The 57,671-nt window shown below is 65.7% G+C and carries 45 protein-coding genes (2 of these 45 only partly in view); 13 read left to right on the top strand and 32 right to left on the bottom strand.

Annotated elements, in window-relative coordinates:
* The 5 genes from IPM18_16650 to IPM18_16630 form a co-directional block, all read left to right on the top strand.
* Positions 1-800 carry the 3' portion of a DUF2029 domain-containing protein gene (locus tag IPM18_16650; protein MBK9121213.1) on the top strand. It extends 541 nt beyond the left edge of the window, so only the last 800 of its 1,341 coding nucleotides appear in the window; its start codon lies beyond the left edge, outside the window; its stop codon occupies positions 798-800.
* Positions 793-2,052, top strand: a complete 1,260-nt coding sequence (locus IPM18_16645) for a DUF2029 domain-containing protein (GenBank protein ID MBK9121212.1) — start codon at positions 793-795, stop codon at positions 2,050-2,052. The genes IPM18_16650 and IPM18_16645 overlap by 8 nt, the downstream gene beginning before the upstream one ends.
* Positions 2,053-2,449: 397 nt before the next feature.
* Entirely contained in the window at positions 2,450-2,881 is a 432-nt protein-coding gene (locus IPM18_16640; GenBank protein ID MBK9121211.1) for an Hsp20/alpha crystallin family protein, read from the top strand.
* Between the two features lie 69 nt (positions 2,882-2,950).
* A complete protein-coding gene (locus IPM18_16635; protein ID MBK9121210.1) occupies positions 2,951-3,346 on the top strand; it encodes an Hsp20/alpha crystallin family protein in 396 nt (131 codons plus the stop codon).
* Between the two features lie 66 nt (positions 3,347-3,412).
* Positions 3,413-3,895: an Hsp20/alpha crystallin family protein gene (locus tag IPM18_16630; protein MBK9121209.1), complete on the top strand. Its 483-nt coding sequence runs from the start codon at positions 3,413-3,415 to the stop codon at positions 3,893-3,895.
* Positions 3,896-3,985: 90 nt separating this feature from the next.
* On the opposite strand, the gene chrA is transcribed toward IPM18_16630, so the two are convergent.
* From chrA to IPM18_16595, 7 genes are all read right to left on the bottom strand, one after another.
* Positions 3,986-5,200 carry a chromate efflux transporter gene (gene chrA, locus IPM18_16625; GenBank protein MBK9121208.1) on the bottom strand — a complete coding sequence of 405 codons (1,215 nt, stop codon included), beginning with the start codon at positions 5,198-5,200 and terminating at the stop codon, positions 3,986-3,988.
* A gap of 2 nt (positions 5,201-5,202) precedes the next feature.
* On the bottom strand, positions 5,203-6,690 hold the full coding sequence (locus IPM18_16620) for an AAA family ATPase (protein ID MBK9121207.1): 1,488 nt from the start codon (positions 6,688-6,690) through the stop codon (positions 5,203-5,205).
* A gap of 344 nt (positions 6,691-7,034) precedes the next feature.
* Positions 7,035-7,301 (bottom strand): hypothetical protein, encoded by a 267-nt coding sequence (locus tag IPM18_16615; GenBank protein ID MBK9121206.1) that lies wholly within the window; start codon positions 7,299-7,301, stop codon positions 7,035-7,037.
* A 125-nt stretch (positions 7,302-7,426) separates the two neighbouring features.
* On the bottom strand, positions 7,427-8,608 hold the full coding sequence (locus IPM18_16610) for a LamG domain-containing protein (protein ID MBK9121205.1): 1,182 nt from the start codon (positions 8,606-8,608) through the stop codon (positions 7,427-7,429).
* A gap of 14 nt (positions 8,609-8,622) precedes the next feature.
* Positions 8,623-9,225, bottom strand: coding sequence for a hypothetical protein (locus IPM18_16605; protein MBK9121204.1), 603 nt, complete (start codon positions 9,223-9,225; stop codon positions 8,623-8,625).
* On the bottom strand, positions 9,222-10,307 hold the full coding sequence (locus IPM18_16600; protein MBK9121203.1) for a type II secretion system protein: 1,086 nt from the start codon (positions 10,305-10,307) through the stop codon (positions 9,222-9,224). The genes IPM18_16605 and IPM18_16600 overlap by 4 nt, the downstream gene beginning before the upstream one ends.
* Before the next feature lie 6 nt (positions 10,308-10,313).
* Positions 10,314-10,820, bottom strand: a complete 507-nt coding sequence (locus IPM18_16595) for a hypothetical protein (GenBank protein MBK9121202.1) — start codon at positions 10,818-10,820, stop codon at positions 10,314-10,316.
* A 307-nt stretch (positions 10,821-11,127) separates the two neighbouring features.
* Here IPM18_16595 and IPM18_16590 point away from each other — a divergent pair, with 307 nt between their 5' ends.
* Both IPM18_16590 and IPM18_16585 read left to right on the top strand, forming a co-directional pair.
* Positions 11,128-12,975, top strand: a complete 1,848-nt coding sequence (locus IPM18_16590) for a hypothetical protein (protein MBK9121201.1) — start codon at positions 11,128-11,130, stop codon at positions 12,973-12,975.
* An 88-nt stretch (positions 12,976-13,063) separates the two neighbouring features.
* Complete coding sequence (locus IPM18_16585) at positions 13,064-14,212, top strand: tetratricopeptide repeat protein (GenBank protein ID MBK9121200.1); 1,149 nt, start codon at positions 13,064-13,066, stop codon at positions 14,210-14,212.
* A gap of 205 nt (positions 14,213-14,417) precedes the next feature.
* Here IPM18_16585 and IPM18_16580 read toward each other — a convergent pair whose 3' ends face one another.
* The 13 genes from IPM18_16580 to IPM18_16520 all read right to left on the bottom strand — a co-directional run bounded on the left by IPM18_16580 (position 14,418) and on the right by IPM18_16520 (position 27,391).
* Entirely contained in the window at positions 14,418-14,927 is a 510-nt protein-coding gene (locus IPM18_16580; protein ID MBK9121199.1) for a prepilin-type N-terminal cleavage/methylation domain-containing protein, read from the bottom strand.
* Positions 14,928-15,138: 211 nt separating this feature from the next.
* A complete protein-coding gene (locus IPM18_16575) occupies positions 15,139-15,696 on the bottom strand; it encodes a hypothetical protein (GenBank protein MBK9121198.1) in 558 nt (185 codons plus the stop codon).
* A complete protein-coding gene (locus IPM18_16570) occupies positions 15,696-16,292 on the bottom strand; it encodes a hypothetical protein (GenBank protein MBK9121197.1) in 597 nt (198 codons plus the stop codon). The genes IPM18_16575 and IPM18_16570 overlap by 1 nt, the downstream gene beginning before the upstream one ends.
* The gene (locus tag IPM18_16565) at positions 16,289-16,924 is read right to left on the bottom strand and encodes a PilN domain-containing protein (GenBank protein MBK9121196.1); all 636 of its coding nucleotides are present in this window, start codon (positions 16,922-16,924) and stop codon (positions 16,289-16,291) included. Before IPM18_16565 ends, IPM18_16570 begins: the two co-directional genes overlap by 4 nt.
* Complete coding sequence (locus tag IPM18_16560; protein MBK9121195.1) at positions 16,921-18,012, bottom strand: hypothetical protein; 1,092 nt, start codon at positions 18,010-18,012, stop codon at positions 16,921-16,923. The genes IPM18_16565 and IPM18_16560 overlap by 4 nt, the downstream gene beginning before the upstream one ends.
* Before the next feature lie 11 nt (positions 18,013-18,023).
* Positions 18,024-19,241, bottom strand: coding sequence for a type II secretion system F family protein (locus IPM18_16555; protein MBK9121194.1), 1,218 nt, complete (start codon positions 19,239-19,241; stop codon positions 18,024-18,026).
* Between the two features lie 7 nt (positions 19,242-19,248).
* Positions 19,249-21,009: a Flp pilus assembly complex ATPase component TadA gene (gene tadA, locus IPM18_16550; GenBank protein MBK9121193.1), complete on the bottom strand. Its 1,761-nt coding sequence runs from the start codon at positions 21,007-21,009 to the stop codon at positions 19,249-19,251.
* Entirely contained in the window at positions 21,006-21,341 is a 336-nt protein-coding gene (locus tag IPM18_16545) for an STAS domain-containing protein (GenBank protein MBK9121192.1), read from the bottom strand. Before IPM18_16545 ends, tadA begins: the two co-directional genes overlap by 4 nt.
* A complete protein-coding gene (locus IPM18_16540; protein MBK9121191.1) occupies positions 21,338-22,582 on the bottom strand; it encodes a GGDEF domain-containing protein in 1,245 nt (414 codons plus the stop codon). The genes IPM18_16545 and IPM18_16540 overlap by 4 nt, the downstream gene beginning before the upstream one ends.
* On the bottom strand, positions 22,569-24,095 hold the full coding sequence (locus tag IPM18_16535) for an HD-GYP domain-containing protein (protein MBK9121190.1): 1,527 nt from the start codon (positions 24,093-24,095) through the stop codon (positions 22,569-22,571). Before IPM18_16535 ends, IPM18_16540 begins: the two co-directional genes overlap by 14 nt.
* Before the next feature lie 29 nt (positions 24,096-24,124).
* Positions 24,125-24,511, bottom strand: a complete 387-nt coding sequence (locus IPM18_16530; GenBank protein ID MBK9121189.1) for a response regulator — start codon at positions 24,509-24,511, stop codon at positions 24,125-24,127.
* The gene (locus IPM18_16525; GenBank protein ID MBK9121188.1) at positions 24,508-26,346 is read right to left on the bottom strand and encodes a hypothetical protein; all 1,839 of its coding nucleotides are present in this window, start codon (positions 26,344-26,346) and stop codon (positions 24,508-24,510) included. Before IPM18_16525 ends, IPM18_16530 begins: the two co-directional genes overlap by 4 nt.
* Before the next feature lie 304 nt (positions 26,347-26,650).
* A complete protein-coding gene (locus IPM18_16520; protein ID MBK9121187.1) occupies positions 26,651-27,391 on the bottom strand; it encodes an endonuclease/exonuclease/phosphatase family protein in 741 nt (246 codons plus the stop codon).
* A gap of 209 nt (positions 27,392-27,600) precedes the next feature.
* On the opposite strand from IPM18_16520, the gene IPM18_16515 reads away from it, so the two are divergent.
* A complete protein-coding gene (locus IPM18_16515) occupies positions 27,601-30,456 on the top strand; it encodes a pyruvate, phosphate dikinase (GenBank protein MBK9121186.1) in 2,856 nt (951 codons plus the stop codon).
* Between the two features lie 134 nt (positions 30,457-30,590).
* Here IPM18_16515 and pyk read toward each other — a convergent pair whose 3' ends face one another.
* The 5 genes from pyk to IPM18_16490 all read right to left on the bottom strand — a co-directional run bounded on the left by pyk (position 30,591) and on the right by IPM18_16490 (position 38,041).
* A complete protein-coding gene (pyk, locus tag IPM18_16510; GenBank protein ID MBK9121185.1) occupies positions 30,591-32,051 on the bottom strand; it encodes a pyruvate kinase in 1,461 nt (486 codons plus the stop codon).
* Positions 32,052-32,063: 12 nt separating this feature from the next.
* Positions 32,064-33,539, bottom strand: coding sequence for an Asp-tRNA(Asn)/Glu-tRNA(Gln) amidotransferase subunit GatA (gene gatA / locus IPM18_16505; GenBank protein MBK9121184.1), 1,476 nt, complete (start codon positions 33,537-33,539; stop codon positions 32,064-32,066).
* 197 nt (positions 33,540-33,736) lie between these two features.
* The gene (locus IPM18_16500) at positions 33,737-35,206 is read right to left on the bottom strand and encodes a S1 RNA-binding domain-containing protein (protein ID MBK9121183.1); all 1,470 of its coding nucleotides are present in this window, start codon (positions 35,204-35,206) and stop codon (positions 33,737-33,739) included.
* A gap of 359 nt (positions 35,207-35,565) precedes the next feature.
* Entirely contained in the window at positions 35,566-36,519 is a 954-nt protein-coding gene (locus IPM18_16495) for a prepilin-type N-terminal cleavage/methylation domain-containing protein (GenBank protein ID MBK9121182.1), read from the bottom strand.
* A 556-nt stretch (positions 36,520-37,075) separates the two neighbouring features.
* Entirely contained in the window at positions 37,076-38,041 is a 966-nt protein-coding gene (locus IPM18_16490) for a DUF362 domain-containing protein (GenBank protein MBK9121181.1), read from the bottom strand.
* A 110-nt stretch (positions 38,042-38,151) separates the two neighbouring features.
* Here IPM18_16490 and IPM18_16485 point away from each other — a divergent pair, with 110 nt between their 5' ends.
* A complete protein-coding gene (locus tag IPM18_16485; protein MBK9121180.1) occupies positions 38,152-39,585 on the top strand; it encodes a UDPGP type 1 family protein in 1,434 nt (477 codons plus the stop codon).
* Between the two features lie 18 nt (positions 39,586-39,603).
* On the opposite strand, the gene IPM18_16480 is transcribed toward IPM18_16485, so the two are convergent.
* Positions 39,604-40,692: a chemotaxis response regulator protein-glutamate methylesterase gene (locus IPM18_16480; GenBank protein ID MBK9121179.1), complete on the bottom strand. Its 1,089-nt coding sequence runs from the start codon at positions 40,690-40,692 to the stop codon at positions 39,604-39,606.
* Positions 40,693-41,240: 548 nt separating this feature from the next.
* On the opposite strand from IPM18_16480, the gene IPM18_16475 reads away from it, so the two are divergent.
* Complete coding sequence (locus IPM18_16475) at positions 41,241-42,365, top strand: response regulator (protein ID MBK9121178.1); 1,125 nt, start codon at positions 41,241-41,243, stop codon at positions 42,363-42,365.
* Between the two features lie 13 nt (positions 42,366-42,378).
* Here IPM18_16475 and IPM18_16470 read toward each other — a convergent pair whose 3' ends face one another.
* Positions 42,379-47,325, bottom strand: a complete 4,947-nt coding sequence (locus IPM18_16470) for a nucleotidyltransferase domain-containing protein (protein MBK9121177.1) — start codon at positions 47,323-47,325, stop codon at positions 42,379-42,381.
* Positions 47,326-47,643: 318 nt separating this feature from the next.
* Here IPM18_16470 and IPM18_16465 point away from each other — a divergent pair, with 318 nt between their 5' ends.
* Complete coding sequence (locus tag IPM18_16465; GenBank protein MBK9121176.1) at positions 47,644-48,930, top strand: Glu/Leu/Phe/Val dehydrogenase; 1,287 nt, start codon at positions 47,644-47,646, stop codon at positions 48,928-48,930.
* A gap of 228 nt (positions 48,931-49,158) precedes the next feature.
* Positions 49,159-49,947 (top strand): hypothetical protein, encoded by a 789-nt coding sequence (locus IPM18_16460; GenBank protein ID MBK9121175.1) that lies wholly within the window; start codon positions 49,159-49,161, stop codon positions 49,945-49,947.
* Between the two features lie 81 nt (positions 49,948-50,028).
* Here the strand turns inward: IPM18_16460 and IPM18_16455 are convergent, their stop codons facing one another.
* Positions 50,029-52,233: a sodium:solute symporter gene (locus IPM18_16455; GenBank protein MBK9121174.1), complete on the bottom strand. Its 2,205-nt coding sequence runs from the start codon at positions 52,231-52,233 to the stop codon at positions 50,029-50,031.
* 66 nt (positions 52,234-52,299) lie between these two features.
* On the bottom strand, positions 52,300-53,313 hold the full coding sequence (locus IPM18_16450; protein ID MBK9121173.1) for a methyltransferase: 1,014 nt from the start codon (positions 53,311-53,313) through the stop codon (positions 52,300-52,302).
* A 155-nt stretch (positions 53,314-53,468) separates the two neighbouring features.
* Between IPM18_16450 and IPM18_16445 the strand changes: the two genes are divergently transcribed.
* Positions 53,469-55,271 carry a hypothetical protein gene (locus IPM18_16445; protein ID MBK9121172.1) on the top strand — a complete coding sequence of 601 codons (1,803 nt, stop codon included), beginning with the start codon at positions 53,469-53,471 and terminating at the stop codon, positions 55,269-55,271.
* A 117-nt stretch (positions 55,272-55,388) separates the two neighbouring features.
* Here the strand turns inward: IPM18_16445 and IPM18_16440 are convergent, their stop codons facing one another.
* From IPM18_16440 to IPM18_16430, 3 genes are all read right to left on the bottom strand, one after another.
* Positions 55,389-56,258 carry a carbohydrate ABC transporter permease gene (locus IPM18_16440; protein MBK9121171.1) on the bottom strand — a complete coding sequence of 290 codons (870 nt, stop codon included), beginning with the start codon at positions 56,256-56,258 and terminating at the stop codon, positions 55,389-55,391.
* A gap of 64 nt (positions 56,259-56,322) precedes the next feature.
* Positions 56,323-57,201, bottom strand: a complete 879-nt coding sequence (locus IPM18_16435; protein MBK9121170.1) for a sugar ABC transporter permease — start codon at positions 57,199-57,201, stop codon at positions 56,323-56,325.
* Positions 57,198-57,671 carry the 3' end of an extracellular solute-binding protein gene (locus IPM18_16430; protein ID MBK9121169.1) on the bottom strand. The gene runs 906 nt beyond the window's last position, so only the last 474 of its 1,380 coding nucleotides appear in the window; its start codon lies beyond the right edge, outside the window; the stop codon is at positions 57,198-57,200. Before IPM18_16430 ends, IPM18_16435 begins: the two co-directional genes overlap by 4 nt.

The raw sequence follows: 57,671 nt of genomic DNA, 5'->3' as shown, positions 1-57,671 counted from the left end.
TGAAACGGCAGACGCGCGTCGTTGCCGTAGCGGCCGGAACCGTGCTGCTGGCGGGGCCGGTCGCGGATGCGATCACGCTTGGGCCGGTCACGGCGCACGATGCCTACGTGGGGTGGTTCGAGCGCGCCGTGGCAGGCAGTTCGCACGGCGCGCTGGTGCGTGCACAGCGCGAGATGGACTGGCGTAACCAGGGGCTGGGGGCCGTGGCAAGCCGCTGGCTGCACCCCACAAGCTATACAACGCGCTTCGACAACGATCCACGACTGCACGGACGCTACGAGTCGGATGAGGCCCGCACCCTGAACATCGTGCATTGGGAGCTCGACACGGTGGCGCGGCTCGTTCTGCTTACGCACATGGCTACGCTGGGCGGACTACTGTGGCTACTGCGGAAGCCGGCTCGTTCGCTTCCGGTGTGGCGTCTGCGGCTCGAATGGGCGCTGGTCGTACTGGCCATGCTGTGGTTCATGCCGATCATGCGGCGCTATCACCTCGTGTGGGCCTTGCCGGCCCTCAGTCTGCTCGCGGCGGCGCTGCACTACCACCGATTCCGTGGCGCGTGGACGTGGCTCTGTTTCGCCGCACTCACCGCCTTCCTTGCCATCCAGTTGCTGCTCTGGCCCAAACCCGACACGTTCACGCGCTGGCCTGAAGCGGCGGGTGTAGTCCTGCTGTCGGTCCTGATCCTGGCAACCCCGCTGCTGGTTCTGCTGGTGCGTCTCCAGCAACGGCCGGACGCACTGCCGCCACCGCACTTCAGCACCGGCGTCTCGAATCCCGCGGGAGATCCGCGTGTCTAGCGCCACATGGGAACGCAACGGTGGTGTCGCACTGGCGATCCTGCTGGTCGCCCTGGGGGGGCTCTCGTTTCATCGCGCGGTGCGGGAGAAGTTCGACTTCCACCACTTCTACCTCGATGCCCGCTACGTATGGGAGCATGGCGAGCTGAATCCCAACGTCGTGCGGCCACCCAAGATCGACGACCACCGCCAGTTGCCCTTCTACCTGCCGGTGGTGCCGTTGGTGATTGCTCCCATGGCCGCCTTTGGACCCGTCTGGGGGGCCCTCGTCTGGGCGGCGGCCCAACTGGTGTGTCTCGGTTATACCTTGCACGTTCTACGGAAATGGCTACCGGGGGGCGCGGCCGGCCGCTGGCTGTTGCTGGCAGCGCTGCTGGCGGCCCCGGCGTTCGTCGAAGCCAGTCGGTTCAACCAGGTGAGCTACTTCGTGCTGGCACTGCTGGTTGGCGGGGTGGACGCCGCGGTACGCGGGCGGCCCCTGCGCGGCGGTGCCCTGCTGGCGGGCGCCGCAGTGCTCAAACTGCTGCCCGGACTCTTGCTGGTGTGGCTGGTGGTCAAGCGCCAATGGGTGGCAGTCGCCGCGTTCTGCGTAGCCGGCGTCATGCTGACAGCAGTGCCGCCACTGCTCGCCTTCGGACCGGCGCAGGCCTGGAACTACCACCTGGAGTGGTGGGAATACAACGTGCGGGGCGGGTCCGGCGACCTCCTCGACCCGAACCTCGATGCCCACTTCATCGACCACCGCAACCAGTCGATCAAGCAGACGCTGGCGCGCTGGACGTGGGCGGAGCATCCTTTCCCGGCACCCTGGCGCCCCGTGCTGCTGGAGCGCGAGCAGATCGTACAAATTGGCCGCGCGGTTGCGGTCGTGTTGCTGGGGGGGCTGCTGTGGCTGACCCGTCGGCCGGGGAAGAACCTCGACAACGATCGACAGCGGGCCGAGGCCGCCGTGTACATGCTGGGCCTGCTGGTCTTTTCTCCGCTGATGCGGCAATACTACCTCGTGTGGGCGCTCCCAACGGTGGTGCTGCTGGTAGGTGCGGCGTTCGCGCGCCCTGGAGAAACCAGCGCCGTCGGGCGCTCGTGGCCGGCGCGGGTCGGCCTCGTGGTGTGGGTGGCGGGCCTGCTGGCATGGGCCTGGGAGACACCCCGCGACATGGGAGCGCACCTGGTCATGCTGATCACGCTCGGGGGACTGCTGCTGGCGGCGTATCCGGTACAGCGGGGCAAGCCGGGGCTCATGCGGAACTGACACAATTCAACGGTCGCCCGGTACGGGGGCACTTGAACTCGCATGGGGCCCGGCGTCACACGTTCAAGCAGCATCGGGCACAACTCCTACCATGGGAACGAAGCAGCGGATTCCCGCGTCAGACTTGTTCTCGGCCAAGAACCGCGTGGCAGGCCGGTACTGCCGAAATTACATGTCGGCGCGACACTGTCAGCGGTGACGAAATGACAGGGGGATCAGGGTAGGCGCCAGCACACCTATATTGCTCTTAAGTTATTGTTTATAAATAGTTTATGGCTTGTCAGGCAGGTCGCGTTTCAACTGGAACGGCGGTTGCTTTCTATGTCCACCGGAGTCGGCGGCGACCGCGGCTGGTCGCCCGGCGCAGGTAAGCGAACATAGGAGAAATGCAATGTTCATGACGCGACGATTCGTGCCGCTGACCCCTTTCATGGATCTGCGGCGCGAGATGGATCGGCTGCTCGACACTTTTGGGGGTGAAGGCCAAGGCGACCCGCGCTTCCAGCCGTTTCCCGCCCTGAACCTGTGGGAGCAGCAGGACAAGCTGATGGTCGAGGCCGAGGTGCCGGGCCTGAAGATGGAGCATCTCGAAATCGCGATCCAAGGGAATGAGTTGACCCTTAAGGGACAGCGCCAGCCGCCCGTCGGCGATGATGCCGTGTACCACCGGCGCGAGCGTGGCATCGGCGAGTTCACGCGCTTCCTGACGCTCCCGGTCGAGATCGAGGCCGAGCGCGTGGAGGCGGTGCTGAAGAATGGTGTACTGACGATTTCGTTGCCCAAGGCGGAGCAGGCCCGCGCCCGCAAGATCACCGTGCGCTCGGCGTGAGCCGTGGCGGGCTGGACCGAACCTCACCAGACATCCATGCGGCGCCCAGCGCCGTCCGGAGGATACATCATGAGTGCTGCAAATCTTGAGAAGCGCGAAACCACGCCCGTGCAGGCCGAACGGGTCCGCGGTGGTCGGTCGTACATTCCGGCCGTCGACATCGTGGAATTGCGGGATGAGCTGTTGCTGCTGGCGGATGTGCCGGGAGCGCGGGCGGAAGACATCGACGTGAACTACGAGCGCGGCGAGCTGCGGCTCAGTGTGAAGATCGAGGCCCGGCAGGGTCCGGAAACCCCGTGGCTCGTGCGTGAGTACGGCATCGGCGACTTTGTCCGCACGTTCCAGGTCGGCGAAGGTATCGATGCGACGAAGATCGCGGCCGAGGTGATGAACGGCGTGCTGACGTTGCACTTGCCGAAGGCCGAGGCCGCGAAGACCCGGAGAATCGAGGTACGCGCGGTCTAGTTCGACCGGCTCCCACCAGCTTTGCCGGTGCTTGCACAGACCGCGCAGAACGGAAGGAGACTTACGATGAACCTGATTCCATGGAGGAACAAAAGCCAAGCGCCCGTACGTAAGAGTGAGGCATCCCATTCGCAGGGGACGTTGCGCGCGGAGTTCGATCGCCTTTGGGAGCAGTTTCTGGACGCCCCCTGGGGAACGTCACTGGGGAGCGTCCTCGGAGGTGTCCTGCCGCGAATCGACATCACGGAAACGGATGCGGCCCTTACCGTGCGGGCTGAAGTGCCGGGTTTGACGGCGTCGGATGTTCAGATCGAGATCACCAGCAACCAGTTGTCACTCTCTGGTGAGAAACGCAAGGAGCGTGAGGAGGTGCGTGGCGAGGTGCACTGCAGCGAATGCGAATTCGGCAGCTTCCGTCGCAGCGTGCCCCTCCCGCCGGGGATCGATACCGAGCAGGTCAGCGCCACCTGCCAGGAAGGTGTGCTGACGATCGTACTGCCGAAACGCCCCGACGCCCGTAAGCAACTTGTGAAAGTCCGGACCGCCTGAAAACAACGGTCCCGCTCAAGACGCAGCCGACACCGCAGAGCAACCCGCGCTCGGAGTCGGCTGCGTCTTGTGCTGCGCACCGGCGGAACATCAACCCGCCCAGCCGAAGTGCCCAAGACCTGCGCCGAACAGCCCACCGGCCAGAACCAGACACGCCGAGCCGAGCCACCGCCGCGCGAGCACCACTCCCGCCCCCACCGCCAGTCCCAGCGTCAGCAGGTCCACCACCGACGCGCACGCGAGTTGCCATGAGACCGCAAACATCAGCGCCAGGGAGGCGACGTTCAGCCCGTCCAGCGCCCGGCCCAGCCGCTGCGACTGCCGCAGACGCGGGATGAACGGCGCACTGACTGCGACGAAGACGAACGCCGGCAGAAAAATGCCCACCGTCGCAACAGCCGCCCCCGGAACACCTGCGAGCACGTAGCCGATGAACGTCGCCGTTGTGAACAAGGGGCCCGGTGTCACCTGGCCGATGGCGACCGCATCGAGCAGTTCCTCTGTGGACAACCACTGCCAGCGATCCACCAGGTCGCTCTGCAGGAACGCCAGCAGCACATACCCGCTGCCAAACAGCACGGATCCCACCTTGGCAAAGAACAGAAATAGCGGCAGCAGCCCGAAGGTGGTGGCTGTGGTGGTCGTAGCCAGCAACCCAGCCGCGGCTGCGGTGGCGCGCGGGGTCGGTAGCGCTCCTAGAAGCACCACGGCGGCCCCCGCCCTCGGCGGCAAACCCCTCGTTGGCGGCAGAACCGCTGCGAGCAACCCCGCCGTGCCCAGTACGAGCAATTCATGCAGTCCGCCACAGACGGCCGCAAGGGCGGCAACGCCCAGGATCAGCAGGCGCGGGCCGTGCAGGGCCGTACGAGCGAAACGCACGAGTGCCAGCGCAATGATGGCGACCACCACCGGCTTCACGCCGTAGAGCGCGCCCGCCAACTGCGGGAGCGTTCCGACCCGCACGTAGACCCATGCACAGCACAGCACAATCAGCGTTGCGGGAAGGATGAAGCAACTGCCCGCGACGAGCAGCCCGGCCACTCCTGCGCGGCGGTGGCCGATGTGAATGGCGAGTTCCGTGGAGTTGGGTCCCGGGATGAGATTCGTCGCGGAAACGAGGTCCAGGAAGTCCCGCCGCCCCAACCAATTCCGCCGCCGGACACACTCCTCCTCCATCAGCGCGGTGTGCGCGGCGGGCCCACCGAAAGACACCGTGCCCAGCTTGAGAAAAACCAGTGCAAGTTCGCGCAGGCGGCTGCTCCGTGTGTCCGGTGGAACCTGTGGCGGAGCGCTGCCGGGCCCCATGCTCAATCTGCCGGCAGGCAGCGGCCTTCGGCCCACGCCCGCAGGGCCGCAACGCGCTCGGCCATGGTGACGGAGAGGGGGGGCGAGTCGACGAGCACCGTACGGATGTGGTCGGTGGTTAGCTCGGACTGCTGGTCGAACGCCGTATGCAGCGCAGCAACGATGGCTTGCTCGATCTCCGCGCCACTGAAGCCCTCGGTCGCGGCCGCGAGTTCCGCCACATCGAACCGGGCCGGATCACGGTTCCGCTTCCGCAAGTGGATGGCGAAAATCTGTTCGCGCGTGGCGCGGGTGGGCAGATCCACGAAGAAGATCTCGTCGAAGCGCCCTTTGCGGAGCAGTTCGGGCGGGAGGGCCTCGATATCGTTGGCCGTCGCCACGAGGAAGACGGGGGCGCGATGCTCCTGCATCCACGTCAGCAGCGCACCGAACATGCGCTGCGACAGACCGCCGTCCGTACTGCGGCTGGCGGCCGAGGCAAAGGCCTTCTCGATCTCGTCGATCCACAGGATCAGCGGCGCCATGGCTTCCGCCTGGCGAAACGCATCGCGTAACCGCCGCTCCGACTCACCCACGTAGCGGTCGTACAGCGCGCCGACATCCATGCGCAGCAGCGGACGCTGCCAGGCGGTGGCGATGGCCTTGGCGCAGAGACTCTTGCCCGCCCCCTGCACCCCCAGCATCAGTACGCCGCGCGGATGCCCCAGGCCGAAGTCACGGGCCGCGTCGCTGAGCGCGTGCTGGCGCTGGGCGAGCCAGTGCTTGAGCCGCGCAAGCCCACCGATCTCGTCGAGACTGACCGGTGCCTCGACGTACTCGAGCAGGCCAGTCTGATACAGCGTCTGGCGCTTGCGAACCAGTACCGTGTTGATGTCGGCTTCATCGAAACGGCGATCGTCGGCCACGGCGTCCGCAATGATCCGCATGGCCTGGCGCCGCGTCAGCCCGAGCAGGTTGCGCGTGATCAGCTTCAGCCCATGGCGCGTGATGTCGATCTCGATCGGGCTGGCGCGGTGTGCCTCCCGCAGCGTTTGTCGCAGGATGCGCTCCAACTCCTCCTCATCCGGCAAGGGCAAGATGAACGTTGTCACGTATTCACGCAACACGGGTGGCAGTTCTTCCGAGTGATCGATGAGAATGAGTTGGGTGCCGTTGCGCTCGATGTGCCGGAGGGTGTTCCGAAGTGTCCGCAGCACACGTTCTTCCCGCAGATGCGCGGCGAGGTCGAGCATGACGCAGAGCGGTGCCCCCTGCAGCTCCGCAAAGTGTGCCAACGCCGCCAGCGGTGCGTCCGTCGCGGGCACGGTCCGGCCACGGTCCAACAGGCCATCCTGAACGCCCCCACCGAGTGACCACATCCACAGCGGACGACCGATGGTCAGCGCGGTATCACGCACCAGTGTCAGCGCGTGCTCTTCCTCGAACGTGCAGATCGAGATGCACGGGTGTCCGTAGCGCAGCAGCCGTTCGAGTTCGGTGCGGTTCTTCATCGCCCGGTAGGTTCCCTGCGAGCTGGGGTCGGGCCGCCCACCACGTGACCGGCATTTCCGACGCATCCTCTGGGAGCGTAGCTGTCCACGCGACCGGCGGCAACGCCGCACGGCTGGAATGCACATCCGACCGCTATCCTGGGATCAGCAGCCGCGCGGCTCACTCCGCAGCACGGAGCGCCAACGCCGAGCGAGAGGATGCCGGCTGTTTATGTACAAGTGGATGAGTGCGCAGGAGATGTGGGGACGCGCTGTGACTTAGAGCTCACACAACGCATGGGGGCACTTGCTTCGGCCGCAATCCCGGTATCACACGCCAGCATGCGGCTGCCGCGGCTTTGCGACTAATCGGATGGCGTCGTGCTGTCACCGCTTCCGGTGCCCAGCCGATCAGACACCCCTGCGAAGACCCCGGCGACGGCACCCGAGAGGATCGTCGTCAGGCCTTCCTCCAGTGAACTGAAGAACACTTCGCCCATCTGCTGCTTCGTCGCGTCGTCACACCCTGTCAGACCACCGAGCCCCAGGCCCACCGTCGCCATGGCGGTCAGCACCCGGCCCACGTGTCCTGAACGGCCGCCGTGTCTTTTTGTCAATCTGCTTCGATTCATGGCACAACTCCTGCGATTGCCTATCGGCCGCCGCGGCCCCGCCGGCTGGAGTGTCCGAGTGTAACCACGACGAAAATCTGCAAGCGACGCAGTACCCGGCTGACATGAGCAGGTCTTATCGGTCCTCAGGGCACGACGTGGGTCCACGTACCCGGGACAGTGCGCAAGGTATGCGGTGGGTGCGTCGAACCCGCCTGGTAGAGTGCCGCGACCTCGGCGGCCGTGAGGATCCGGTCAAACAAGGCGACTTCGTCGATCATGCCGCGGAACGGATTGACCCAGCCCGAAGTCACACCGGCATGCGAATTACTGGTGTTCACGCCAATACCGATCGGTTCGGTGTTGCCGCTGCCACCGGAAGTAGTACCCCAGCCACCCTTGTACGCGTTGGATGCGACTTGCACACCGTTCACATAGAGCCGCAGCCCCGTGTCGCCGAAGGTAACGACCACCTGATGCCACGTGTTGGTCGGCACCACCCCCGATACGATTTCGTAGCTGGCTGTCAGACTTTGAATCCGCGTGCGGACCCGCGAATTGTCGATCCAAATCCCGAAGTGGCCGCCGGAACCGTAAAGTTGGGCATCTTTCGTCCACAGCCCGCGCGGCCCCGTGGCCACATCGGTGATGAACCAAAAGTGCACACTTCCGGAATCGAGCAGGAACTCCGGCGCGTGCGGGATATCTACGAGATCATCGACGCCGTCGAAGTACGCAGCCCGATCACAACGCTGCGGCACATGCGCGCCCACCTGCACACCGTTCCGATACAGACCGACGAAATTCCCGGCGGCGTCGACCGACTGTGTGCCGTCTGTTTCGCCAAGGCGCCACCAGGCCAGCGGGGCCATGCGGGCCAGCACGTCTGCAAGCGGGTCGCGCCCGACCGCATCCGCAACCAGCATGACCTCCAGACTGAAACGGGCCGCCCCCTGTTGTGCCGTCGAACGTACAAGAACGGCATCGCAGATTCCGACACTGACATCGCCGTCCCCCGGGTCGCTGACCACCAATGTGAGGAGCCCGGCACCGATCGGCTCGTCCTCGAACCATACTCCGCTTCCGTACTCCGTCCGCCAGTTCGGGTTGAGCGCCATGATGTATTGTGCCAGATCAACACCGGACTGCGCCAGGTAGCGCGTCGCTGCATGGTCCGTGTCCGCCGCCACCATGCGGTGGCGCACCCGGGTCGCCAGCACCGCTGACACGCCAGCCAGGGTTACCAGCAGGGCGCACCCCAGCGTGGCAAGATACACGGTAGCCCGCCGTGTGGCCGGGGAAGGTTGCGCCGACGGGCGCCTTCGCATGTGTCCGGCTCCCATCATAAGCCCAGCAGACTCCCAGCCCCCTTCAGCAATATCTCAAGTAGTCCGGGGTCATTCGGTACTACCGGCTCGGCCTCGGCGACCGCGCCCCCGAGAGCCACGCCGGCCGCTGACCGCAGCGCTACCAAGGTAGCTACATCGGTCCCCAGATAACGCACCATCACCGTGATCCGCTTGAGTCCGGTAGGGTCGGCCGACACGGGAAATCCCGGCTCCGGTCGTACCCAGACCACCTCAACGACCCGCTCGTACCCCACCGCCCAAGTGAGCGATTCACCGGTGCGGGTCCGCGGGGGTGATTCGGTCCATCCGTGGTAGTCATCCAGGTCGTCGAAACCAGCCCGCGTGCTGCCCGTCTCGCCCGCGTCCGGCCCGATCGAATCCACGGTCGCCCCGGGCTCGACATACGGACAGCGCATGATTTCAGCGAGCAGGTCCTGCGCCAGGAGCGCGCCGCGGGCGTGGGTCGCAATCCGGAACTGTCCCACGCGCGCCACCATCACCGCCTGCAGCGCAGCCACCAGCATGACCCCCACGATCGCGGCACTGATCGTCACCTCAATCATGCTCAGCGCGCGGCGCCGCCCCAGCCCGGTCATGGCCCCACCTCCGGCGGATTCAGCAAGGGAAATGCCACCTCCACGACCGGTCGGGTCATCCCTTCCAACTGCACCAGCACGCCAATGCGAACCAGCTTTTGACGTGTGGTCGGAGCCGCTGGTTCCAGGGTCGTCACCCAACCGCGCGCCACGAAGAGCAGGGACTCCCCCGAATACGCCTGCCAAGTGTATCCCCCCGTATCGCTCCAGAGCCGCGTCACGGCCGGGGTGGCCTGTTGCTGCGTCGTGTACCGCAAGCGGCCGGTCGGGGAGTTGAGACGCGGGCGTACCACGATGCAGACGCCCTCCCACGGTGCGAGTTCTGCCGTCATGGTGAGCGGCACTTCCCGCCACACAAAACTGCTCGTGAGCCCGTACTCTTCCAGCCGCCCACGCGCGAGTACAGCGCCTGTCGGGTGGTTCTGTGCATCAGCCCGGAAGGCCTCCACCCACGACTCCCCGGTGGCCCAGCCCGAACGCCGTACCCGCAGAAAGATGCGTGACAGTCGCCACGACTCGACATTGGACACATCCGCAAAGGTCGGTCGAAAGAACTGCCCATGCCAGCGATTGACTGCGATGTCCTGATCCGCCAGGGAATGCGTCGTATCCACCGCAGCCAGCGACAGTTCCGCGGACTGGGTCTCCTCGAGACTCAGTTCCGCCAACTGGATCGTCTGAACCTCATAACGAAACGTGAACGCCCCCAGGCGGGTGAGCACCGCGCGCGCTTTGCCGCCATTGTACGTCCGCAGCAGTGGGCTGCCCGTCTGGCCGTCCCAGGTATACCGGATCACTTCGTCATGGCTGTCGTCGTTGCGGTCCGGGACGATCAGTGTCAGAGCCCGCGCCGTGCGTTCGGGTACTGCGATGGCGCCGGCAATCTCCGTTGCGAGTTGTTCCAGCGCCAGCAGCGCTTGAACCTCCGCATCCAGTTCCTGCTCAGACCCGGGCAGTGCCCGCGAGGCAATCATGATCGCCGAGGCCATGCCAGCCAGCAGCACGGCCGACGCGGCCAGACTGACCACCAGCTCCATGAGCGTGAAGCCGCGGAGTCGGATTGGGCGGGTCGCACGCTGCATCAGCCCTCACTCCCGTGTGGCGGCACCCGTCGTTGGGTCAAGCAGGACAACCGCTTTGGCGTCCCCCGCGCGGAGTTCAATCCGCATATCACCGCTCGGCTGCCCGTAGCCGTCAAACACCACGGCATTCGCCCCGTTCTTGGCCGAGAAACTCATTCCGACTTCGTAGGGCTGTTGCCCGAGGTCCACCGCGTAGGTGGCCCCGGCGCGGTCCAGGTGCGCCAATCCCTGCACGGCATACCGCGGTCCCAGGGGGTCAAAAAACACCGTGACGGCGGCGTTGGTCGTCCGTGCCTGCCGCTGCGCCAGGTCAAGATCGCTGATTACACGCTGTGCCGCCGCCTCGACCCGCTGCCGTTGCAGCGCGCTGTGAAACCGCGGAAGGGCGAGCCCACCGATCACCGCCAGGATCACCACTACCAGCAAGATCTCAAGCAGTGCGAACCCGAGCGAACAGCCACTCCACGGCCGGCGCGGTCCCACTTTGCGACCCTCGTCCCGATTCGATCGCATACTCCGACTCCACGGGGCGCGGCGCTCCCCATCGGGTCCATCGACCGGATCCTTGCGGCACTTCCACAACCGCATGCCCCTTTGGCAACCCGTCCGAAAAGACCCGCGCGGGCACCGCCGCCAGACCCTGTTTCTCTCAACCCGCCGATAACGCCCCTCCGATGGGGAGGGGTGCAACAGCGGTCACAACGTCCGCAATATCGGCCGGGAGCGCCTGCGCTGCCCGCCGGTGCGGGGTGACCTGCAAGTCCGGCCAAGGGCCTGGATGGAGCTGCGCGTGTGGTGGTCTAGTGGTGCCAATCTACGAATGCCGTACGTCGTACTGGCAACCGTGCTGCTGGTCGGGTGCCTGACCGCGGAAGCGCGCGACGAGCCGCCAGCCGAGCCGGCGGTGACTCCGGCCCAGTCCCCGCCGGCTCCGCCTGCCGCGAGCAGCTCGGACGAGGGGGCTCCGCGCAACAATGGCACCCGCCTGCCGCGCGTCGTCCGCGCCGCGACCGGACTGCTCGACGTGCATGTCCGGCAGGCGGACCTGTCGGCTGTCCTGGAAATGCTCAGCTACGAGGCACAAGCCAACATCGTCGCCAGCAAGAGCGTGAGCGGGCAGGTCTCGGCGAACCTCTACGGCGTCACCCTGGAGCAGGCGCTGGACGCCGTGCTGGCCCCCGACCGGTTCGTGTTCCATGTGGTGGACAACACCATCTTCGTCGGTACCGCGGATGAGCTCGCCGCGCTGCACCCGCCCCCCGAGGCGCGGGTCTTCCCTCTGCGATATGTGACCGTCCCGGATGCGGCCCTCGCGGCCCGTGCTGTCGTTGGTGAGCACGGGATGGTCGTCGAAAGCAGTGGACAACAGACCGGCGGCGGCACAGCAACGGCGGCGGCGGGAGCGCCCGCGCCCAGCGCGAGCACGGACTACCTCGTCGTGTCCGCCACTCCGCACCTGCTCACCGAGGTGGCACGCGTGCTGGCTGATATTGACCGCCGGCCACCGCAGGTGCTGATCGAGGCCACGATCCTGCGGGCCACGCTCACGGAGCAGAACCAGTTCGGTATCGACTTCAACATGCTAGGTGGCGTCGACTTCGAGAACGTCGGGAGTGTCAGCAATGCCTCCGCCGACCTGGCCACGGGGCGCACTCCGGCTCCCCGTCTGCAGGACACCACTTTCAACATCAACACGAGCTTCAATGCCACACTGCCGGACGGTGGCTTCACCTTCGGCCTCATCAAGAACAACATCGCCTCTTTTATCCGCGCACTCGAAGAAGTCACGGACGTCGTGGTCGTAGCGAATCCGAAGATCTCCGCCCTCAACAAGCAGGAAGCCGAGGTCATCGTCGGCCGCCGCGACGGCTACATCACCACCATCGTCACCGAGACGATCGCCACGCAAAAGGTTGAGTTTCTCGAAACCGGCACACAGATCCGCTTCCGGCCGTTCATCAACCACGACGGCACGGTGCGCCTCACCGTCCACCCCAAGGACAGCAACGGCGGCCTGAATCCCTCGAACCTGCCGTTCGAGGAAACCACCGAAGCGCGCGCCGACCTGCTGGTCAACGACGGCAACACCGTGCTCATCGGCGGACTCTTCCGCGAGCGTACCGTCAATTCCCGCCAGCAACTCCCCGCGCTCGGGGACATTCCGTTCGGCGGCATCCTCTTCGGAAACCGGAACGATCAGACTGTGCGCGAAGAGGTCATCATCCTGCTCACGGTCCATGTGTTGAAGGATACCGCGTCCGAACAGGCCCAATTCCGTGTATTGCGCGAGGACATCGAGCGCATGCGCGTGGGCGTGCGGGCCGGCCTGCTGGCCAGCGGCCGCGAGCGCCTGGCCCAGGCGTACCTGCACGAAGCCCTCGCCCAACTGGAGCGCGGCGACCGACCGGCCGCCCTGCTCAACGCGCGGATGGCAATCCACAACCAGCCCACACTGTTGCCAGCTCTCAAGCTACGCGAGCGGCTCCTCGACGAACGCCAGTGGGACGCCGACGGTGCCCGCATGCGCACTTTCATCCTCGATCTCATCGCGGGCACCGGTACACCCGGCCTCCCGCCGTCGACCGCCTTCGATCGCCCGCCGGAGGCCCAGCCGGCCGCACCGACGGTGGAGCTTGGAGATGCCGAGAGCGAGCAACAAAGGAATTGAGGGTTGCGCACGCAGGTTTCACGGCCCTTCACGGCCCGGGCGGTCGAGTTCTGAACCCTCCACGGGTCATTGCTGATCGAGAGTACCCATGCCCACACCCCTCATACGCCGCCTGATGTACTCGGATGCCGTGCTCACACTGTATGCAGCGCCACCAGCCCGGTTCTACACGAATCGTCTCCGGCGACTCGCCGTCCTGCCGATCACACTGCTGCTGCTGGGCTGCACCGAGTTGCCGCCGACCGCTCGCGATGAAGGCCAGGCCCACTGGAACACCGCCCGCGCCCAAGTTAAGGCCCGCATGGCTTCCGACCAGGTCGATGCCGGCAACCTGGTCGCTGCCGAGCGGACCATCGCCGAGGCCCAGCGCCTGACGCCCGAGGATGTCGAGCTCTATGCTTTGCGTGCCCGGATCTGGCTCGCCTCCGGCCGAAGTGTCGAAGCCCTGGAGCTGCTTGCAAAGTATCCGGAAGAGGGTCCGTCGGCCGCGGTCTGTGCCTATCTGCGCGGCATCATTCAGCAACAGCAGCAACGCTGGGAGCTGGCTCGTGACGAATACCAGCGGGCGGTGCGCGGCGCACCGGACGAATGGTCTTATCTCGCCGCACTGGTGCAGACTCAGCTTCAACTGCGCCAGCCCGATGCCGCCCTCGCCGAACTCCACATGCAGCGGGACCGTTTTGGCTGGGAAGCTGCATGGCACGCCGCCGTCGCCGAATGTCATGAGCAGCGCGGCGACTGGCAGTCCGCCGTCGGCGCCTGGCAGCAGGCCGCCGTCAACCCCGCCGCCGACCGAGAGCACACCGAGCGTCTTGCCGAGGCCCTCTGCAACGCGGGCCGGTACGCCGAAGCGATTCCACTGCTCGAGGGCCTGTCCCAGGCGGATCCCACGGCACCCCATCTGCGTCTCCGTCTTGCCGAGGCGTATTTCGGTGCCGGCCTCTTTGCAGCAGCACGCCCCCACCTCGCCGTCGTACTTGCACAGGACCGCAGGCACGTAGCCGCGCTGCGCTTACTGGCCTGCTGTCTGGCGGGGGACGGTGATGTGGCCGCTGGCCTTGCCACGGTCGAGCAAGCACTACAGACAGCGCCCCAGGACCTGCGGAGTCTTGAGGTGGCGGTTGTGTTGGCGTGGCGCAGCGGCGCGGACAAACCGTACGGGGAGTACGCACGGCGATTACGGGCTCTGCGCCCGGATAGCCCCGTCGTAATCCGGCTGGAACAGCTCGGCGACTGAAACCACCAGAAACCTGCCGGCAACAACTCTGGAAGTGTGTCCAGAGCCGCGCCGCCCCTTGAAACGGCCGCGAGCCGGTCGCCCTTCTGGGCGACCGGCCCGCACATTCCCTTTGTACCGCACCCCGGTACGTGCGAAGTGGAATCCAGGTTTCAGGGCAGCGCTTTGAGATCGTCGTCGGCGTCAAGCGCCTTGCCGCGCAGCCCTAGTACCCGTTGAAAGGGTTTCCGGAGTCATCCATCTGAGTCGTGTTCGGCAGGAACTCACCCGTGTTCGGGTTGTAGACCCAACCCTCGCCACCACTCGGGTCCGGCGTCGGCGGACTCGTCGCGGAGATCAGGACATTCGCTGCACTCGGCTTGCTGGCGTTCTCACCCACCGGGCACGGCGGAATGGCAAGCAGGTACGGTCCGAACTTGTGGGTCGTATCCTTAGTGGCGCTCGTGGCGCCGGCATACGAGGTGAACATCGTCAGCTTACTGACGAACCCGGCGGCGTCGGGTCCGGGGTAGTTTCCGCCATGCTCCGCTGCGTAGAGCTCGATCGCGGCGCGGACGGTGGCGAGATTCGCCGACACCGCCGACTGCGAGGCACCCGCCGAACCACGGCTGAGACGCGGAACGGCGATCGCCGCCAGAATCCCGATGATTACAATAACAACGACGAGTTCCACAAGTGAGAAGGCGGGTGCGCGGGTGCCAGTGCTTCGCGCCATGGGGGTACTCCTGTTCGCACGCATAGATCGTTGTGGTGGTCGAGATCGGCTCACAGCGACCCGTGGGCCCGACCACCAGGATTCAACCAAGTCTCCGCACGGTGCATCGTCGCATCCCGCAGGGACCTTGAGATGCGCATGACCAGTAGTTTGTCAAACCTCACTCCCGCACCCTGATCTCGATTCCGTCGGCTACCCAATACTGCGGCCCCTAGCGTGCTCTCTCGGCAGCAGCGCCAGATGTTCCCGGACCCGGTACAAGCCGGAGTTCGACTCGCTCGTGCCCTGCCAACGCTTCAAACACCGCCGCATCCCGCCGAAGTTCCACCAACCGGTAGCCCGCGACGTCCGAGTTCAACGTCAGCACATCGTCATTGAGAATGGCCTGCGGCACACGCCCAAGCAGCACGGCACGCAGCCGATAACGTTCCGCGAACGGCCGCTCGGCGGTCTGTGGCAGGGGCGTCTCAGCCGCAAGCGTCTCCTCAACGAGTGGGACTTGCAGCGCCGCCAAGGCGTCTCCGGGCGCGAACAGATCGCGGCGGGCATGCGCCAACCGCGGCGCAATCGACTCGTAGTCCCCACCGCGCAGGACCGCCAGTGTCTCCGTGAGATCCTGCCAGCGCGAGGGCGTTGACACGGCCGCCGGCGCGGCAGCCCCGGCCGCAGCACGCTGTGGGCGGCCGACACCGCTTGCATCCAGGCCCCACGCCAAGCCCACCAGCACAAGGGCACCGCCGAGAATCCGTTGTCGCAGTCCGCCGAACATCACCGGCTCCCTTCGACCTCCGGGCGCAAGGCCACGGCGTCATCACCCGGCAGGAAGTAGAAGCGCAACGTCCATTGCAGCTCACAGAGCGCCTCGGCGGAAGCCGGCTGACGTTGCACGCGGCACGCACGGAGGGCATGGTGCGGGTTGCGCCGCGCGAATGCGTCCAGAAAACATACGAAGTTCACACTGGAACCGCGTGCCCCAACGTGTACATCGGCGACCAGATAGGCCCCTTCACGCTGGGACGGCTGCGGGGTCACACTCAGCAAGTCGAGCTCGGCACCGCGCACCTCAGCAGCGATTTCTTCGAGGATCGCCGAGAAGCGTTCGAACCGGGGAACCGCCGCAACGCTTTCGGTCAGAGTGGACTGGAGCGCCCCGACACCACGCTGGTAGTCGTCCAACGCCGCGAGGTCGGCGTAGAGTCCACTCTTCGCCGCGGCATGGGCCGCCTGCGAACCGCGGTGCTCCTGCCACACTCGTGGCCCCGGACCAGTCACCAGCCAGGCCCCCACCGCGACCAAAAGCAGCACGGCCGCGGCTCCCAGGGCATCGGTGTCGTATACCAACCACGGTCGCCGACAGAGGATCATGGTGAACCCTCCCGGGGCTGACAGAGCAGGTCAAAAGCCACCGCCGCCCCGGACCCGAAGGGCTCGCGCTCCGCACGGATCAGTTCGACGACGCGCCAGTCGGGCAACTCTCGCAGGGCTTGCAGAAACTGCAACAGCGCCGGGTGATCCACGGCAAAGCCCCGCAACTCCACACGAGCGCCGCCCGCACGGGTCTCGTTCGCCGGCACCGCCCCGGTGCCCGCCGGCCGCACGGTGCGCCGGCCCCGACTCTCGGGGGCCTCATCCTCGCTCGCCAGCGAAAGAGTTGTCAGGAAGACGCCCTCGGGCATGATTTCGTGCAGCCGCACCAGGCGCCCCGGCCAGGGTTGCAACTGCCGGGCCCGGAGCGCGCGCTCGAGCTGCTCCAGCAGCGCATCGCGTTGCGTAAGCAGTGCCACCAGGCGCCGCTCGACGTCGCCGCGCTGCCCCTGGACGAATTCGAGCTCACGTGTGGAAGTCTGGACGCTGCGGTACATCGCCAGATGGCCCAAGCCGATCAGCAGGTTGATGCTCGCCAGCAGCCCGGCGGCCACGAGCCAACGCATGCGTCGCCGTACCCGTGCCCGGGCATGCAGGCGGACTTCCGGCACGAGGTTGATCGAGCAGGTCATCCGCGGGTCTCCAGGTCGAGCAGGGCTCCACCGTAAGCCGCCGCGGTCCGCGCGTTCAGGCCCGCCGGCGCGCCGCAGGCCTCGGCGTAGCACAGTACCTCGATGCCCAGCTCGTGGCGGAGCAGTTCATCCAACCCCAGCAGGTTGGCACCACCCCCGGCCAGCAGCAACCGTGGCGTACCCACGTCCGCATAGCTCTGCATCACGTAGCTCAGGCAGCGCCCGATTTCCTGCGTCAGTGCCAGCAACGGTGGGCGCAGTACGCTACTCAGCACCCCGCCGATATCGCTCGCCCAGATCGCTCCGCGACCGGTCGCCGCGCTGCGGGTACTACGATCGGCCGCTCGAATTCCATGTTCGCGCATCAGGCGCTCGGCCACGTTGCGGCCAACCTGGCAGACTTCAACCACCTGTCGCGTCCACTGGTCCGCATTCCCCCCCAGGCAACGCACGTACACCGGAACCGTGCCCACCACCACCGTGAGCGTGGTGTGTCGCAAGCCCAGGTCGAGCACCGCCCACAGGTCTTGCGGCCCCGGCTGCAAGCCCGCGAGGGCCGCCCGCACCAGCGCTCCCGGAACCGTCTCGATCCGGCACAGTTCGAGTTCCTCGGCCGCCAGTGCATCACACCATTGGAGCGCCAGCTCCGCCGACAACGACACCGCCAGAACGTTGGCATGTTGCCCACGTGCGGGCGGCAGGCGCCAAAAGCGCACTTCGAGCTGCTCGGCCGCCATGCGGCTGTCCTGGGCGACCTCCCAGCGCAGCGCCTGGATAATGCGTTCATCCGGCTGTTGCAGTGCGGCCTCTGGCAGGTGCAGCGGGTGATAACGCACGTCGGGTGGTGAGACGACCAACGCTACTGCGCGGCCGGCAAAACGCGCCTGCTCGACGAACAGCCCGAGCTGCGCGGCATCGAGTCGCGCGCCGCGGGGAGTCGCATTGTCGTCCGGCGCCGGCAACTCCACCTCGAAGGCGTCTGCCAGTCGCGGACGCGCCACACTGCCCCTCAATTGGCAGGCCCGCGCGCCGGCGGCACCTACGTCGAACACGATGGCCGAGCGGGTCGTACGGGTCAGCGTCAACACGAGCAAAGCTCCTACCCGGCCGTCGCCAGGTCGAACAAGGGCAGGAACAGCGACATCGCAACAAATCCGACCACCACGCCCATCAGTGCGAGCAGTAACGGCTCTGCGAGGCGGGTCAGACCCTGCAGGAGCGTCGCATTGTCCTCGTCGACCCAGCCGGAAACGAAGTCTATTGCCTCCGAAAGCCGGCCATTCTCCTCCCCCGTACGGATGGCCGACACCACGATCGGATCCGCGAGCTGCGCATCATGCAGCGCCTGCCCGACCCGACCCCCGGACGACACGGATTCCTTGACATCCTCCAGCATCCGGAGGAAGCGCGCATTTCGGACCGCCTCGCGAGACTGGTCGATGGTCTCGAGCAGGGGTACGTGCGAGCGCAGCATCGCCGCCCAGACGCGCAGCACCTTCGCGAGCGTGAGGCGCGCCAACACACGACCCACCAGCGGCAATCGCAGGAGCAGCCCGTCCAGCGCCGTTCGTGTCCGCGGCAGATGCAGTGCAAGCACCACGCCGAACCCCAGCAGCACCACGGCGGTCGCAACCGCTGGCCACCACGTTGCCAGCCAGCGTGAGAGATCAAACAGCAACAGCGTCGTGGGCGGCAAAGGGGAGTTCAGACTCAGGAACAGCGTGCGAAACCGCGGCACGACGAAGAAGAGTAGGACGAGCATCACCGCCGTCAGCATCACGCACAGCACTGCCGGATACAGGAGGGCACCAGTCAGCATGCGCCGGGCCTGCTGTTGCTGCTGCGCGAGCGCTGCCAGCCGCCCGAAGACCTTCGGCAGCGTCGCCGTGGCCTCGCCCGCCGCAACCATGCTAAGGAACACGGGGTCAAAATGGCGACGCTCGTCCGCCAACGCCGCACTCAGACTTTCACCTTCCTCGACCCGGATGCGCACCCGGTGCAGGATCGCGCGCATGAGCGGTTTGGTGGTCTGGCTCTCCGCGGCCACAAGGGCTGGCACAAGCGGGCAGCCGGCTTCCAGCAGCATTTGCAGTTGCCGCGTCAGCAGCACGGTGTCGCGCAACGTGATGCCCTGGCTCCAACGGTTCAACCAGGCCGCGGTCGCGGCCTTCGCAGCCACGACCTGCTCATCGAGGCGCAGCACGATCAGCCCGCGCTCGCGCAGCGCCGCGACCGCCTCGGTGCGGCCGCCGGCTTCAAGCCGGTCCACCACCGTGCGCCCATCGGACTGCATGGCTTCAAAGACGAACTGCATCACGAACCTCTCAGGGCGTCAACGCGGCCGTCGCCCGCAGGCGCTGCTCGGCGCGCGTCCGGCTCTCGGTCTCCGCGTGGGTCACGCGCAGCACTTCCTCCAGGGTCGAACGTTCCTCCTCGACCAGCAGCAGCCCCTCTTCCCGCAGCGGACGCCAGCCACAGCGGCGCGCCACGCTCCGAATCTGCTCCTCGTCCTCCGCGCGGTGCAGCACGTTCCGCAATTCTTCCGTCACTTCGAGAATCTCGTAGATGCCGGCTCGACCCCGAAAGCCGCTATCGTGACACTGCTTGCAGCCCTCGCCCTTGAAGAACACGCGGTTCGTGTCACCCAGCCAGCCCGCATCTTCCAGCGCGGTTTCCGGTGGGTAGTACGACGTGCGACAGTGCGGACAGATCGTCCGCGCCAGGCGCTGCGCCACCACCCCATTGAACGCCGACGCCAGCAGGTAGCGCTCGACCCCCATGTCCGCGAGCCGCACAAACGCCCCCGGTGCGTTGTTCGTATGTAGCGTGGAAAGCACCAGGTGTCCGGTGAGGGCGGCCTGCACCGCGACGCGGGCTGTCTCCGCGTCACGAATTTCGCCCACCATGATCACGTCCGGATCCTGGCGCAGAATCGAGCGCAGGGCCCGCGCAAACGTCATTCCGATGTGCTCATTCGCCTGGATCTGGTTGATCCCATCAAGTTGGTACTCGACCGGGTCTTCGATCGTCACAATGTTTCGCTCGGGCGCCGCCAGCAGATCCAGCACGGAATAGAGCGTGGTCGTCTTGCCGCTGCCCGTCGGCCCGGTCACGAGCACGATGCCGTGCGGCTTCGAGAAAATCCGTCGGAACACATCCAGCCGGTCCGGCCGCACGCCCAGTTTCTCCAGCGACACATTGAGCTTGCTCTTATCGAGAATGCGCAGGACGATCTTTTCGCCCAGCAGTGTCGGGATGGACGACACGCGCAGGTCGATCTCGCGGCCCTCGGCCACGACGTGCACCCGACCTTCCTGCGGCAGGCGGCGTTCGGCAATGTCCATCTTACCGATCACCTTCACACGCGACACGATCGCCGCATGCATGCCCTGCGGCGGCGACATCAGTTCACGCAGGTTGCCGTCGATCCGGTAGCGAATCCGCGTCATGTGCTTGAGCGGCTCGATATGGATGTCGCTGGCCCCATCACGCACAGCCGTCATAATCGCCAGATTCACCAGGTTGACGATCGGACTGCCGTCAACCATCTGGCCGATTTCGTGGGCATAGTCGTCGTCGACACTTTCCCGCTCAACGACCTTGACTTCGCTCTCTGTCAGGTTGACCAGGAACGAGTCGATGTCCACCTGCTCGCCGAGGTACTTCTCCTGGTACTCCCGGATGTTGTGTTCCAGCGCCAGCACCGGGTTGATACGACAGCCGGTCAGCGCTCCCAGCCGGTCGATCGTCGGCAGCGACTGCGGCTCAGCCATCGCGACCGTCAGGGTTTCATGGACCTTGAAGAGCGGCAGCGCTTTCAGCCGTGCGGCCTCCTCCCGGTCCAGCAGCCGGGCTACCAAGGGATCGATCAACCCATGCCGCAACTGGCAACCCTTCACCCCGAGCTGCCGTGCCAGCGCACTCAGCATGGCCTGGGGCGAGAGCACCCCCAGTTCGATCAACTGCTCGCCCAGCCGCTTGTTGTCCTTGTGCTGTGCCTCCAGGGCACGACGCAGGTCGGCCTCCGTCACGAGGCCCTCGTCCAACAGCAACTGCCCCAGCTTGTTGATCCGCTTCAACGTCATCGCTGGCAACTCCGCAGGGCGTTCTCAACGGTGTCGAACACCTCCAGCCGATTCAGAACATCTGTCAGATCAAGGGCCTCACGGCAGGATTCGCTGAGCGCGGCGAGCTTCGGGCGTAGCGGGGCGGCGTGGTTCGCGTGTCCCAGATCGAGCAGCAGCTCGATGCCGCTGCTGTCCAGGAAAGGCACGTCGGCCATATCGATTACCATACGCCGGGCCTGACAGCCATGTGTCTCGACGGCACGCCGCAGGTCAAGAGTCTCATCACCCGTCAGGGCACCATGCGGCACCAGCACCGCCACACTGCCATGCGGTTCCACCTGCACCTTCATGGCCTGCTCCCCTCCATGCGCACCTCGCCGACGGCCGCATGGTGGGTCCGCGCCCACTCGACACTCGTGAAGGCCTCGGCCAGGAGCGTGTCGAGGTCCGGCTGCCCCAAGCCACTGCCGGCGATCCCCAGCCGCACCTGTACTTGTGCGCCGGCTTCCTTCACCGACGCCGCCGCGGCCGTGACGGCACCAAGCAGTTTCTCACCGATCAGCTTGCCCAGGGCCGTGTCGAGCCGCCGCAGGAGTGCCACGAAGCGGTCATCCGCGAAGCGTCCCACCAGATCGTCACTTCGCACACGGCTCCCCAGGGCCTGTCCGGTACGTTCCAGCACGACATCACGCGCCCGCCAGCATTGGCCATCGTCGAGCCGCCGCAGGCCCTCCAGCGCCAGCACCACTACGACCACCGGTTCGTGGTTCGCATACGACTCCGCCAGGGCAGGTGCTGCCAGCTCGAAGAAATTCGTCCGCGTCAGCACCCCCGTCATGCGGTCTGTGCGCTCCGCGCGCTCCAGACGCTCTCTACACACCACCTGTTCCCACGCCAGCGACAGCACCGCCCCAAGCCCACGGCGCAGTTCCGCCTCCGCCAGCAACGCGCGACTCGCGGTCCCGATCGCAACCAGCCCCACCGTCAAGCCGTCCACCCTGACGGGCCACACCCACGCCCACGGCTCCGGTTCGCCCAAAGCCAGCCGCTCGAGCGCCGGACCCAGATCGCGGGCCCCGGCCACGAACTCACGCCCGGTGCTCGCGACGTGACCCAACAGACCCTCTGCGATGGGCACGCCCTCGGGATTCGCCAGGCGCCCGGCCTGCGTGATCGGGTGCAGTCTGCCCGCGCCGGGATCGATCCGGAAGCACCGGACCCGCACCGCCTCACAGTGCGCTCCCAACGCCTCGCGCACGATCTGGTCGAATGCCGCCCACACATCGCCCGCGGGACGCTCTTCGGTCAGCCAGTGTGCCAGCGCACTACAGACCGCATTCACTCCCCGAGCCGGTTCCGGTCCGGTTGCGGGGATGAGTGCGGGTGCTTCAGTCTGCAACGCCGCCGGCCGCACGGACGGAAGCGGCTCACTCACGGCGCCATTCTGCCAGCGCTGCAACCGCAGCACACTGACAGTTGCCACGAGTACGGCGCAGATCAGCAGAGCCGCCCACAGGAGCGGATGCACGCTCCCTGCGGTCGCCAGCACCGGGCTCGTTGCCATGATCCCCACGGGGTCAAGCATGGTCATGCTGGTACTCCGGGCTGCAGGGGAATCGAGCGGCGTAATCCGCGGGATTGGTGCGGATATAGCGCTGGAACGCGGTCACGAAGGCCTCCGCGACGCGTGCGTCGATTCGTATTCCGTAGTCGGCCCGCATGATCTCGAGGGCCTTCTCGAAAGAGAACGCACGGCGGTACGAGCGCGTCGAGGTCAGTGCGTCGAACGTGTCCACGACATGGATGATGCGTGCAATCATGGGGATCGCGTCGCCCCGCAGACCGCACGGGTAGCCGCTGCCGTCGGGGTATTCGTGGTGGTAGAGCACCCCCTCGAGCACGGCCTCGAAGCTCTCGATGGGCTTCAAAATCTCGTAGCCCATGCCCGGATGCAGCTTGATCGCCTCGAATTCCTCCGGTGTCAGCTTCCCCGGTTTGCAGAGCACTTCCTCCGGTACGCCGATCTTGCCTACGTCGTGCAGCAGGCCCGCCCACTCCGCGTTCTGCTGCTCCGCAGGCGAAAGTCCCAACTCGCACGCCGTCAGTCGCGCCAGGAATCCCAGCCGCTCCGAGTGCCCACTCGTGTAGCGGTCCTTCTTGTCGATCGCCGCGACCATCGCCCGCACGACCTCGAGCGACATCCTGCGCAACCGCGCATGCAGTTCCGTGTTGCTTACGATCTGCCCGCCGAAGCTCAGGACCGACTCGAAGAGCATCATCTCGCCGGCGTTGAATGGCGCCGCGTTCGATGCGCGAAACGCACAGACCGCCTCGACGCGCTCGTCGCTGCGCACCAGCGGCCCCACAATCACATGCCAGCGCGGAAACTCACGGACCTCCACCCGCCGTTGCGCCCGCACCTGGGCCGTCCACGCCAGCAACTCTGCAACCGGGAGCGACTTCGGCGGCGTGGCGGCCGTACCGGCCGAGCCGCGCCAGGTCCCGTCGGAGCACTCGATGCAGACGTGCTCCGCATGCAACAGCTCCGTGATGCGCTGGGTGAGCAGCCGCTCCAGCGCGGGCACTTCCGTCACATGCGCAATCTGCTGCGTAAAGTCGAAGATCAGGTTGAGCTGCTCGTAGTTCTGCAAAACCTCGTTCGCGAAGCCCGCATTCTCCGCGGCCAGTTGCCCGATCCGCTGCACCAACCGCTCAGCGGCGCTCGCGTGCGCCTCGAGGTCCGGCGCTGTCAACGTCGGGGACTCGACCGGCCGCCCTTCGACCGTCAACAGCACGGCTGGCCGGTCACCCAGCAGCGTGGGCTGCGCCGCGATGCGATAACCCTTCTGGCAGCAGCCGCCCAGCAACAGCGCCGTGTCGGGCGCCCCCTGTGCTGCGGAGCGCAGGTAAGCACAGCCGCGCTCGAGCGCGGCCTCCGGACCCGGCCCCAGGCACGCACGCCGACAATGTGCCGGCGGTTGCGGCGCGTGCGCCGCGCAGCCCACCAGGCCCACCGAAACCGTCGCTTCCGGCACCGGGGCCGACAGACCCGTCAGGAGGTCCTGCAAGAGCTGCGTATCCAATCCGGTTTGCACGCTTTCCATCACACCACTCGCGCCCCCGCACATCGTCTTCAGGCCGGCGCCGCCGTCTGCGCCTCACCCGCCAGCAGCTTCGTCACCAGTTCCGCCAGCCGCGCCGGGCTGAATGGCTTGGGCATCACTTGAACACCCCAGTTCGCCAGGCGATCCCGAATTTCTCCGTGGTCCCAGCGGTTCGTCAGCACAACCACGCCCTGCCGGACACGCTTGTCGCGCAGAGCGGCCTCGACCAACTGGAGGCCGTCCAGCCCCGGCATGTTCACGTCCGAGATCAGGATGTCGACCTCGTTCGCGCGCAGCAGTTCGAGCGCCTGCATACCGTTGCGCGCCTCAACCACCGCATGCCCCTGGCGACACAACCACATGCTCATCAGTCGCAGGATGTGCGGATCGTCTTCGGCTACCAGGATCTTGCTCATCGCACGGCCACCTCTTTCTGTTCGCGCGGCAATGGCAGCTCGAACGTGAATTTCGATCCGGCCCCCAGCACGCTCTCCAACCGGATGTCACCGCCGTGCAGGCGCGCCACCTCGCGCGCCAGGGCCAGCCCCAACCCCGTCCCGCTGATCGCCTGCACGTCATCGCTTGTCACGCGGTAGAACTTGTCGAAAACATGCGCCTGGTCAGTCGGTGCAATCCCGATCCCGTTATCCGCGACACTCAGCGCGAGGTGCCGCTCGTCGAGGTCGACGGTGACCTGCACCTGGCCGCCCGCCGGCGTGTACTTGATCGCGTTTCCGATCAGGTTGTTGAGCAGTACGCTGAGCCGCTGCTTGTCCCCGCGCACCTTCGGCAGCTTCGGCGGCAGCGCCAGCGTCAGGTCGATCCGCTTCTCGTCGGCCGCTCCCAGGTTGTCCTGCACCATCTGCCGGACCAGCCGCGCCAGGTCCACCTCGCCCACGTCCAGCCGCGCGGTACCCACCTCGAGCTGTGAGATGCTGAGGATGTTCTCCACCAGCCGCGATAGCCGCTCCGTTTCGCTGATGATGACGTTGTAGCACTCCTTGCGCGTCTGCTCGTCATCGAAGTCCGGCTGCGTGAGCGTCTCCGTGTAGGCATGGATGTTCGTCAAGGGTGTCCGCAGCTCGTGCGTAACGTGGTACAGGAAATTGTCCCGGGCCCGCTCACCCTCGCGCAACTGGCTGATATCCTCGATCGTGACCAATGCCTCGCTCCCGGCCACCTGCGGCCCCAGCGGCAGGATGCGGAAACGCAGCGTCGTCTCGGATTCGCCGGACCTGGCCGTGTGGTCCAGCACCACGCCGCTGCGCGGCCCATGTGCCACCGTGGCCACCGCCTGTACGATCGCGAGGTTGTCGATCACCTTCCGCGCTGGTGACCCGACCAGTTCATCGATCGGGCGGCCCAGCAATGCGCCCGCGGTCGCGTTCGCGAACTTGACCTCGCCCAGATCTCCCACACACAGCACACCGAACGGCAGCCGCTCGACAACCTGCCGGAAGATTGCACTCTCAAACCGCGCCGCCACATCACCGTGCGGACCGCTCGCAGTCGCCTGTTGGACCTGTTGCTGCAAAGCCAGGTGCTCCGCAATCAACGCATTCCAGCCGCGCGCCACCGGCCCCAGCGCATCGCTCAAAAGCAACGTCGTGAGACCCCGCTCCACTCCATCCGCCCGCCGTTGCAGGGTCCGCTCGATCGCCCCGATCGGCCGCAAATGCCGTCGCAGCAGCGAATAGACCAGCAGGAAGGCCAACAGTGCTGCGGTCGCAGTCCCGCTCCATGTCCACCAGAGGTGATTCTGCCACCCCAAGGGATTGCCAGCGGCGAAAACAACCTGCACTTTGCCCGCCAGCGCGCCACGCGCGTCGCGCACCGGCGCCTCTGCGGTTACGTTGTGCTGCGCACCAGCCGCTCCCGGCAGCGCTCCGACTACCGGCAGGCCCGGTGGGTAGGTTGCCCGGACACTGCCGCTGCCATCCATCCACCGCACTGCCCGCAGCCCCGGCAAGCGGTTCAGATTCTGCCAAAGAACCGCTTGGGTACCTTCGTTCTCACATCCCGCCAGCGCTAAAGCCAAGCTCTGGGCTGCGGTTTGTGCGTGGGCCTGCTCCTGGATAGCCACGCGCTGTTGCCACCCGTAGTCCGTCAGCACATAGGCGGCTGCGAAGCTACCCAGAATGGTGGCCACAAAGCACAGCCCAAGGGCCTCGGGCAGTACGCCACTCCAAAGTGCCCGAACAGCCCGCAGCGCGCGGGCCGAGATTTCCGTTGATGTCCGTGCTGCGGCCATGCGACGGTCCGTTCCGAGGAAACACTTGTCCCGGGGGTGAGCATCGGTGGTCCGAGTAGCCCCCTTGAACAGCCCTGGTCCATGGGGTCTGCGCCCATGTCCCCGTACCCCCCGCCACCCGTGGGTGCCCCATAAGGCCGGCATCCAGGCAGCAGAACCCCACCCCGGTTACGAGCAGCCAAACACACCGCGGAAATGCGGTTCCGGTGACAGGTGCGAACCTGTCAAAGCGGTAGTCCGGATAACCGCCGTCCAGACATCGGCGGCTCAGTGCGCAACCAGTTCGCCCGCAGATTCCCCGGCACTACTCCAACTCGAAATCCACGAACAACGGCAGGTGATCGCTCGCCAAGCGCGCCAGGCGCAGTCTGCTCCGCGCCGCCCACACGGGCCGAAGCGCTCCGCGGTAAAAGACCTTGTCCAACCCCGCTGCCGGAGCCGTGCTCGGAAATGTCCGGATAGCGCGCACATGACCGCCGGTGCGGTTGGTCGCGCAGGCGAACCCGGCCGCTCGAAACTGTCTCATCAGGAGCCCGCGCCAGTCATTCATATCGCCGGCGACAATGCAGGGTTGCCGGGGCTCTAGTCCCATAATATCTTTTGTTTCCAACAAACGATGAATCTGTACCCGTCTCAGCCGCGCCAACAGACTCAAGTGGACGTTGAACACCTCCACCGTGAGCTCGCCGCTCGGGTGCGGAATGTGCAGACAGGTGTGCTGGGCACCGCGGCTTTTGAAGCGCCCCACCGTCAAGTTGATGTTCCGCTGCCGGCCGATCGGGAACCGTGACAGCGTTGCGTTCCCATACCAACCCTTCTTCAGGGTCACATTCAGCCCGATAGCGTGGTGATCGTATGCAACGGCGCGGGCCAGATGGGTCGCGAGGTCCATCATGCGTGAGCGTGGGGCTTCGTGATCAACCTCCTGCAGCAAGGCCACGTCGGGACTGTAGCGACGCAGCAGGGCCACGATCCGCTCAGGGGCGAAGCGCCCATCGGTGCCGATAGCCTTGTGGATGTTGTAGGTCAGCACCCGTAGCCGCATTTGAAGTATTGTACTCGCCCGCCCCTCCGGGTGACGGACGGGAAGTTGCCGTCCTAACCGCTCATCGCCACATTTCGGACCCCGACCACTGGAAGCGGCCCCGCATTCGCCTATCATGCCCCCTTCTGCGGGGCCGCCACCGCGTGGTCTGGCGGACCGCAGCCGCGGTTGTGCTTGGAAGTGGGGTTTGCTGAGCGAAGGACAGACGTATGGCAAAGAACGCGAAACTGGTCTACTTCTTCGGTGCCGGGAAAGCAGAAGGGCATGGCGTTGATCGCCGTATCCTGGGCGGCAAGGGCGCCGGCCTGGCGGAAATGACGGCCATCGGCTTGCCGGTCCCGGCCGGCTTTACGATTGCAGTCGATGCGTGCGCTTACTACGACGCGCACGGCAAGCAGTGGCCGCCGGGACTCGAGAAGGAAGTGCGGGCCCAATTGGCCCAGCTCGAGAAAACGTGCAAGAAGAAACTGGGCGACGCTCGGAACCCGCTGCTCGTCTCGGTACGCAGCGGCGCCGCGCGTTCGATGCCGGGCATGATGGAAACCATCCTGAACCTCGGCCTCAATGACCAGAGCGTGAATGGCTTGGCCGAGGCCACGAAGAACGCGCGTTTCGCGTGGGACTCCTACCGCCGCTTCCTCCAGATGTACTCGACCACGGCCGTCGGACTCAGCAAGGACATCCTCGAAGACAAGCTGCACCACCTCAAGGAACGCGCTGGCGTGAAGTTCGACAATGAGCTCACCGTCGAGCAGCTCCAGGAGCTAAGCGCCGATTTCAAGGCATTCTTCCGCGAGCAGACTGGCCGCGATTTTCCGCAGGATCCGTGGGAACAGCTCCGCGGCGCCATCAATGCGGTCTTTCACTCGTGGAATGCCGACAAGGCCGTCACCTACCGTCGTGTCGAGAAAATCACCGACCTCACCGGCACCGGCGTCAACATTCAGCAGATGGTCTTCGGCAACATGGGGGATGACAGCGGTACGGGTGTGTGCTTCACGCGCGACCCGAGTACGGGTGCCAACGAGTTTTACGGCGACCTGCTGATCAACGCCCAGGGCGAGGATGTCGTGGCGGGGATTCGCACGCCAATCAAGCTGTCTGACCTCGGCGACAAGATGCCCGCCGTGTACGACCAGCTTTGCGCGGTCCGGGCGATTCTCGAAATCCACTACGGCGAGATGCAGGACCTCGAGTTCACCTTTGAGCGCGGCAAGCTCTACATGCTGCAGTGCCGTACCGGCAAGCGCGCCCCAGGGGCCGCATTCCGCATCGCAGTCGAGCAGGCCAGCAAGCCACTCATGACTCCGGCCGAAGCGCGCCGGCTGGTGAAGGCCGGCTTCCTGCCGAAGAAGTACGAAGCCGCCGCTTCGAAGCCCGTCATCAGCAAGGACGCCGCCCTGCTGCGCATCATCCAGGAATACGTCGAGCGACTCTTCTACCCCGTCATCAGCCCGACCGTCGGGGCGGCAGAGCTCAAGGCCCAGAAGCTCACCGAAGGCATCAACGCCGTACCCGGCGCGGCCTGCGGCAAGGTCGTGTTTTCCGCAGAAGACGCCGAGACCCTCGCCGGCCAGGGCGAAGACGTCATTCTCGTCCGCAAGGAGACCAGCCCCGAGGATGTCGGTGGCATGCAGGCCGCGAAGGGCATCCTGACGCAGACCGGCGGCAAGACCTCCCACGCCGCCGTCGTCGCGCGCGGCTGGGGGAAGTGCTGCATTGTCGGTTGCGAGGCCCTCAAGATCGATTACACCACGCGCCAGTTGGTCGTACATGGCACCACCATCCGTGAGCACGATTTCATCACGCTCGACGGTTCGGCGGGGGTGGTCTACCAGGGCCGCCTCGAACTCCAGCGGCCGCAACCGCCCGCCGAGTTCTATACCCTGCTCGGCTGGGCCGACCAGCGCCGCACGCTCAAGGTGCGCACCAACGCGGACACCCCGGAAGACTCGGCCAAGGCGATCGAGATGGGCGCCGAGGGGATCGGCCTCTGCCGCACCGAGCACATGTTCTTCGCGACGCGCGAGCGCCAGCTCGCGATCCAGGAAATGATCGTCGCTGAGAGCGAAGACACGCGCCGCAAGGCCCTGGCCAAGCTGCTCCCCTATCAGCGCGACGACTTCGTCGGCATCTTCCAGGCGATGGACGGCCGCCCGGTCACCATCCGCCTCATCGATCCGCCGTTGCACGAGTTCGTGCCCAAGACACGCGAACAGGCCGAGGACCTCGCCCGGGCCACCGGCCTTGACCCCGATGCGATCCTCGCGCGCGCGGAACAGCTCCACGAGTCGAACCCGATGCTCGGCCACCGCGGCTGCCGTCTCTGCATCACCTACCCCGAGATTCTCGAAATGCAGGTGCAGGCGATCATCGAGGCGGCTGTGCAGGTCAAGAAGAGCGGCGGCAAGGTGCAACCGGAAATCATGATCCCGCTCACGATCGACGCGAAGGAACTGCAGATCCTCACCGAGCGCACCCGCGCGGTCGCCGATGGGATCATCCGCAAGAGCGGCGCGAAGGTGGATTACCTCGTTGGCACCATGGTGGAGACGCCACGCGCCGCGCTCACCGCCGGAGCCGTGGCCGAGGTGGCCGAATTCTTCAGCTTTGGCACCAACGACCTGACGCAGATGACGATGGGGCTTTCGCGCGACGACGCCGGCCGCTTCCTGCCGGACTACTGCAACGTCGATCGCACCGGCATCTTCAAGGACGACCCGTTTGTCTCACTCGACCAGGACGGTGTCGGCAAGCTCGTTGCAATGGGCATCACCGACGGCCGCGCCGCTCGTCCGAAGCTCAAGGTCGGCATCTGCGGCGAGCATGGCGGTGATCCGCAGAGCGTGAAGTTCTGTCACCGGGTCGGCATGGACTACGTGTCCTGCTCCCCGTACCGCGTTCCGATCGCCCGCCTTGCGGCCGCACAGGCCGTCATCGAGGAATTGAGCGGAGCCAGGAAGTCCGCCGTGAAGTCAACGGCGAAGAAGCCCGCTCCGAGTGCGAAGAAGGCCAAGCCGGTCGCCAAAAAAGCCGCTGTCAAGAAGGCGGCGAAGCGGCGCTAGGTTGCACGCTGAAGTAGTTCATGGCATCCGCATGCCCGGCCGGTCCTACCGGTCGGGCATGTTCTTTGTGCAACGCTCCACACCCCCCTGCCCGGCGCCGCGCTTCTCGCTGCATACTTCGTGCGGCGTGCTGTTTATTTTCCGCCGCGCCCCTCGCCCACCCGATGCACGACCACCGTATCCGTCGCTCCAGGCACCTGGGGCTGTGTCGAGGTCACGACCACGATCAGGTCACCTGGTGCCGCCAGCCCATGCCGCAGCAGGTGGCCGTCCACTGCTTCCGCCATCTCCGCCGGATGGTCCAACGGATCCACCCGGATCGGGACGACACCAAACAACAGGTTCATCTGCCGCCACACGGCCGGATCCGACGTCAACCCGACAACCGGAATGCGCAGGCGGTGTTTCGCTACGAGCCGCACCGTGGCTCCCGTCGCACTCCACACCGCCACGAGCCGGGCACCAAGATCCCGTGCCGCGGCCACCGCTGCATGTGCGATCGCTGATGTCGGCCGATAGGTCAGGGTCAGCATCTGCTGCGTGACATGGGGTGGCCGCTTTTCCAGGTACTCCTCCGTCGCGGCAGCGATCCGGTTCATCATGTCCACGGCCGCCACCGGATGTCGGCCCACCGCCGTCTCGCCGGAGAGCATGACGGCGTCGGCCCGATCCAGGATCGCGTTGGCCACGTCCGACACTTCCGCCCGCGTCGGGAGCGGGTGATCCACCATGCTTTGCAGCATCTGCGTCGCAACGATCACCGGTACGCCGGCCTGGAGGCAGTCCGCAACGATATCCTTCTGAATCAGGGGCACCCGCCACAAGTCCGATTCCACGCCCAGATCGCCACGCGCCACCAGTACCGCATCTGTATGCGCAATCAGTTCTTCGATGTGCCAGAGCGCCTCGGTTTTCTCAATCTTGATAATGACCTGCAGGTTGCTGTCATGCTCCTTGATGATCCGCTTGAGCTCGTACAGGTCGTCCGGTTGCCGCACAAAGGACAGCGCCACGAAGTCCAGTCCGCGCTCGATGGCCCATTCCAGATCGCGCCGGTCCTTTTCGGTCAGCGCCGGGGTCGACAGCATGGTGTCCGGCAGATTGACGCCCTTCCGGCTGGAAAGCAGTCCGCCGACCTTGCACTCGCAGACCAATTCGTCCGGTGTGCGATTGACTACCAGCAGGCGTACAAGCCCGTCGTCGATAAAGATGCGCTGCCCGACCTGCACTTCGTCCACGAATGCCGGATAGGTGGTCGTCAGGCGGTCGGCACTGCACTCACCCGTGCCTCGCACGATGCGAGTCAGTTGGCCCGGTACGATTGTCACCGGGTCTCCATCGAAGCGACCCAGGCGCACTTTCGGGCCGGCCAAGTCACCGATCACCGCAATCGGCTGGTTGTGCTCCGCCGCCGCCTCACGGATCAGGTCGAGCGATCGGGCATGGCCATCGAGGTCGCCGTGGCTGAAGTTCAGCCGGCACAGATCCAGCCCGTTCGCCACCATCGCCCCCAGCGTCTCGCGTGTCGCGGACGCCGGTCCGATCGTCGCGATGATCTTCGTTTTCATGGCCAGCTTGTCGTGGTGATCCAACATCGACCCACTTCCTCACGCTGGGCCGGCAGACGGGCCTGCCCCGCCCGCGACCGGCGGCCGCCGCTCGTGCCACGTTGTCGCGCGTTCGTACAGGCGCGCCACCTGCAGAAGCCGTTCTTCTCCGAACCATCGGCCACAAAGTTGTAAGCCGACCGGCAAACCCGCCCCGGTGAATCCACAGGGAACCACCAGCGCCGGCAGACCCGCCAAGTTGGCTGGAATCGTATAGATATCCGCCAGGTACATCGCCAGCGGGTCGGACAGCTTCTCACCGAGGCGAAATGCCGCCGTCGGCGCGGCCGGCCCGGCAATCACGTCGCACTGGGTCAAGGCCTGCTCGAAATCGGCCCGAATCAACTGCCGGACCTGGAGCGCCTTTTGGTAATACGCGTCGTAGTAGCCGGCCGACAAGGCAAAGGTTCCCAGCATGATACGCCGCTTTACTTCCGGTCCGAAACCCTCGTCCCGCGACGCGCTATACAGAGCGAACAGGTCCACCGGCTGAGCCGTGCGGTGACCGTAGTGAACGCCGTCGTACCGGGCCAGGTTGCTCGAGGCCTCCGCCGTCGCCACCAGGTAGTAGGTTGCCACCGCGTACTCCGCACGGGGCAACTCTACCTCGACCAACTCCGCCCCCAGACGCTCATATTCCGCCAGGGCCGCCTCCACTGCGGCCCGCGTCTCACACTCCAACCCGGCACCGAAATAGGATCGTGGAACCCCGATCCGCAAACGTCCCAGGTTCGTCAACCGCTCGTCGCGCAGGGCGGCCACATAGTCGGGCACCGGATCCACAACACAAGTTGCATCGCGCGAATCCGCTCCCGCAATCACCCCCAGCACCGCGGCGGCATCTTCGACGCACCGTGCCAGTGGACCCACCTGGTCCAAACTCGACCCATAGGCCACCAGCCCATACCGTGATACCCGCCCATAGGTCGGCTTCACACCCACCACCCCGCAGAAGGACGCCGGCTGCCGGATCGAACCCCCTGTATCCGACCCCAACGCCACGGGCACCATGTCGGCCGCCACCGCAGCCGCCGAGCCGCCTGACGATCCACCCGGGACGTGCGCGTGGTTCCATGGGTTCCGTGTCGGATGGAACCCGCTGTTCTCCGTGGACGAGCCCATCGCAAACTCGTCCAGGTTGGTCTTCCCGACGATCACGGCCCCCGCCGTGACCAATCGGTCAATCACGGTGGCGTCATACGGCGAACGGTATTCCGCCAGCATCCGGGAACCGCAAGTCGTCCGCCCCAAGCGCGTGCAGAGATTGTCCTTGATCGCGATCGGCACGCCGGCCAACGGTCCGACCGGCTGGCCGGCGGCAACGAATTCATCCACTCGTGTGGCCTGCGCAACCGCTTCACGCTCGAATACCTGCAGGAAAGCTCCCAGTGGGTCGTCCTGCGCCGCCAGCCGCCGGAGCGCGGCTGCGCAAACATCCACCGCGCGCACGCGTCCTGTGCCAACAGCGGCAGCAATCTCTCGGGCGGTTGCGGGCACCTTCACAGTGGGGACATCCGGCGAAACGCTTTGCCCCGCCGCCTCACGGTCACCGGCCGCGAGGCGCGCGGCACGTTCGAGTGCAGTGTCGATGGAACCGGGCGCCGTTGCAAGCCCGACCGGTGCGGCCAGCCGCGGCCCCACCTCAGCTTTCGCAACCTCGACCTACGAATCACTCACCAGGTGAGCCCACCCCGCAGTGGCTTCTTCTTCCGCTTCTTCTCGGTGGCGACGGCCGCGGCGGCGGCTTCCGCCTCCGTCGGCAGCGCCTCGGCGGGAGTGTGCGCCCCTTTGATGGAAAGCGAGATGCGCCTCTGGGCCGCATCGACCCCGAGCACCTTGACCTGGATGACCTGCCCGGGCTGAACAACGTCGCCGACGGTACGGACCCGCTGCTCAGACATTTGCGAGATGTGCACGAGCCCCTCAACCCCCTCCTCCAGTTGGACGAAGCAGCCGAAGTCGGTCAAGCGCGTGACCGCGCCGCTGACGATCGTGTCATTGGGGTAGCGCTCGGTAATGCCGTTCCACGGATCCTGCGCAAGCGCCTTGAGACTCAAGCTGAGTTTGTGCTTCTCCCCGCTGACCGCAAGGACGGACACCCGGACATGGTCTCCAACCTTGAGTACATCCTTTGGATGGTGGATGCGGTGGGTCCACGTCATTTCACTGATCGGTATCAGGCCCTCGATGCCCGGCTCGATTTCCACGAAGGCGCCAAAGTCCATCAAGCGCGTGACGCGGCCTTCGACCGCCTCGCCGGTGTGATACTTCCCTTCCACGAAGGTCCACGGGTCCGCCGCCAACTGCTTCAACCCCAGCGACACGCGCTCGCGCTCGTGGTCGATCTTGAGGATCTTGACCTCGATCTCGTCCCCTTCCTTCACGACCTCCTTGGGGTCGTTGATGCGACTGTAGCTCATGTCGCTGACATGCAGCAGCCCATCGAGCCCGCCAAGATCAACGAACGCCCCGAATGGTGCGAGCCGGCGGACGATGCCGCGCCGGACCTGGCCCTCTGCCAGCGTGCCGCGCAACTGGATGCGTTCTTCCTCGCGCTGCCGCTCGAGCAACTTCCGTCGGCTGAGAACGATCCGCTTCCCGCGCCGATCCACCTCGACGACTTCGCACTCCAGCCAGCGCCCGACGAAGTGGGCAAAATCCTCGATCCGGTTCAGGTCCACGTGGCTGAGGGGCATGAAGCCGCGCAGCCCCTGCACCCGCAACTCCAGTCCGCCGATGTTGCTGCCCGTCACCCGGGCTTTCACAACATCACCCACCTTCAGCGAATCGAGCGAAGCGGCCGTCTTGGTCTCGTGGACCGAAAGCCGCATCAACCCCGATTCACGCTCCAGCCCGTGCGGCACGAGACTGACGGCCTGCCCGACAACCGGCGGCTGATCGGGGGGAAACTCGTCGATCGGTACGACCCCCTCGCTCTTGGCCCCATAATCCACATAGACATCCGGACCCTTGATACTGATGATTGTACCGTGCACGCGCTCGCCGCTTTCCGCAGGCGCTCGACGAACATGGCTGCGTGCGAGCATCGCCCGCTCGAGCTCGTCGGAGTGCATCTCGGACAGCCCCGCCTCTATTTCGCGTTGGAGCTGCGCATCGTCAAAGTCGTGGGGGGTCGTCGACACGGCATCACCATTACAGTTGCAAGCCCGCCGGATTTTGAAGCGTGTATCGTACCATGGTCGGGCGCGAAAACAACACGAATTGTCAGCCCGCGACCCGAGTCCGGCACGCCATTCCGGAAAGCCGGTACGCCACGAGCCAAGGCCAACCACCCCACACGCGCCTGACATAGACCGCCGGCGCACCCTCGTGGCGGCCAGCCATAACCGCTCCGCAACACAAAACCGGACCTTGCTGACAAAATCTGTGGGGAACCCCACACCCCGATTACACCTCAGCGCCCTCACAGAGCCGGGGCCAGGTCGACCGCACTGCCGGTCGCCTGGCCCCGTAAAGCCCTGTCGATCACAGCAACCCGCAACTACGGGATGACGATCGAATCCGTACCGGTCCACGGTCCACGCAGGTTCGCCGGCGCTGAGCCAAGCATCGAGTTCGGCAGCGTCCAGTTCGTCTGCTGGGTGTAGATGTTGTCGTAGTTCACACCCACGATCGGCCGACGCTCGAAATCGACGTGGCCGTCGTTGAACAGGATATTCTGGCCTTCACCCGAGTGGTTCCGGCTGTTGAAGTTGCGCCACTTGTCGTTGCCCGCGCGGAGAATGTCCGCTGCGTTGTTGGCGACACCCGTCAGCACGATGTTGCCGGGGTTGGCCGGGTACAGCGTGCCGCCCACGAGCTGGTCGGGCACGATCGGCGTGTTGCCGTCGGTCGCCGAAGCCGCGGCCTCGAAGAACGGACCCTTGTCTGCCATCAGCGCCATGCGCGGGTCCAGGTTCTCATTCGGACGCGCACGCGGGCCGAACGGAATCTGGTAGCCGTAGCTCAGGTTCGGGTAACCCTTGAAGTCGAAACGGTTGACGCCCGGCTGGGCGGCCGTCTCGCTGGTACCCGTGCCGTTGCGCAGGTCGTCTTCGGTGTCGCCCGAGCTCGGGCAGAGGAACTGCTTGGCGGTCGTCGTGCCTTCGGTGACCAGAATGAAGAGCGAACGGCTCACGCTGACGTTGGTCGGCGTGGTGTTCGTCGACTGGGTCGTCAGGGTCCGGCCCATCTGGTTGACGAAGTTTACGAGGTTCGTGTTGTTCGTCCCGCCGCCGCCGCCCTCACGGAACGGGGCCGTCGGGTAGAAGTCCGAGTTGTCGTTCGAGTAAACCTTCATGCCCTGCCCGATACCGCGCAGGTTCGCCGCGCAGACCGCACGCTTCGTGATTTCACGGGCGCGGGCCAAGCTGGGCAGCAGGATGGAGATCAGCAGTGCGATGATCGCCACCACCACCAGCAGCTCAATCAGTGTAAAACCTTTCTTCCGAGTCACAGAGAACCTCCTGCATTAGCTTCCCATGAACCACTTCCCGATCAGCGTTGCTCGCACCGTTGGCGAGGATTTCGGCTGCAAGGGACAATCGTTGAACGGATATATGGCGGACTTCTCCAAACTTCCCGCCACCGGCCTGAAACGGCTCAGGCCTGACAGCGCAGCCACACCGATCACCGCATCTTCGCCGCCGGTCCACCAAGGATCGACAACGCCTGCAACCCCATGGGAATGGGCCGCGATGCGGATGGAAACACGAGTTTGATGGACCGACCGAAGGCCGGACCCAGAGCGCAAACTGAGCCGGTAGCGAAAAACCCTTCGCTTGCAGCGAGAAACGCTCTGTCTGGCGGGAACGAATGCGGTTGGATGATGAACGAGGGCGATGACAATCGATCAATGGATCAGGATGATCATGTATGATAGCTTAGTTCGATCTATCTATGTCCCTCATTCATTCCCGTCCAACATGAAATATATCACCAGCCGGGGGCGTGTCAATGTAAATTGCAGTTTATGATCTGTTTTGAGCAGTGAGTATCAGAGTTTTTATTCATCAAGAAACGGGAGACGGCACACGCAGCCGCTCGATCCCGTGCAGCGTCGCCCGCCCCACCTCGCGCGCCCCGGCATCTTCCAGGTAGCCCACCGTAATCGCTCCCGGATACTTCAAACGTTGTCGTTCCGCTCGTAAAATACTCAGGCCAACCGTGTCCAGTGCCACTGGGTCGCTACTGAATAATAGCGCTCCATATGCAGAAACATCCACTTTTCGCGCTTCTGGTCCTTGGGCGTAAACAACCCGCAGGGCGTTACCGACATTCAACCGCAGCCGCCCGGCAACCGCCCCTGATCCTACAATCTGACCTACGTATGGGGCGCAACCGTTCCCGTGATAGCGCGCCGGGCGCCGCACCACCGCGTGTGAGACATTCTTGAGCGCCCCTGACATGCCCGCCAGACGGTGCGTCTTCAACAACGGCACATTGATCAAGGCATCGCATTCCTGGAGGTACGCCGCCAGCGGCTCGTCCTCTCCATCCAGTTGCAGCGACTCCGACCACCCATCCGCCGCGGCCCGCACTCCCAGCGCGCGGAGCGCAGCGCCCGGTAGCTCCGCCGCCACGATTTCACGACGCTCAAACCCGGCCGCTTCGAGCGAATCGACCAGCGCAGTGGCCACCACCTCGTTCGTTGCCAGGGCGGCCGCCCCCACGCGGTTGAACTTCAGCAGGATACGGCGCGCATTGCCGAGCACCTGGCGCCATGCCGACGCCGCGTCGGCAACCCCTACGAACACGTTCAGTCCCAGTTCGAGCATTTCGCGCACCACGGGCTCCTGGAGTTCGCCCGCATGCACCACACGCGCCTCGCGACATTCGACGACCCGGGCTCGTTCCGGCTCGGCCGCCCACCACCAGGGTCGCTCCATCGGCACGCCGTCGAGCCCCGTCATCCGTACCGCGGCCCCCAACGGACCCGCCGCCCAGCCGGCTGCCAGACCGGCGGAAACTCGCAGCAACTCTCGCCTTGTCAACGGGTTACGGAATGTGGGCACAGGTTTGACCGGTCGACCTACCATCCCTTACTCTATCGCGAGATTCGTCCCTGCGCTCAAGCGAGAACTTCCCCATGCCTACGCTCGACGATCGGTTTCAACGCCACCAGCGACAGCTAAGCACCCACGGGCAAGAGCACCTGCTGGCCTTCTGGCCGACGCTGAAAGAATCGCAGCGCGTGCAGTTGCTTGACGACCTGGAAGCGCTCGACCTTGAGCTGTGCCGCACGTTGATTGACACCCACGTGCGCAATCGGCCCGCCATCCATCTACCGACGCAGATCGAACCTCCGCCGAGTTACCCGGTCGTACCCACCGCAGATCTCGTCGGGCTCTATGACCGCGCTCGAGCCAAAGGTGAGGAAGCCATTGCTACGGGCCGCGTCGCGGCCTTCACTGTCGCGGGCGGCCAGGGCACGCGGCTCGGCTTCGACGGCCCCAAGGGCGCGTTCCCGACTACACCCATTCGCAACGCGCCACTCTTCCAGGTGTTCGCCGAGGGCTTGCTGGGCATTGAGCGGCGCTACGGCCGCCGCCCGCGCTGGTACATCATGACCAGTCCGGCCAATCACACCGACACGGTCGCGTTCTTCGAGCAGCACCGCTACTTTGGCCTCTCCTCCTACGACGTGATGTTCTTCCAGCAGGGTCAGATGCCGGCATTCCTGCCGGATGGGCGCATAGCGCTCGCGGAGCGCCACCGGGTGGCGCTTTCGCCCGATGGTCACGGCGGCAGCTTGCGCGCGCTCGCCGAACGCGGGGCGCTGGCTGACATGCGAGCGCGCGGCATCGAGTTCATCAGTTACTTTCAGGTGGACAACCCGCTGGTACGCGTGATCGACCCGCTGTTCGTCGGACTGCACATCGACACGGGGTCAGAGATGTCGAGCAAGGCGATTGCCAAGGCCTTCGATACCGAGCGGGTCGGAAACTTCTGCCTCGTCGATGGACGCATCACCGTCATCGAGTACAGTGATCTGCCCGAAGAGCTCGCAACTGCGCGCAATACGGACGGCTCACGCCGCTTCGACGCCGGCAGTATCGCCATCCACATCCTCAGTCGAACTTTCGTCGAGCGTCTGACCGCCCCGGGCGCAACGGTCCAACTGCCCTGGCACCGCGCCGAGAAGAAGGTGCCGACGATTGATGCCGAAGGGCATCCTGTTCAGCCGGCGGAACCGAATGCGATCAAGCTCGAAATGTTCGTGTTCGACGCGATCCCGCTGGCCGCACAGCCACTCGTGCTTTACACGGCGCGTGCGGAGGAATTCAGCCCGGTGAAGAATGCCGAGGGTATCGACTCCGCCGTCACGGCACGCCGCGATCAGATCCGCCGCGCCGCGGCGTGGCTGTCGGCCGCCGGGGTAACCGTTCCGCGCGATGCCGCCGGCGAGCCGGCCATGCCGCTGGAGATCAGCACCCAACGGGCCCTGGACGCGGAAGATCTACGGGCCGTCCTGCGAACGCCCCCCCGGCTGCTGCCCGGGATGCCGTGGCTGCTGGACTGAGCGCGACAACCCACGCGATCAGGCCATCACCGGCGCGCGGCGACCAACCGCCCGCACAATCGCCCCCGCGATCTGTTCCAGAGGCGCGACGAGATCGGACAGGCCCTCTTCCGCCGGACCGCGTGGCATACCGTACACCACGCACGTGGCCTCATCCTGGGTGATGACCGCGCCGCCGGCCGCCTTGACCTGCCGGCAACCCGCCAGTCCGTCGTGTCCCATGCCTGTCAGGATCACCGCCAGCGCCCCACTGCCATAACATTGCGCCACGGAGCGCAGGAGGTAATCCACGCCCGGCCTGACACTGTGCTCAGCCGGGTCATCTGTGACCCGGATGCGGCCGCGCGCCCCGGACCGTTCGACACGCATCTGCCGCCCGCCCGGCGCGATGAGGATCGTCCCGGGCTCGACCGGTTCACCATCCACGGCCTCGCGTACGGTAAGTGGGCACTTGCGCCCGAGACTCGTCGCCAGCGACGCCGTGAACAACGGCGGCATGTGCTGGGCCACGAGCACCGGGACCGCCAGGTCGGCCGGCAACCCCGGCACCAGGCGTGCCAGGGCATCGGGTCCGCCGGTCGATACACCAATGGCGACGACCGCCGGGCGCGCCATCGCCGGTCGGCTCGCAGTCGCCCGCGCTACCGCCGGACGCGGTGCGCTTGGCACCGCGCCCCCCGGCCGCAACCCCAACCGTCGCCGTGCGAATGCCTCGATCCGCGCGGAGAGTTCCTCCTTCAACTGCGCCCGGTTCTGTGCCAGCGTCCCGCCGCTCGGCTTCAGCACGAAGTCGAACGCCCCCGCGCGCAGCGCCGCGACGGTCGCCTCGGCCCCCGCCTGGGTCAGCGCACTCAGCATGATGGCGCCACAGCGCAGCCCTTGCGCCCGCAGCCCGCGTAATACGCCGAGGCCATCCAACTCCGGCATTTCCAGGTCCAGCGTCAGCAGGTCCGGCTGCAACGCCGCACATTGCTCCAGCGCGATACGTCCGTTCGCCGCGGAACCGACCACCTCCACGCCGGGTAGTGTCCCCAGCAGATCCACGAGCATGCGGCGGAACAGCGTGGCATCATCCACGACGAGTACGCGCAACCGGCGCTGCGACATCTCACACCTCTGTTCAAACCGGACTCGCGACACGCCGTGCCGCATCCTGAGCCCGTGCGAGGATGCGACCCGCGACCTGCCGACGCCCGCAGTGGCCGGCTGCCAGCGCGCTGTGGTCGCAGATCGGCGCACCCCCGAAAGAGAGAGCGCCTTATCTCTGTCCATCGGCCCACTGCGACCGGTCGTGTAGTCCCGTGCGCGACTCCTTTCCTTTTCTTAATTCCAGGCCAGCGCGCATCATGCGCCGCAGCGCGCGGCGGCCTCTTGAGCCACGGTGTCACGTTGTAGTGGCTACCCACATGCCCCGCTCCAATTGGGGGAGCGTCCGGGAGTAGGGCGTTCTTCAATGGATACGCGCCACTCCCACCAAGTCGCCCGGCCTGGGATGGGCGGGCCGGGATCACGGCCTGGGTTTATTCATTCTCGGACGCTGCACCACATGCTCACGCAGCCCGGAAGTGTGGTCGATATCCGTAGAATGCGGAGGGCGTTACTCCGCAATAGGTGGTCCATGCCCGCCACAACGAACTCAACCGGGGAGTGTTCGGATGCGTGAACGCATTCTCGTGGTCGACGGGCAGCCGGACGATGTGCGGATCCTGCACACCCTGCTCAACCCGCACTACGAACTTGCCACCGCCGCCAACAGCCGCGCGTGCCAGGACACCATGAAGGTCTTCGGGCCCGATCTCGTGCTGCTCGACGTGTGCCTGCCGGACCAGGACGGATACGAGACCTGCGCGGAGATCAAGGGCCAGCCCGGCGGGGAGCTCACCCAGGTCATTCTGCTCGCCGCGGCTGCCACGACTGCGGATCGGGTGCGCGGCTACGCAGCCGGCGCTGATGATTTCCTCACCAAGCCCTTTGACCGCGACGAGATGCTCGCGAAGGTGCGCGTGCAGTTCCGTCTGCGTCACACGCTGCTCGAACTCGCCCGGACACGCGGGCAACTCGCCAAGCAGAACAGTACCCTGGAGCGCGAGGTCCGGAACCGCACCGCGGAGGTTATCGCCGTACGCGACGTGACGGTCTTCGCACTGGCGAAGCTGGCGGAATCACGCGACCCCGAGACGGGCGAGCACCTCGAGCGGCTGCGGGCGTACGCCCAGCGGCTGGCGGAGGAGCTAACCCACGATTCGCCTTACGCGGCCCGTATCCACGCCGCCTTTCTCGAGGACCTGTGGCGCTCCAGCCCGCTGCACGACATCGGCAAAGTTGGGGTACCCGATGTCATCCTGTTGAAACCCGATCGCCTGACGGAGGGCGAGTTCCGCATCATGCAGCGCCACGCCGAAATCGGCGCCGCGGCCCTGCGCAGCGCATGTGGCCACACGACCGGTGGCAGTTTTCTCGCCATGGCGGCTGACATCGCCGCTGCCCATCACGAGTGGTGGGATGGCTCCGGCTATCCACGCGGGCTGATGGGAGAAGACATTCCCCTCGCAGCCCGCATCGTCGCGGTGGCGGACGTATACGATGCACTCACGTCGGTCCGGGTCTACAAGGGCGCTTGCGATCCGCTGGTGGCCCGAGCCATGATCGAAGCCGAAACGGGCACGCACTTTGATCCTGAGATCATCAAGGCGTTCCGCCGCTGCGGAGACGACTTCCAGCAAATCACCGCGCGGTCCGGCAGCGCGCGCCGCGCCGCCGTGCCGGTCGGTGCGGCCTGAGTGCGGGCCGACCTCAGTGCGTTTCGGTATGCCCCTTCATCGGCAGCGCCCGGGCCGCATCACTGACTGCGCCGATTCGCACCGCATAACTGGTCCGGCGGGTAATGTCCTCGTCCGTCACAAAGTGCACATCCAGCAGCCCATCGGTGCGGTAGCCCGTCCGGAGGTAGTTCATCTCGCTCAGGCACAGACTCCAGCCCTCCAGCCAGCGCTCCAGCTCGGTGCGCTGTTCCCCGGTGCCGCGGAAGTGGATGAGCACGTCGATGTCGCTCGCGGGCCCGGCGGTCGCATTCTTCACGCTGCCGAAGACGTAGAAGCCCGCAACGCCGAACGCCGCCGGATCGAGTTGGGCCGCGACGCGCTCCGCCATGCGCAGGCGCCAGCGCCAGTCCTGCTCGCGCTTCGTGATGTCAACCGGCAGGGCCTGATCGGTCGTCGTGAACGCGGCGCTGGGGGGACCCAGTAGCGCGACGGCCTGATCGTCCTCGGCATTCATCAGCACATGCAGCGCCTGGCCGTCGGCGGCGTGTGCAACGTCGATCACATGGAGGACGTCGGCCAGATCGGCGTACTCCGGCGCGAGGTCGGTCAGCACGTTGGGGGCCTCGAGCAGGAAGCGCTCCTGAAACAGTACGTCGGGCTCATCCGGATAGAGTGGCAGGTACCGGATCGACGACTCCACCAGGTCCTGGAAGAAGTGCGTACCGAAGGAAAGGTCCGGCGTGTAGTCCCCCTGCCTGCGTGCGATCTCGACCAGCAGCGCGGTGTTGTTGATATCCGAGTACGTGACGTGAACGCCCAGCTTGATGTCACCCCGGCTGCCCCAGCGCCCCGGCCCCATCAGAATGAAGCGCCGCTTGGGCAGGAGCTTGTTGAGGCGCCCCACCGCCCGCCCGACGCGCACCAGTTCCTCGTGGCTGCCGAGTTCCGTGTACCGCTGCGGGTCCACGTACACGATGTGCGTGATGGTCGGCACGCGGCCGTTCGATACATACCGGTTCGCAGAGAAGATCACGCGCTCCGGTGCCAGGTCATGCGGAATCTGCGCCGGAGCCGCATCGCGGGTCTGCGTCTGCGCGCGACACTGGAGGAGGTAGAGCCAGCGCCCATCCGACGCAAACTCGATGTCCACCGGGGCCTGCACCTTGTCCTCGAGCAGCTTCAGCAGGGTCTGCATTTGGTGTATGAATGGCGTGCGCGTCAGCAGGCCCTCGAAACTCACCACCAGGTCGTCGCGCTCGAAGTCGACCTGCCCGACCAGCGGCGGACGCAGCCGACCATGCTCACACACGGACACGATCTGCTCGAGATTCGGGTACGCGTCGCCGAACTCGCGGAGCAGGGCCTCGACTTCAACCGTTTCGAACTGGCCGGTCTCCAGGTTGAGCATGTCCAGCGAGCGCGGCGCATACCGCACGCACTCCTCCACGGTCGCATTCACCCGCAAGCCCGGCTGTCCTGGAGAGATGAGCACCGGGTAGTCGTCCCCGACGCGATCCACGGCGCGCGTCCCCAGGCCGGGCACGAGCCGCAGTAGCCCGTCCTCGCGCTTGATACGCGGGGACCAGCGAAACTCGTTCCGACTGAAGGCGACCCCGGCGAAGGCGGGCGCGTAGTAACGCCCGATCCGCGTGCCCACCACTTCCTGGATCATCACCCCCATGCCTTCCTGGAAGTCGAGCAGGTTGCGCTCCGCCCGGTACTGGATCGGATCGGGGCTGAAGACCGACGCGTAGATTTCCGAGATGGCATCCAGGAGCTTCGCCAACCGCTGCCGCTTGGTCCCCTGGTTCGCCAGGAACAGACTCTTGTACTTTCCGGAGAACGCCGCGCCGAAGCGGTCCTCCAGCAGACTCGAACTGCGGACGATCAGCGGCTGCTCACCGAAGTCGTCCAGGGCCATCGAAAGTCCCTTGACGATGTCCGCCGGGAACTGGGAGTGCTTGAAGATCTGCACGATATCCGGGTACTCCTGCCGGATCTCGTCAATGTCCTTGTATTTCTGCGTGAAGACGTCTTCCAGGTGGTTGCAGTAAATGAAGTCATGCAGCCCGTCAGAGGTCACAAACCACGTCTTCGGTGTACGGATGTTCTCGAACAGGTCCCCGTCGTGCCGGTGGTACTTGACGATCTGACCCGCGAGAAACATGCCCGCGCTCTTCCCGCCGATCTTCCCGTGCCCGCGCGCGGGGTAGATCATCCGGTGCGTCAGATCGTGAAAGTCGTTGATGTCGACGTAGTTCTTCGCAACGTTGATGTACTCGAGCTGATCCGTCAGGAAACGCCGAATCAGCGATACGCGCAGCCCCTTCCGCGTCGAGATCGACAGCTCGACCTCACCCTGCGTCGCGTGGTGGTAACGGTGAATCGCGTCGGCGACTTCCGACAGCGAGGTGTAGTGATTCTCCAGCGCGTTGACCAGGAAACTGGCCCGATCCTGCTTGATCCACTTCTGGATGCAGTTGACGATCTCCTCGTCACTGAGGTGCTGCCCGGCGATGCGGAAGGTCTCGTCCACGAGCGAATCCGGCGTGACCTCTGTAACCACCCGCGCCTGGTTACTCTCCATCAGCAGGTCCTGCTGATCGTGGCGGCCCCGCAGGCCGAAGTGCCGCAGCAGCACATCGGCTTCCTTGACACCGGCCCAGCACAGGTGGTTGATCATCTTCCGCGCGACCCGCAGCAGCAGACTCTGGTCCGTCCGCCGCAGCAGGTCCAGGATCACCGTCCAATCCCTCAGCTTGTGCTTCTCAAGCTTTTGCTGCGCGGCCTTCCAGTCGCGCATCGCTTCCATCAGGTGCCGGTGTGTGATGCAATTGCCGAGCCGGTCCGCGATGATGTCGATGAGCTTGCGTTCCTCCTTCAGGAACGGGCCCTCGTCCGCCTGCGGCATCTCCTCGATGTAGAACACCTCGATCGTCCCGACCGCCTCCCCCTGCACCCGCAGCACCGCCCGCTGCACCCACGGCGTCTGCTCGAAACGCTGCGACTTCCACGCCCGCCCGTCGAAGATGATCCGTGCGCAACAGATGCTCGGGTACTGCCAGCCCGCCGGGAGCGCATCGATCACGCCCTGGAACACCCGGTCCACCGGAATGTCCCCGTTGGTCGCCAACTCCTCCACCGTGTAAAGGCAGCTCAACTCCTTCGCCCGCTCCTGCAGGTCACGCAGGATGGCATCCACCGCCCCCCCGCGCTCGAGCTCGTGCTCCAGCTCGGTCGGCGCGTGCAGGATCACTCCGTGCCCGCAGCGGCCATCCACCTTCACCGTCAACGGAGCCCGCACCCGCACGTGCCGTACAAACTTCCCTTCCGCCAGCGCTGCCTGCCCCCGCAGCCAATCCCAGTCGATCCGATGCGGCCCGCTGTGGTGCAGCGTGAAATACAGCACCTGGAAACTCGTCATGTTGTGGAAGAAATGGGTGCCCTGGCTCGGCTCTACGTTCATGTCCGGCAGGGTCGTCTCCACGATCACCCGCGCCGCCGAGATCTGCGGCCACGTCACCGGGATCCCCAACCACGGATCGCTGCTGCCCCAGCGCCCGAAGCCGATCAACACATAGGGCCGGTTCACTGCCGCCAGGGTCCGGTTGATCGTATCCAGCTCCACGGCGATGTCACGGGTGTGCCGCGTGTCGAAGGTATCGGGGTTGACGTAAACGATGTCCGACAAGTCATCGTACATCCCATTGCCGAGTACCGTCTCCGAAGCCAGCAGCGCGTGCGGGGCGACCTGCTCCGCGGCCGACACCTCGACAAACGCCTCGGATACCAGCAGCGGACGCAACTGCAACACCCCGACCCGCGCCGGTGTTCCCGTCTTGCGGTCGAGCACCACCGCGAACTCGATCTCGACGTCGCTGTCCAGCGCCTTGCGGCACACCTGCGCAAGCCGCTCCAGCACCGGGTTGAGCGGCACATCCTCGAGGTCCAGCACCGGTGCGAAGGTCAGCACGCGCGGTCCCGGACTCCCTGTGCCGATGGTCAACCGGTCGGACTCCGCGTCGTACGTCGAGGCGACGTACTTGAGTGACGCATCCACCTCCGCATCGTGCAGATCCCCCTCGACGAGGTACTCCGTCTCGGCCACGGGATCGTAAGGCGGTGTCCCCATGTTCACCGCCCAGAACCGTGTCTGGCTGTTGTGCAGCAAGTCGCGCAGCGAGGCATACGGCGGTACGCTTCGCGGCCGGGCCGGGGAATAGGACCAGGTCACGCCGCCATCCACGATCGTCTTTCCCAGCCCGAGCGCCAGGTTCACCACACCGTCGCCCGGCTGGCCACCCGGCCGGGGGTAGAAGTTGTAGGTCCGCAAGACCCCCGAGATCGTCGGGTAGAAGCGTTCGTTGATCCGCTGCCCCACGATCTCCTGGATGATCACCGCCATGCGCTCATCTTCGGGCCGCTTGCCGATCGCCCGCAGATAGCTCTTGGCATCACGGAAGAACGTGGAGGCGTAGACGAACTTGATCGCCTCCGCCAGCCGCCGGAAACGCGTGTCCGCATCCGGCTGGTGGTTCGGAATCATCTTCGTGGCGTACGTGCCCGCGAAGGGGTGCGCCAGCGCATCTTCGAGCATGCTCGACGAGCGCACCGCCAGCGGCTCCGTCACATGGGTCACCAGGTTGAGCAGATCTCCCACGATGGCCGGTGGCAATTCCGCCTTCAGGAACGCGTGCGCAATACGTTCGTCCGGCAAGTCGGACTGCGCAATCTCAAAGAGATCGTTCTGCGCCATGAAGTGGTCGAACACGTCCGTCGCGATCACCGTCAGCCGCGGCACGCACACGGTCACGTTGGGGACGTTAGCCAGCGGAAACTCCGCCGCCAGGACGCGCTTGAGCGTCGCGAGTCCATGGGCCTTGCCGCCCAGTTGGCCGTTCCCGAGCACAGCAAAACGGTCGTCCACAGGCAGCGGCCGGGGGCCGGGGGCGGCGGGGGCGGGCGTCGATTCGGGCATGCGGTGCTCGAAGAGGGTTGGGCGGCCGGGGTGGCCGCGGTCTGCTGGTTCACCTGGGACCGATTATACGGTCCGCACCGCCGGACACACCTGCGGGTGCGCCGCTCAATTGACAAAGGGGTCCGGTATCGGGTAATTTCGCGGTGGCAGTCAACCAATTGCGGCGTGGGAGCATTCGTCGCGCATGTCAGCCCGTTCGCCAGACTCTTCCGCCTCCTCCGAACCCGAGCTAATCCTCTGTCCCCGAACGTGGGAGGCCGTGGCGCGCCGGCACGACGCGGAACGCCGCAGACCACCCGCACGGGAAAGGGAGTCCTCATGAGTCACAAGCCGTTCAACGCCTTCCAGATGGCCCAGACCCAATTCGATAAGGTGGCCAACACCCTTGGGTTGGATGAGGCGGCCAAAGAGCTGCTGCGTCAGCCGATGCGCGAATACCACTTCAGTCTGCCGATCCGCATGGACGACGGCACATTCAAGGTGTTCCGCGGCTTCCGTGTACAGCACAATGACGCCCGCGGCCCCGGCAAGGGTGGGGTGCGGTTCCACCCCCAGGAGACGGTGGACACGGTACGCGCCCTCGCCATGTGGATGACATGGAAATGCGCGGTGGTGAACATTCCCTTGGGCGGCAGCAAGGGCGGCGTGATCTGCTCGCCTCATAGTCTTTCGCAACGTGAGCAGGAGCAGCTCTGTCGTGCCTGGGTTCGCCAGGTGGCCCGCAACGTCGGGCCAGTGCAGGACGTGCCCGCCCCCGACGTCATGACCAACTCGCAGCACATGCTCTGGATGCTGGACGAGTTTGAGCACATCCACGGCGGCAAGTATCCCGGCTTCATCACCGGTAAACCCGTCGGCATGGGCGGCTCGCTCGGCCGGACCGAGGCCACCGGCTTCGGCGTGATCTTCACGGTGCGCGAGGCGCTCAAGGAGCTCGGCGCCAACGCCGTTGAGACCCGCGCCGCGGTGCAGGGCTTCGGCAATGTGGCCCAGTACGCGATCGAACTTTACCAGCAACTCGGCGGCACGGTCCTGTGCGTCTCGTGCTGGGACGAGGCCGACCAGACCGCCTACACCTACCTCCGCAAGAGCGGCATCGATCTTCAAGAGCTCCGCCGCATCACCGACCGCTTCGGCACGATCCAGAAGGACAAGGCCGTGCAACTCGGCTACGAGCGCCTCCCCGGCGACGCCTGGATCGAGCAGGATGTCGACCTGCTCATCCCCGCCGCGCTCGAAAACTCCGTCACCGGCGACAACGTCGGCCGCATCTCGAAGCGCGTCCGCCTTGTGGCCGAGGGTGCCAACGGTCCGACTACCCCCGAGGCCGATCACGTCTTGCAGGAACGCGGGATCTTCGTCATTCCCGATTTCCTCGCCAACGCCGGCGGCGTCACCTGCAGCTACCTCGAGCAGGTGCAGAGCAACATGAACTACTTCTGGGAGAAGGACGAAGTGCTCGGCAAGCTGGACGTGATGATGACCTCCGCCTTCATCGCCGTCAGCGAGCGCGCCCGCAAGCGCAAGCTCTACATGCGCGACGCCGCCTACGAAATCGCCATCGCCCGCGTTGCCCAGGCCTGCAAGGATCGCGGCTGGGTGTAAGCCGTAAATCGGGAGAGGATCCCGGCGTGCTCGCGCTGCGCTCGAAGGCCGGGCACGTCTTGGATTTCCAGCACGCCCGGATTATCGGTACTTGCCGTTGGGTGCTGCGCCCGCGGCCCACCGTTGCATCCCCCGCGCGTGTTCGTTAAGCTGCAACCTGCTTCATTTCGGGCCGTATCTCGCACGCCGGCGCAGCCGGACTTTCACATCCAAGGAGGAGAAATCGCCATGCAGCGCACGCACTGTCTACTCGGAATCCTCGCTCTCGCGGGCACCACCGCGTCGATCACCATGGCACAGGGCCGGCTGCTCGCCGTCGAAAGCAGCCGCAATCTGTACGAAATCAACATGGCGACCGGTGAAAAAACCTTCCTCGTGCAGGTCAGCGCGAATGCGAGCACCACGGCCGGCCTGGCCTATGACCGTGTCAACAATACCGTCTACCTGACATCCACCGGGAACGATTCGCTCTACACGCTCGACATCGAAACGGGGGTCGCCACCCTGGTCGGCTTCTACGGGGATGCGGCCGTGGTCATGCATGGCCTCGAGTACGACGACAGCACCAACACGCTGTACGGCGTCTCGTCACACAACAATGGGCTCTATCGCATCAACCCCGCTTCAGGCGCCGCCGTGCTCATCGGCACCTCCGGGCTGAGTTCGTTCACGAACCTCGGCTATCACTCCGCCACGAACGTGATGTACGCCACCAACAGCGGCACGGACAGCTTCTACCGGATGAACCGCGGTGACGGCACAGTGCAGTTCATCGGGACACTGAACGGGCCGACGAACCCGAACGGGCTGGCTTATAACTGGGATGATGGTCAGCTCTACCTCATCGACAATACGACGGACAACCTGTATACGATCGACCTTGGCACCGGGGCCGCCAACCTGATCGGCTCAACGGGCTCCGGCAACCTCCTCGGTCTCGTGTACATCCCCGAGCCCGCGACCTGCGCGGCCTTCATGCTCGGCGTGGCGCTGCTCGTTCCGCGCCGCCGCGCTTAGTGCGCCGCGCACCGCAACGTGCGCCGGCCCGTACCACCCGCGGGGCAGTGCGGGCCGGCGACGTGATTGCCGCCGGGCACATCAGCGCTGCTTCTGACGCCGCGCCAGGGCCACCAGTTTGTCCGGATCGTCCAGCACACCGGCCGAAGCCGGCGGCAGATTTCGGTACCAGAACCAGTACACCCCAAGGCCCGCCGCCGCGAACACGACCAACGTTCCACGGAACATGCTCCAACTGTGGATGATCGCCAGCATTGGCAACAGGAACAGGGTGATGTGGAAGGTCACCACAAACGGCAGCGCCAGCAGGTCGTTTCGGTGTTCTTGCGTCATCGCTGCCCGTGCTTCGGCCGAAAGTGACTGTCGCAAGGGCCGCCACCACCCGAAGGGGCGCGTCATCCGGTAGAAGCGCTCCAGCTCCACCCGCGGTGTCGGCGGCCAGAGGAAGGTGCCGAGGAGCGCGCCGACGGTGCCGACCGTTGTGAGATAGACGAAACCCACCAGCTCGCCCGGCACGTCCGCGAGGAAAGCCGTGTTCAGCCACCGCAGCGGGTCAAACAATGCCGGCCACGCGGATGGAATCTGGAGGCGGAAGATTGCCTCCACCCAGGTGTGCAGCCCATTCGCGGGGAAAAAGTCGCGCGAGATCTTGTCCGCCAACGCACCGCCCATGCCGAAAAGCGTTCCCAGCACAACGCCTTCGGCATTGAAGCGCCACCAGTAGTACTTGAGCAGACTCGGCACAAGCAAGCCGGCACCAAGCCCCATCGTGATCCAAACCCAGATGTCGTTGATGCTCGTCGTGCCGTACCCCAGTACGAAACCCAGTACCACCACGATCAGGATGTACGTGTACGTGACGCTCAGCAACTCCCACTGCCGCGCGCCTGGCCGCCAGTAACGCTGGTACAGATCGCGCGTCACATAGGCAGCCGCGCTGTTCACGCTCGTATCGAAGGTCGACATGACGGCCGCGAGCAGCGCGACCAGCAGCAGGCCGCGCAGACCGATGGGTATGTCAAATAGAATCACGGCCGGCAGGATGCGCTCGGGATTGATCGTGCCATGATAGCTCAACAGACTTAGTTTCGCGGCCCACTCCGTGCCCAGCGCCGTGTCCCCCGCGAGATAAGTCGTAAGCTCGGGGTATTGCTCCGGGTGATGCACGATCCGGGCAAGGGCATCCTCCCAGCGGCTGCGGGCGGCCGCCTCCTCTCCGGGTGTGCCCCCGGACTGGCCGTGCCGGGCAACGAACTCCGGATGCGCGCGGATCGTGCCGGCCACCTCGGCCACGACGCTACGCTCCGGGAAGCGGTCGTGTACGAGGAACAGGCCGAGCACGGCAAAACCCATCATCATCGGCCAACGGAACATCATCAGCGTCAGCCCGAAGAAGGTCTGTGTGCCGCAGGAGCGCTCGTCGCGGGCGCCGAAGTAGCGCGGATCCTGCCCCATGCCGGCACCCTGCACCACGTTCTTGAGCAGGTAGATCAGCGCGAACAGCAGCAACGGGCTGTAGTCACCGTAACCGGGTGGCATCGGGACATACACCCCCGGCGTTGCGCTGGTCCAGTTCTGCACACCGGTCACGCTGTGTGCCAGCTCGTCGAGCGTGCCGTCGTAGCCGCCGACCGCGACGAAGGCCATTACGGAGATCGACACCACGGCGATCAGGATCACGAAGGACTGCACGAAGTCGGTGTACACCACCCCGTAGAAGCCCGAGGCGAGCGTGTAGATCGTGGCCACGCCGATCAGCAGCATGGCACAGACCTGTGGACTGAACGGCAGGAAGAGCGCCAGAAAGAGTCCCGCACCCTTGGTCAGGTAGGCCAGTGCCCCGACCAGACCCACCGCGACCGCGATGGCCGTTACGATGCGAGCGAAGTGCCCGGCGACGCCCTCGCCGAAACGAAAGATCATCCACTCCGCGCCGGTCATGCAGCCCGAACGCCGATTCCACTTGCCCGCCCACAGCAGGATCGCCGCGAGGATCAGCACCGCCCCGCCGCGGAACTCGATGAAGAAACCGCGCGGTCCGAGCATGTAGAGAAACGATACGATCAGCATCGTGCCGGCCATATCGAGCATGGAAGCCATGCCAGACATGCCGAGCAGCCACCACGGCAGCTTTCGGCCGCCGAGAAAGTAGTCATCCAGACTGGCGGAAGCGCGCCGGCTGAGCACCGCCCCCATGACGAGCAGGACTGCGAGATAGACGACGATGATCGTCCAGTCGACCCCGTTGAGCAACTGCAAGACCGGTCTCCTCTCGCACCCGGACATGATCACGACCGCGCGCAGAGCATGGTAAGACAGACCTGTGCGGTCGGCCACCGCGCCGCCCCGGGCTTACCGTAGATCGAGCCGTGCGAACTCGTCGAGGACGGCGCGGATGTTCTCCGGGCGGGCACTGGGTTCGATGTGCATCTGCGCCACGATGCCGCTGCCGTTCGGGGCCGCAAGGTGGCGATGGAAGTCGCGCACGGCCTGGCGGGCTTCCGCCTCCGTGCCAAAGCACAACATCTGCTGGCGGTCCATCTGGCCCCAGAAGGTGAGGCGGCCGCGGAAGCTCGCCCCCAGCTCGGCCAGGTCCATGCAGGTGACTTGCGCGTTCACCGCGTGCAGACCCAGCTCGACGAGGTCCGGCAGAATGGCGCGGATGCAGCCGTCGGAGTGCATGTAGACGAACTTGCCGGCCGCGCGGGCCAGCGCGATGTACTCGGCGTACAGCGGTTTGAAGAACGCACGCCACAGTTTCGGAGAAATCAGCAGCGATGTCTGCGAGCCCCAGTCGTCGGCAAGAAAGATCGCGTCCACGGGTGTGCGGCACCAGCACTCGATCCAGGCGAGGAAGAACTCGTGCACGAGGTCGCGCAGCTTCAGCAGCCCGGCGGGCTGTTTTGCGAGGTCGCGCAGCAGATTCTCCGTCCCGCGGAGGAACTGGAGCCGCTCGAACGGCTGCACCGGCAGCGGGCTGAGGGTGAAGCCGGTGGTCGATTCACAGGTCCGGGCGACACCTTCCAGACCCGCACCAATGAGGTGCATCGGCGGGCGGAATGTGGCCAGATCGGCGTACGTACGGATGGGGGCGTGCTTCACCTGCCCGATGATCCCCGGGTGGACGTTCTCAAACGGGCAACCCCATTCGTCGATGTAGAGTCCGACGGCGTAGGGATCTCCCTGCACGGCGCCGGTGGGGAGCTGGTAGCCACAGGGAGCCACATCCTGGGGATATTCAGCTTCGAGCGCGGCGAGCGCGCCGGGCCAGGTCTGCTCGAAGCCCGGCACGGCGGTGTAGGCGCGCGGAATGCGATCGGGTGTGCGGCCGGTGAGGGCCGCGACGATGCGCTCTCGTCCAGTCATGCGAAAACCACCTTGGGGCGCGCTGCACAGCGTCCTGAATCGTGATCGTGCGGGCTCGCGACATCGGCGTCAAGCGGGTCCTGGGCACTGGCAGGCACAGGGTGTCCGTCGAGTCTCACCCCCACCATGCCAGACACGCGGTAGAATGCGCCGCCATGCCCCAAGCACCCCGCGACATCGTGCAGTACGACCTGACTCCCACCTTGAAACACGACCTGCGCCTCTGCGCGGGAGCGGCCCGGGCCTGGGATGAGTGCCATGCCGTCGCCACGCTGCAAGGCATCGTCAATCGCTTAGCACCGCGCCTGTATGTGCGGTTCGTCGCGCACTCCGACCGCAATATCGACGACTGGTGGCTCGATCACTTGCGGCGCACCGACCCCTGGTTGGCCGGTACAGAAATTACGCCGGTCGCAGACCTCGCGGCGCTCATGGACCGCTTCCGGACGGACTGTGAGGGGGTCGTGCTGTACGACGATGTTATCCCGGCGGCGAGCAACGTGGCATCGACCGCGGCCGGTGTGCTGAACCTGATCGCCGTGCGACACGACCCAGCGCGGGGCAGCGTGTACAACCAGTTGGTGGCCGGTGGCCCGCGGCTGCCGGTGAAGCTGGATCTCACGGCGGAGACCATGCGGCCTGCCTACCGGCGCGCGGCGGAGGCGGCCGGGCTGGCCGGTTCGCTGAAGTGCGGCGCGTACGCGTGGGCGTTGGAGGAATTCGTCGCGAGCGGCCGCTGTGACCCGGCGTTCCTCGCCTACTACATCGATGCTTACTGGATGCGGGCGGCGTTCCGCGGGCCAGGCAACCATCACACCCTGACGAACCACGATTACTTCGTGGCGCGGCGAGCGTATTTCTGCGACCTGCACTGCTGGGGAGACGAGCAACCGGTCGACGAGCCCGACCAGCCGCCGGGCGCCGACCTGGCGATGTTCCGGCGGATTCTCGCAACCCTGCATGCCCGCAACCGTGGAGGCATCACGCACATCGGCGGGTTCACACCCTGGGCGTACAAGTACACGAGCGAAGCCGGCGCTGGCGGCGGGCGGGGGGGTGTCGACACCGAATGGGAACTGGTGCGTGTCGCGTCCGCCTACAACGGGTTCATCGACGCGGATGCCCTCGGGCACGGAGCGCTGGCGAACGCCTCGTTCTATGCGCATTACCCGCTGGCGGAGTCCTATCCACAGTTTGCCGTGCCGAGCATGGCGGAAGCGGCGCCGCTGGCGGCTGATGAGCGCGACCTGCTGATGTTTTACGTGGGGGATTACGACGCGGCAGCGTGGGTGTACCAGCGCATGCCGGACCTGTGGGAGGACCCGCAGCGCGGGGCGGTGCCCCTGTCGTGGGCGCTCAGCCCGGTGCTGGAGCGCCGCGTGCCGCACATCCTGGCGCACTTGTGGAAGACGCGCGCCCCAGGCGACGCCTTCATCGCAGCAGACAACGGCGCCGGCTACCTCAACCCTTCGATGCTCGCCGCCCCGCGCCCGCTGTCCGACCTGCCCGACGGTGTCGACGCCTGGGTACGCCACTGCACGCCGCTCTACCGCCGCTGGAACTTGGCGATCACCGGGTTCATCATCGACGGTCACGCACCCCCCATGCCGCCCGCCGTATTGGATGCGTACGCGCGCTTCAGTCCCGGCGGGATCGTACCGCAGAAGACCACCACTGAGCTGTTTCTGCACGGCGAGATGCCCGTGCTGCGCTTCGGACCCGACATCACCGACGCCAAGCCCGACGCTGCGGCCGCCAGCATCGCCCGCCACGTCGCCGACCGTCGCAGACGCGGCCTGCGTTTCCACTGGATGCGCTGCATCCTGCGGAGCCCATCCTGGTACGCGGCCGTGGTCGACGAGCTGCGCAGGCAGGACCCGCGCATCGAGGTCGTCGCCGCCCCGACCTTCTTCGCCCGGCTGAAAGCCACCCTGCGCGCGGGCACCGCGCCCCAATAACGGTCAAGCGGAGTGCATGGACACACGTTGTGATGCCCCCCTCGGCGCACGCCCCACTCATTGTCCCCGCGCAAGGTCACCGCGCCGGGGTCCCCTCGGGACCGCTCCGCGACCGGCTCACTGCTTGACGGCGCCGAGCGTGATTCCGTGGATGAATTCGCGCTGGAGCACCAAGAAAAGCAGGATGATCGGAGCGATGCTGATCACCGTACCACCCAGCATCACGCCGTATTCCTGCTGGTGAATCGACGCCACCACGTTCGTCACCGCCACCGTCAGCAGGTAGTTGCGTTCATCCCGCAGCACGATCATCGGCCAGAGGTACGCGTTCCACGCGCCGAGGAACGTGAAGATCAGCAGCGCGCTGAGGATCGGCCGCACCAGCGGCAGCACCAGCGACCAGAAGATGCGGAACTCGCCCGCCCCGTCCAGCCGTCCGGCGTCGAGCAGCGCGCCCGGCACATTCGCGAAGTACTGCCGCATGATCAGCACGCCGAAACCACTGGCCGCACCCGGCAAAATGAGCGCCCAGAAGGTGTCGATCAACCGCAACATCTGCACGAGTTGGAACAACGGTGCGAGTAGAACCACGGGCGGCAGCAGCATCGTGCCCAGCACGATCACCGTCATGACGCCGCGCCCGCGGAATTCGTACTTGGCGAGCGCGTAGCCGCCCATGGCGCTCACGAGCGTCGTGACGAGCGCCGCCATGCTCGCGACGTACACCGTGTTCGCGAAGTACAGCAGGAACGGCACGTTCGCGAAGAGGAAGCGATAGTGGGCCAGCGTCGGCCGCTCCGGCACCGGCCAGAGCTGCCGCAGGGCCGGCGACTGCTGGATCTCCGCCTGGGTCTGGAACGAACCCGAGAGCAGCCACAGGAAAGGGACCAGCGTGAACACGCTCACCACGAGGAGCAGCGCAATCTTCACCACGTGTCCAAGCCACGCCGTCGGCGGGCCGGCCGGTCTGGTCCACGCCCCGGTCATGAGATGGTCTCCTCCCATGCGTACTCCAGCGCGTCGGCCTCACTACCCGAACGTCGCATCGCCGCTACTCCTGCCACGCCCGGGACAACTTCAACTGCGCAAGTGCGATCACCAGGAGGATCACCGTGATCATCCAGCCCATGGCGGCCGCATAGCCGAGATCCCCAGCCAGGAAACCGCGCTCATATAGGTAGACCATGAGCGTCGTGCTGGCCCGGCCGGGACCGCCGCGATCCGTCAGGACCCAGGGCAGATCAAACAGGCCGAAGGAACCAATGGTCGAGGCGGTGATCAGAAACGCTGCGATCGGCCAGATGCCGGGAATCGTAACGTGGCAGAAGCGCTGCCAGACGTTGGCGCCATCGACCGTGGCGGCTTCGTACAACTCGGTCGGGATGCCTTGCAGCCCGGCAAGGAAGTAGACCATGTTGAATCCGGCAAACATCCAAACACCGGTGAACACCAGCGTGTTCATGACGAAGGCCGGATCGCGCAGCCAGTCGATCGCCGTGAAACCCAGCGTAACCAGGAGAGCATTGATGACACCATCCTGCACACCGTAAATGCGCTTAAAGGCGACGCCGATGAAAACCGCACCCACCAGCACCGGCAGGAAGAAGGTGGTGCGGAAGATCGCCCGCAGCGGGACCCCCTTGCCATGCACGAGCAGCGCGAGCCCGAGGGCGATCGGTAACTGGATCAACACGGACAGCGCGGCGAAGTAAACAGTGCGGCCCAGCGCGCCCCAGAAGACGCCGTCGCGAAGGAGCTCGCCATAGTTGCGTGGGCCGATGTAGACATCGACACCGGTACCCACTGTCTGCCGCAGGGAGAGCACGACCGAGTGTGCCAGCGGATACACGGTGAAGACCAGGAACACCAGCCCGAACGGCGCAAGGAAAAAGAACGGCGCCGCGCGCTGCGACCAGCGCGCCCCGTTCATGAACCCACCTGGGGGGGCGGCACGGACACCGCCTCGAGCGCCCGCGTATCACGGGCCATGGTCGCGCGCAACTGCTCGGCCGCACTCCGCAACGCTGCCTCCGGCGTGGCGCGGCCACTCAGCACCTCGGCGATCGCGATATCCAGCAGTTTGTATGCCTCCGGCATGTAGGGAGAGCCCTGGACCGCCGGCACCTCGTCCGCCAGTTCGGTGAGCAGCAGGCCAACCTGCTGATCCTGAAAGAAGGCGACGGGCTCCGCAAAGGCCGGGTCACGAAAAGCCGTCCGTAGCGGCGGCACGATCGTCTGTGTGCGGAAGCGCTGGATGAGGGCGGTGCGGTCCAGATAGAGAAATTTCGCCAATTCCCAGGCCGCTTCCGGATCACGGGTGCCCTGCGGGATGAACAGCGCCGTGCCACCGACGGTGCTCGTCCGCCGACCGCCCGGCGCCCACGCCGGCAGTGGCAGACA

The organism is Phycisphaerales bacterium (genome assembly GCA_016716475.1).
Taxonomy (GTDB): Bacteria; Planctomycetota; Phycisphaerae; order UBA1845; family Fen-1342; genus JADJWG01.
The sequence above is the reverse complement of the archived record's forward strand: the minus strand, read 5'-3'. Positions and strand labels throughout refer to the sequence as shown.

Excerpts from the sequence above, each read along its gene's own strand:
- IPM18_16640 (MBK9121211.1), top strand. The coding sequence starts at position 2,450 with ATGACGCGACGATTCGTGCCGCTGACCCCTTTCATGGATCTGCGGCGC.
- IPM18_16635 (MBK9121210.1), top strand. The coding sequence starts at position 2,951 with ATGAGTGCTGCAAATCTTGAGAAGCGCGAAACCACGCCCGTGCAGGCC.
- IPM18_16630 (MBK9121209.1), top strand. The coding sequence starts at position 3,413 with ATGAACCTGATTCCATGGAGGAACAAAAGCCAAGCGCCCGTACGTAAG.
- chrA (MBK9121208.1), bottom strand. The coding sequence starts at position 5,200 with ATGGGGCCCGGCAGCGCTCCGCCACAGGTTCCACCGGACACACGGAGC.
- IPM18_16620 (MBK9121207.1), bottom strand. The coding sequence starts at position 6,690 with ATGAAGAACCGCACCGAACTCGAACGGCTGCTGCGCTACGGACACCCG.
- IPM18_16615 (MBK9121206.1), bottom strand. The coding sequence starts at position 7,301 with ATGAATCGAAGCAGATTGACAAAAAGACACGGCGGCCGTTCAGGACAC.
- IPM18_16610 (MBK9121205.1), bottom strand. The coding sequence starts at position 8,608 with ATGCGAAGGCGCCCGTCGGCGCAACCTTCCCCGGCCACACGGCGGGCT.
- IPM18_16605 (MBK9121204.1), bottom strand. The coding sequence starts at position 9,225 with ATGACCGGGCTGGGGCGGCGCCGCGCGCTGAGCATGATTGAGGTGACG.
- IPM18_16600 (MBK9121203.1), bottom strand. The coding sequence starts at position 10,307 with ATGCAGCGTGCGACCCGCCCAATCCGACTCCGCGGCTTCACGCTCATG.
- IPM18_16595 (MBK9121202.1), bottom strand. The coding sequence starts at position 10,820 with ATGCGATCGAATCGGGACGAGGGTCGCAAAGTGGGACCGCGCCGGCCG.
- IPM18_16590 (MBK9121201.1), top strand. The coding sequence starts at position 11,128 with ATGCCGTACGTCGTACTGGCAACCGTGCTGCTGGTCGGGTGCCTGACC.
- IPM18_16585 (MBK9121200.1), top strand. The coding sequence starts at position 13,064 with ATGCCCACACCCCTCATACGCCGCCTGATGTACTCGGATGCCGTGCTC.
- IPM18_16580 (MBK9121199.1), bottom strand. The coding sequence starts at position 14,927 with ATGGCGCGAAGCACTGGCACCCGCGCACCCGCCTTCTCACTTGTGGAA.
- IPM18_16575 (MBK9121198.1), bottom strand. The coding sequence starts at position 15,696 with ATGTTCGGCGGACTGCGACAACGGATTCTCGGCGGTGCCCTTGTGCTG.
- IPM18_16570 (MBK9121197.1), bottom strand. The coding sequence starts at position 16,292 with ATGATCCTCTGTCGGCGACCGTGGTTGGTATACGACACCGATGCCCTG.
- IPM18_16565 (MBK9121196.1), bottom strand. The coding sequence starts at position 16,924 with ATGACCTGCTCGATCAACCTCGTGCCGGAAGTCCGCCTGCATGCCCGG.
- tadA (MBK9121193.1), bottom strand. The coding sequence starts at position 21,009 with ATGACGTTGAAGCGGATCAACAAGCTGGGGCAGTTGCTGTTGGACGAG.
- IPM18_16545 (MBK9121192.1), bottom strand. The coding sequence starts at position 21,341 with ATGAAGGTGCAGGTGGAACCGCATGGCAGTGTGGCGGTGCTGGTGCCG.
- IPM18_16540 (MBK9121191.1), bottom strand. The coding sequence starts at position 22,582 with ATGACCATGCTTGACCCCGTGGGGATCATGGCAACGAGCCCGGTGCTG.
- IPM18_16535 (MBK9121190.1), bottom strand. The coding sequence starts at position 24,095 with ATGGAAAGCGTGCAAACCGGATTGGATACGCAGCTCTTGCAGGACCTC.
- IPM18_16530 (MBK9121189.1), bottom strand. The coding sequence starts at position 24,511 with ATGAGCAAGATCCTGGTAGCCGAAGACGATCCGCACATCCTGCGACTG.
- IPM18_16525 (MBK9121188.1), bottom strand. The coding sequence starts at position 26,346 with ATGGCCGCAGCACGGACATCAACGGAAATCTCGGCCCGCGCGCTGCGG.
- IPM18_16520 (MBK9121187.1), bottom strand. The coding sequence starts at position 27,391 with ATGCGGCTACGGGTGCTGACCTACAACATCCACAAGGCTATCGGCACC.
- IPM18_16515 (MBK9121186.1), top strand. The coding sequence starts at position 27,601 with ATGGCAAAGAACGCGAAACTGGTCTACTTCTTCGGTGCCGGGAAAGCA.
- pyk (MBK9121185.1), bottom strand. The coding sequence starts at position 32,051 with ATGTTGGATCACCACGACAAGCTGGCCATGAAAACGAAGATCATCGCG.
- IPM18_16485 (MBK9121180.1), top strand. The coding sequence starts at position 38,152 with ATGCCTACGCTCGACGATCGGTTTCAACGCCACCAGCGACAGCTAAGC.
- IPM18_16480 (MBK9121179.1), bottom strand. The coding sequence starts at position 40,692 with ATGTCGCAGCGCCGGTTGCGCGTACTCGTCGTGGATGATGCCACGCTG.
- IPM18_16475 (MBK9121178.1), top strand. The coding sequence starts at position 41,241 with ATGCGTGAACGCATTCTCGTGGTCGACGGGCAGCCGGACGATGTGCGG.
- IPM18_16470 (MBK9121177.1), bottom strand. The coding sequence starts at position 47,325 with ATGCCCGAATCGACGCCCGCCCCCGCCGCCCCCGGCCCCCGGCCGCTG.
- IPM18_16465 (MBK9121176.1), top strand. The coding sequence starts at position 47,644 with ATGAGTCACAAGCCGTTCAACGCCTTCCAGATGGCCCAGACCCAATTC.
- IPM18_16460 (MBK9121175.1), top strand. The coding sequence starts at position 49,159 with ATGCAGCGCACGCACTGTCTACTCGGAATCCTCGCTCTCGCGGGCACC.
- IPM18_16455 (MBK9121174.1), bottom strand. The coding sequence starts at position 52,233 with ATGTCCGGGTGCGAGAGGAGACCGGTCTTGCAGTTGCTCAACGGGGTC.
- IPM18_16450 (MBK9121173.1), bottom strand. The coding sequence starts at position 53,313 with ATGACTGGACGAGAGCGCATCGTCGCGGCCCTCACCGGCCGCACACCC.
- IPM18_16445 (MBK9121172.1), top strand. The coding sequence starts at position 53,469 with ATGCCCCAAGCACCCCGCGACATCGTGCAGTACGACCTGACTCCCACC.
- IPM18_16440 (MBK9121171.1), bottom strand. The coding sequence starts at position 56,258 with ATGACCGGGGCGTGGACCAGACCGGCCGGCCCGCCGACGGCGTGGCTT.
- IPM18_16435 (MBK9121170.1), bottom strand. The coding sequence starts at position 57,201 with ATGAACGGGGCGCGCTGGTCGCAGCGCGCGGCGCCGTTCTTTTTCCTT.